Consider the following 56,702-nt stretch of genomic DNA (forward strand, 5'->3'; position numbering starts at 1 on the left):
CCATGGGAACCATCGCAGTTCACGAGTTCATCGCCCTCGACGGCGTGTACGAGGATCCGTCCTGGACCTTCGAGTACGGATTCGACCCGAAGATGGGGGAGACCCTCGGGGCGATCACCTCGGCCTCGAAGGCGATCCTGCTGGGCCGCAACACTTTCGAGATGTTCGCACCGGCCTGGTCCACCCGCACCGTCGAGGACGACCCGGGCGCGCCGTTCTTCAACGACACGACCAAGTACGTCGTCGGTGCGAGCGAGCCGAAGGTGGACTGGGCCAACAGCACCCGTCTCGGCGCCTACGACCCGGACGTCATCCGCAAACTGAAGGACGAGGTCGACGGCGCCATCTACATCAGCGGCAGCGGCACACTGGTGCGGGCGCTGCTCGCGGACGGCTTGGTAGACGATCTGCACCTGTTCGTCTACCCGATCGCGCTCGGCAAGGGTAAGCGCCTGTGGAGCGACGGCGTCGACGCGACCAAGCTCGCGCTCAAAGAGCACGAGGTCTACGCCAATGGCGTCGTCCATCTCGCCTACGGCCCGGCCGAGGGCTGACGACAGCCGGAAGGGCGGCCCGTCCGGGCCGCCCAGGGTTCCGGTTCGCCGTCGGTACGGCGAGTGGAGCCGGTGGTCAACGACCTCCGGTGCAGTAACCCTCGGGGGTGTACTGGCACGGGCGTTCGTTGCGTCCGTTGTATCCACCGTGGTTGCTGCTCCTGGCCCGCTCGCCCACTCCGGAACCACGCTTGTCGGCGGGGTTGTGCGAGTACCGGTCCGCGGTCGTGGTCACCGTGGGTTCGGGTGCGGCGACTGCCGCCGCCATGGCGACCGCCCCTCCGATCAGCGCCGAGGCCACCACTCGACGCACTGTCACGCGCTTTCTCGTGTTGTGCATTTGTCTCATCCCGTCGATTAACGTGCCGTCATATAACGATACATTGATTAGTGACGCACTAGCTGGAGGGCTTCCCACTGTTGGCAAACATGCCCGCTGGAGGGCTGTCGGCCCGTTGTCCTGCATGTTCGCGCGGTTCTGGGCGATGACTAACCGCCCCTGTAACGTACCGTTAGTTATGTAACTCACTACTGGTTCGGTGGTGTCTTCGACGAACACCGGACCCGCGACGCCGGGCGCCATGTCCTCGCGCCGCTGGACGGCGGGCGGTCGCCACGCCGTGGGATCACTCGCCCGGCGGCCGTGGCCTGTCCGTCTCGCGCGCTCGGCGTTTGTGCTTCCAGCGGTCCGGGTCGGCCTCCAGGGCGGCGCGGTCCCAGCGGCCGAGATCGGCGGCGGCCTCGTAGGTGGTCTCGAGGAATTCGAGCAGCATGCGTTCCGGGGCCTGTGCGGTGCGAACGGCCTCGTACGGCAGGAGGAACTGGCCGTTCTCCCGGCTGTAGAAGGCTTCTCGCGGGCCGACGGGGTGGTCGGCGAATCCGGCGGGTTCCGGGTACGCATAGGCGTAGAAGGCGCCCTCCGACCCGCCGCCCGGCCAGAAGCCGGCACTGCTCAGTTCGTGCGAGTAGCCCTCGACCATGACCCAGTCGCCACAGTTGGGCGCGCCACCCGGGTGTTGTGGAGCCGCGCGGCCGGAGAACCGGGTGCATGCCAAGTCCATCGCGCCCCAGAAGAAGTGCACCGGGCTCACTTTCCCGATGAAGCGCGCGCGGAATTCGTGCATCACCCGGTCGGCGGCGAGTAGTTGCCGCCAGAACAAGGTCGCGGCCCCGGCGTCGTAGGAACGATGCTCGTAATCGTCGGCGAACGGGATGGCGGGCTCGACCTCGTTGGGCCTGGCCTGGATTCGCACCGGAATCCCGAGTTCATCGAAGGCGGCGAGGGTTTCGCCGTAGAAAGCCGCCACCGGCTTGGGTTCCAGCGCGACCTGCCGGGTCCGGCCGTCACTGGACCGGATGTGCAGGCGATGATCGAGGAAGTCGAATTCGACGTCGAAGGATCCCGCCGGGTGCGGGATGGCGGAGGTGGTCAGTCCCCTCGGGCTGACGTAGAAGGTGACCTGCCACCAGTGGTTGACCAGCGGAGCGTGCGAGAGCCTGATCTTGCCGACGATCTGCGTCCACATGTGCAGCGTCTCCCGCGTGGGGGTCCAGTCATCGACGCGCAATGCCGGCCACGGGCCGGAGGTGGCTTCTGTGCCTGTCACTGCCGCACCTCCGTCGTCTCGGGATTCTCGGTGCCAGTGCCGCATGCGGGCGCCTGCGATAGCTCGGTGCAGCGCTCTTCCTCCGCACCGTACCCGGCCAAAAGGCGTCGGGAGGCCAGAAATGTGTCACCATTGGCAACCGTTTGGCAACATTGCGGCTATGGCGTCCGATCGGCTCGATGGCCTAGACGAGACGGCTCGCGGCCGGACGCGGCGTCAAGATCGGCGGGGCCAACTGTCGTGCGGCGACGGCGTGCTCGCCAGCGGCAGCGCGGCGCCCGGCTCGGTCGCCCGCGCTTTCCGGCGGGGATTCGGATCCCACCCCATGGCCGCGGCCGCACCGCCGAGCAGAACCACGACGATGGCAACGATCACCACCCACAGCAGTACCACCGCTATTTTCTCCAGTCATCCCCGTCCGCTCCATAAGGCTCGTTATCCCTAGGCGGACAATTACTTTCGCGATCGTGAGCATTCTTCACACGCCGCGCGGGCGGCGCGAATCGACGCGCGGATTTCGTGGTGTGCCAGCACGGGCGCTCATCTAATTTGGGATACGTCCGGTAACGCATAATGGCGCGGCCCATGGTGAGTTCCCGTCCCACCGACCGAGCCGCGGCCGCCGCCTACGCCAATGCCGTGAAGACCGGCATGCGCACCTCGACACCGCGAGTCCGGCTGGCCCCCGCAGCCCGCGCCTGAGGCGTGCTCTCGCTGGGCGCGCACACCAGACGAGTTCGCGGTTGCCGCGAGCGGTGAAACGTTCGCGGGGCGGAGCTCAACTCGCTTCGAACGCGGTGGCGACGATCGAGCGCACGTGCTCCATGGTGGCCGCACCGGATTCCCTGGCCACGGAGGTCATGTCGACGTCGGGGAGCCCGCAGGCGACGGCCCAGCGCCAGGGCTCGAGGTCGCCGTTCACATTGAGAGCGAAGCCGTGGCTGGTGATCCCTCGGCTCTGGCGCATGCCGATGGAGACGATCTTGCGGCCGGTGCGGCGGGTCCACACTCCGGTGAGCAATTCGGAGCCGGGCGGGGTGTCGCGGCGTTCGGCGGGAACGCCCAACCGGCCGAGTGCCTCGATCAGGCGGAACTCGACCTCGCGGATGTAGTCCACCACCCCTTCGCCGGAATCGAGCCGGACGATGAGATAGCCGACCAGCTGGCCGGGCCCGTGATAGGTGAGCTGACCCCCTCGGGTCGTCTGCACGACCGGGATGTCGTGGGCCGGGTCCGGCAGGTGCTCCTGCGGCGTCTTCCGCCCGATGGTGTAGACCGGTGGATGGCTCAGCAGCCACAGCGTGTCCGGCCGCGCGCCGCTGTGGCGTTCTTCGACCAGCTGCCCCATGCGGTCCATGGCCTTGTCGTAGTCGACGAGGTCGTCCTGCATCAGGGTCAACTGCCGGGCACGCATACTCCGACGATATCGCTCGACGGCCCCCGCGCGACGCCGCAGGGCGACTAGGACGTGGCGAGCCGACGCCGGCGTTCGACGGCGAGCGGCAGCACCAGCATGTACAGGCCGGAGAACAGCAGCAGGGCGAGCGGCAGCAGCGGCAGGTAGGACACCCAGACGATCGGCTCCTGCTGTGCCAAGGCGACGAAAGTGGCCAGAACGGTGGCGACGAAACCGATGCCCGACCAGCGATGCAGTTGCCTGACCCGCGGTGCCGACGTGACCTGCCGCGGCGAGGTGGTCCCGGCCGCCCTGGCGCGCCGCCTGGCGGTCCAGGACGACCCGAACACGCCGAGACCGGAGAAGAGCAGCAAGGCGAGCGGGGGCAACGGCACATAGGAGACCCAGACGGGGCCCCCGAGCGCCAATGCGACGACCGTGACGACGATGGTCGCCGTGAAGATGACGGCCAGCCACCGGTGCGTCTGCCGAACCCTTCTGTCCCAGTCCATGAGTCCTCCTCTGTGTGTGAACGGCTCGCGGCCCAACGCTAACCGCGGCCCGCTGACCAGCGCTTCTCGATTCCTGATCGTTCCACTCCGCACCCGGTGCGTCCGGGTGAGAGGTTGACGGTCACCCGCGGGCGAGGTTATGCATGATGCATGCATGATATTCGGCTGGTGAACCTGCTCGGAGCGGCGGCGCTCGCGATCAGCGATGTGATGCTCGCCGGGGTGCACGCCGCCGGTGCGGTGAGCGGCAGTGGCGCGAGCGCGTTGGTGACGCTCGTGGAATCGCCGGGCATCAGCGTGACCGAACTGGGCAGACGTGTGGGGTTGAGTCAATCCGCGGCTGTTCGCATGGTCGACTCGCTCGAGGCCGCCGGACTGGTCCGCCGCTCTCCCGGCGCTGGACGGCAGGTGAGCGTGAGTTCGACGTCGTCCGGCCGGGAAACCGCGGACCGAATCCTCGCCGCTCGCGCGCGGCCGTTGGCCGCGCTGGTATCCGCACTCGACGAGGCGGAGCGCGAGACTTTGACGGGACTGTTGGAGAAGCTGCTGCCCCGGCTGTACGGCGAGATCGGCGATTCGAATGTGCTGTGCAGGCTGTGCGACCGTGTCGGCTGCACGCGATCCGCGCTGTGTCCGGTGGGGCAGGCCGAGCGAGACCGGCGGGCTTGATCATGGGAACGCTGCTGGCGCTGATGTCCGCGTTGAGCTACGGTCTGTCGGATTTCTGGGGTGGAATCGCCTCTCGGCGAGTCGGATTCGAGCGGGCCGCGCTGCTCGGCCAGTTGGGCGGGCTCGCCGTCACCGCTCTCGCCGGCCCCTTGGTCGCCCACACCGGGCCTCATCCCGCCGATCTCGGTTGGGGAGCGCTGTCCGGAGTGGGCACCGGTATCGCGATGACCTTCCTGTTTCGCGGAATCAGCCGCGGCGCGATGTCCGTGGTCGTGCCGATCAGCGCCGTGGGCGGTGCCGCGCTGCCGGTTCTGCTGGGCACCGCCGTGCTCGGTGAGCAGCCGACGGCATCGGCATGGGCCGGTATCGCGCTGGCTGTGCCCGCGCTCTGGCTGGTCGCGGGCGGTGCGACCGGCGCGGGCCCGAATACCCGGGCCGCCGTCGGCGACGGACTGATAGCCGGTGTCGGCATCGCCGTGCAGTACCTCGCGCTGGCTCGGGCCGCCCCGGCCTCCGGTATATGGCCGGTGGCGGCGGGCCGCGCGGCGGCCGTCGTACTCGTCGCCCTGGTCGCATGGACGCTGGCATCCGGATCGAGAGATGCCGCGCCGGACCGGAGACATCGGGCCGATCTCACGGCCGTGCTCTCCGGCGTCCTCGCCGCCGCCGCGCTCGTGTCCTATCTCCTCGCCACACGGACCGAGTCTCTGACAGTGGCAGTCGTGTTGTCCTCGCTCTACCCGATCGTCCCCGTGGTACTGGGCGTGACCGCGCTGCGGGAGCGTTTGCACAGCAGCCAGATCGTCGGCTTGGTCGCCGCCTTGGTCGGCAGCACTGTCATCGCCACATCGTGACGACGAAACCGCGACGGAGCGGATACCGTCCTGGATGTGTGCCATCGCGGAGTCTGCCCCAGGGCCATCCGGCGCTGCCGACGCGAGACCGCGTCGCGCCGCGGAGTTCCGGCGGCGGGGTCACGCCGGATCGGCCCGCAGTATCGCCGATCCGTACCAGTGGCAGATGAGCAGTGCGAGTTCGACGTCGAGTCGGTCTTCGGCGATGGGCCTGCCGCGTCGCGAAACCGCCCGGCCCACGCGGTATTTCACCGAGTTGGAGTGGAGGTCGAGTTCCGCGGAGGCTGCCTTGTAGCTCGATCCGGCGCGGAGGAAGACCTGGAGCGTGTCGCGCAGCCGTGCGTCGTTGTCGGTGTCGGAGGCCAGATCGCCGAGCACGTCGCCGACCCACTCCCGGACTTCCACGATGCTGTCACCGAGTAGAGCCGCCACCGATAAACCGGGGTCATCGGCCGCGACCACGCGGTGTTCGGTGTCCGTCCGCGCCAGCGCGACCGTACGCGCGTCCTGGGCCAGGCGGTGCGAGCGGCGGAACCCGGACAGTCCGGGGGCCATCGTGCCGATCGCCACGCTCGGGCCGTCGCGTTGCGCGTTCGCGAAACCGCGCACGTCGGCGACGGCATCGGGGCGCGCCGAACGGTAGGGCAGCCACGCCCAGGCGCTGAGTTGATCGTCGGCGACGAACAGCGGGGTCCCTGAGGTTTCCGCCGTCTCGGCTGATCCACGGACGAACCGTTGCAGCTCGCTCAGTTCGTCGCCGTGGCCGCCGGTATCGGGATACCAGACGATGAGCGCCAGATGATGCCAGCGCAGCGGATAACGGATCTGCTCGGTGGCGCTGTCGACGTCGACGAACGTCTTGCCCGTCAGCAGCTCGCGCACACAGAGCGCGCGCACGCTGTTGCGGGTGTCCAACCACTGCTCGCGCTCTCCCTCGTAGACCGCGACGACTTCCTGGATCACTTGGTCGAGGTAGCTGAACAGCCGGGTGGCGATGGCCCGGCCGACGACGAATCGGTCGACCGGCGCGACATCGGCGGCCTGCAGTTCGGCGAAGACCAGTTCGGTCGCCCGCCGTTGTCCGAGGTGGTAGGCGCGCACCAGGGCGTTGAGCGGGACGCCGCGCTGGGCCAGACGCCTGGTGTACTCGGTGGCCGCCGAAGGAAGGTGGGTGCGCGCGGCGGGGATGTCGTGGCGCAGCGCGTGCAGCATGGTGGCGACATTGCCCTGCACGCTGGCCCCGAGCAGTTCGACGGTGTGCACCTCCGCGCGCAGTTCGGGTATCTCTTCCTCGAGCGCGCTGCGGATGCTCGCGCTGATATCCGTCACCCGCTCGTTCATGCGGGCGGCGATCGTCGCGACACAGCGGTCGACCTCGGCTTCATTGCGACGAGAACTCGTCACCAACCGATCGTATTACCCCGCCGTGAGCGCGGCGATGGATCCCGCCGGTCGATATTGTCTTCCGGCGACAAGGCGGGCGACGAATTTGATCGTTGCACGACGGTGGCGGCCCGGGCTGTGCTCCCTACCGTTGTCATCGAACAACTACGCCGCTGCTGAGGACATCACATGACCCTTTCCACTCTTCCGGACCGCCGCGCGGTAGCCGCCCCGCGTCAACCGGCCCTTGCCGCCGACGGCGCCGAACTGGACAACAGCGAGTTCCTGTCTTCCGTCCAGCGTGCCGCGGCCTGCCTGCGCGCCGCTGGCGTCACGACCGGTGACGTCGTCGCGACCATGCTGCCCGGCGCCGTCGACCTGGTGGTCTCGCTGTTCGCGATCTGGCGCCTGGGCGCCACGGCCGCCGTGATCGACCCCACGGCCTCTGGTGAGGAGGCGAGTCGGCAGATATCCGACGCCGATCCCAAGGCGCTCATCGGCACCGAGCGCCCGGCCGCGATCTCCCCATCGGTCCGGGTGATCCCGCCCGCCGCGGCGCTGGACGCCTGGGAACGCGACCGCGCCCCCGCCGTGCGGCCCGGCGGGGAGACACTGGCGCTGATCAGCTACGGCGGCGGCAACCGGGCGTTGCTGGACCACCGGAACCTGGAGGCCATGTGCCGATTGGTGATCACGGTCTTCGCCCTCACCGATCGCGACCACGGCCTGTCGACGTTGCCGATGCGGCAGCTGTGCGGCATCCTGCTCGGCGCCCTGTCGCCGTTGGTGGCCGGAGGTCGCGTCACCATGGCGGGCCCGCTCGACCCGGAGTCGTTCCTGGAACGGATCGAGCGAATCCGGCCCACCTACGCGTCGGCGGTCCCGAGCCTGTACGCGGCGCTGTCGGATCTGCCGGGCCGGACGCGGCCGGACACCTCGTCGGTGCGGTTCGCCCTGTGCTGCTCGGCGCCGGCGGGAACCGAACTGCGCACCGAGTTCGAACACCGCTATGGGATACCCATCGTCAATGGATACGGGCTGCGAGAGGTGATCGCGCGAGCACACGCGGTCCGTTCACCGGCATCCGAACCGAGCACGTCCGTCGCGTCCTGACCGGACTGCGGGTGCGCAGTCGATCGCATCGCAGGGCCGATGGCGTTCTGCGGGACTCTTCTCTGGGCTGCCCGCTCGACGCGGTACATGCAGTCCGTGCCGGCCTCGCCCCCTGGGCGAATCCCAGCGCCTACCAGGGCAGGGGGCCGTCGGCGTCGAAGTACGCCCCGGTGGGGCCGTCCGGGCCGACCTGCGCCATCCGCACGATGATCTCCGCGCCTCGCTCCACGCTTTGCGAGCCGGTGTTGCCGTTCAGGTCGGTCTGGGTGAAGCCGGGTTCCACCGCGTTGATCCGTATGTTCGGGAACGCCTTCGCATACTGCACGGTGAGCACGTTGACCGCGGTTTTCGACGCCGGGTAGGCGACGCCAGGGTAGGCGTACGCCCGGCTGCCGGGATCGCTGACCCGGGCCAGCGAGGCCAGGCTGCTGCTGACGTTCACCACGACCGGTGCGGTGGAACGCTGCAGCAACGGCAGGAACCCGTGCAGGACGCGCACCGTCCCGAAGACGTTCGTCTCGAAGGTCCGGCGCATCAGGTCGGCGGTCACGTCGGCGGCGCCGATCACGGTGTTGGTGGCGGTCCACTCCGGTGCGATGCCGGCGTTGTTGACCAGCACGTCCAAGCCGCCGTCGGCCTCGATGGCCGCGACCGCGGACGCCACGGACGCGTCGTCGGTGACGTCGAGCCGGACCACCCGTGCCCCCAACCGCTCGGCGGCCCGGCGCCCGCGATCGGCGTCCCGGCTTCCGATGTAGACGGTGTGGCCCGCGGCGACGAGCCGGCGGGCGGTCTCGAAACCGAGACCTTTGTTCGCTCCGGTGATCAGTGTTGTCGTCATGCCTTCGGACGCTAGATTTTAGAGTGTGCTCGAAGTCAAGCCGCAGACGGAAACCCCTACGCCTCAGGAAGGTATGAGCATCGCCGAGGCCGCCCGGCGCACCGGGGTCAGTGTGCACACCTTGCGCTACTACGAACGCGCCGGTCTGGTCGTCACCCCCGTCGACCGCGCCGCGGGCGGCTGGCGGCGTTACCGGCAGCTGGACCTGGACTGGATCACCATCTGCACCAAATTGCGCGCCACCGGCATGCCCATCAAGACCATCCGCCGCTATGCCGAACTCGTCGCGGCGGGGCGCGGCAACGAACACGAACGGCTCGCCCTGATGGAGGCGCATCGCGCCGAGGTCGTCGCCAGGATCGCCGAGTTGCACGAGAACCTCGAACTCATCGACCACAAGATCGACGTCTACCGCGGCCGGATGGCCACGGGCGACGCCGACCGTCTGTGGGCGCCCGACCGCCGAGCCGACGCGCGCTGAGCGAGCGGCTGAAAGACTCTGTGCCACAGCGCTACTGGTCGAGCTGCGACAGGGCGAAGGCGGTGAGGAACCCGGCCACCGTGATCAACCCGACCCACAGGTGGGCGTTCTCGAAAGCCTCCGGGATCATCGTGTCGGTGATCATGGCCAGGATCGCGCCCGCGGCCAGGGCGGTGATCGCCCATCACGCCGGCCACGATCTTCGTCGGGATCCGCGCCAGGAACCCCACCAGAGCGCCTATCAGCAGAGCGGATCCGGCCAGTAGTCCCCATCCGCCCGCGGCCAACAACCCTGACACCCAACCGTCTCCTTCACTGCTCGGAACGCGGCGACCGCAACGGATCATCGCCGGACACCTGTCGGAGCTACCCCCGCTCGCCGAGACGGAAACGGAGCCGGGTTCGTGCTGCGCGAGACAAGCGCGGCGCCCCGGTACCGGTCAGGGCGTGCCGGTACGCGTCGCGGTGATCGCCACCGTCGTGTAGGGCAAGGTGAAACTGCCGCCCATGGCGTCGATCGCCGCGCCGACGCCGTCGAGCACTTGTGCCAGCTTGTCCTGCGGGAGACGGGTCATGGAGCCGTGCGTCGGAAGTTGATCGAGCCACTCGTCTCGGGTGTAGGTGCGCTCCCATCGGTAATTCGATTCCAGCGGGTCGCCGAATCGACCGGTCTCCCAAATGCCTTCGGCTGTCTTGTCCAGAATCGGCCTATACCCCTCCAAGGCTGCTCGTGTGCCCGGCTGGGGGGTGAACGGCGAGTCGGGCGCCACCCGCCGGTACACCGCGCCGTACGCTTCCGTCAGTTCGGCGGGCAGCTGGAACACATGCCAGAACGCGGACAGCAGGCCCCGGGGGCGCAGGACTCCCGCCGCCTTCGCCGCGCCCGCGACCGGATCGACCCAGTGCCAAGCCGTTCCCGCGATCACCGCGTCGAAGACCCGGCCTCCGCTGTCCCAGGCTTCGAAGGTCGCCACGTCGACCTCGAGTCCCTGCCGCCGCGCGAATTCCGCCATCCGCGGGTCCGGTTCGACGCCGAGCACCGTGCAACCGGCCGCCTGGAACTGCCGGGCTTCGACACCGGTACCGCAGCCGACGTCCAGGACCGTACGCCCGGGACTCGCGGAAACAATGTGTCGGACCAGGGTTTCGGGATAGCTGGGCCTGGTCCGGTCGTAGCGTTCGGCATACACGCCGAAGGACTCCGCGATCTGCCGGTGCCGGTGCGGCGTTTCTCCGGGCGAAGGTATAGTGGGCATGCGCCCACCTTAAATGGGCAAGCGCCCACTCGGCAACGGGGTGGGCTCGATCCGAACCGAAAGGGATGCCCGTATGCCCACCGGAGTGGCGCTGCGCGACGTGCGCGAGCAACTGTTCGCCGCCGCCGACCGGATCTTGCTCCGCGACGGGCCCGGCGCGTTGACCAGCCGGGCGGTCACCGCGGAGGCCGGCTGCGCCAAAGGCGTTCTGCACCGGCACTTCACCGACTTCGACGACTTCCTCGCCGAACTGGTGACCGCCCGCATCGCCGAGATCGAGCGCCGGGGCGCCGCTCTGCGGGAGTCCGCCGGGAGCGGTGGCGTGGTCGAGCACCTCACCGCCGCGCTGATGGACCTGTTCGGCCCGGTCACCACGTCCATCGTCAGCCTGATCACGTTCCGGGACGAATTGCGCGCACGTTTGCGCCGCGGCAGGCCGACCGGTGTCCCCGTTCTGGCGGAAGCGACCGCCATGATCGCCGGGTATCTCACCGCCGAACGCGATCTCGGCCGGATCGCGTCCACTGCCGACATCGACGCACTCGCCCCCATGCTGATCGGGACCGCGCACTTGCTGTGCGCCGACCGGGATGCCGGTGCGCCCTCGCGCGAGGCGGTCGGCGGCGCGGTGAGCGTGGTCGTTGCGGGGGTCCTGTCGGACTAGTCCGAGCACCGAGGGGGCGGGAGTCCGCGGCCGGTGCTCCGCTGCGGGACTCGGGTCAGTGCGCGCCGAGCGCGTCGAGGATCATCGGCCGCGCGGTCGCGAGCGCCTGCTGCCAGTAGGGCCAGGTGTGTGTTCCGTCGACGGTGTCGACGCGGGCGGTCATGCCGAGTTCCGCGAGGCGATCACGGAACATCTGGGCGGCGATCGTCGTCATCGACTCCAAGCCCATCGCGTTGACCGTGTTCCCGACGCCGAACGGCACGTCGAGCGGGCCGGGCAGGCCGTTGCCGGTCGAGACGTAGATCGGCAGTCCGCGCAGCAGTTCCGCCTGGACGGTGGCATCGTTGCGGCTCCAGGCCGGATCCCCGGCCGGCCCCCACATGTCGTCCACGTTGAAGTTGCCCTCGTCCCACATGGCCGCGCGCATCGCTTCGTTCCAGAGCGGGAACGTCGGGTGCAGGAATCCGGAGAACGATCCGGCGAACTTGAACTGGTTGCGGTGGTATCCGGCCAGGACCAGGGCGGCGTTGCCGCCCATGGAGGCTCCGACGATGGCGTTGTTGGTGCGCGATACGCCGTACCGCTGCAAGTAGGCGGGCAGCTCCTGGGTGAGGAAGGTCTCCCACTTGTACGTCGTCTCTTGACCGTTGGTGCTACTGGGCCGATACCAGTCGGTGTAGAAGCTGGAGTGTCCACCGACCGGCAGCACCAGGGTGACGTTGTCGTCCGCGAATTGGCTCAGGGCGTCGGTATCGGTCGTCCACTGACTGTGGTCGGCGGGCGCGCGCAGGCCGTCGAGCAGGTAGAGCGCCGCGCTCCCGCCGCGAGCGGCCCACTGGACCTGGACCCTGACCGGCCCCATGCTGGATGGCACGGAGAGTTCGCTGAAACCCCTCGCCGGTGCGCGCAATATCGGCGCGTGGATCGGCGCGGCTGCGGCCGCGGCCACGCCTGCGGAGGATATGAGCACAGCCGTTGCCACGACAGCGCCGGTCTTCCTCATCCGACCGCGAATACTCCGCTGCTTTCCAGATCGCGCTACCGCGCCCACCCGCATCCCTCCTAGCCGCTTCCTGCTCGGTGACAAGGATCCGGATTCCCTTGTCGATCAGCGCAAAACGTCATCTCGGCTCGCCGCCCGATGCCCACGATCGAGAATTCATCCTACGTTGCGCCGGGTTGGCTCTCGGGCTCCGCTCCGGTCACGCATGGGAAGTCCGGCCGTGGATCGGTGGGGGCACTCACCGACTCCGGTAGGCCGCTGGTGCCGCTCGGGTGATGCGGATCGCCGGTCGTGGGAGTGCTGGTTGGCACCGTGATCAGATGGTAGCTCAAAAGTTGCTACAAAGCGGACCGTCGACGTTCAAGAATGCGGCGTGTTGCGATCGGTCGTCCATTCGATCGCGGTTCGGCGGGGGCTCATGATGGCGGCCCCGCCTTCATCGCGTGCACAACTCCAGCGGCAACCGGTGGCCGATCCGCCGGGGCGGGGGTCGATGCCGGGCCTACTCGAACCGGTAACTTGATTTTCCCTGGAAATACCGACAAGTCGATATTCGAATCTTCAACCCACGCTGCGTGGGACCCGGTGTGTTTTACGCTCGAATACTGTTGTCACTCAGAGGAATATCTGCTTCACGCGAGGACGTGGACGCTGCGGGCCGATATCATCGCTCTGTGGGGAACCGGCTTGCGCTGATCATCGGATCGGAATGCGATGCGATGCCTCGCCTGGGATTCACCGGCGATCTGGCGCGCGAATTGTCCTCGGCACTCGTGACCTCCGGGGAGTGGCGCCCGTTCGACGGCAAGGTCATGTCGCTGATCGATCCGACGTTGCGGGATCTACAGTCGGCGCTGGTCACGGCGTTCGAAGAAGCGAACCGGCAACGGGCGATATTGCTCCTCGGTTTCATCGGACACGGAATCAGCATGACCGGTCCGCCTCGGTACTTTTTCCTCACGAAGGATTCGCCCTCGCCGATGGCCGGTGGCGACAGGCCGTTCGTTCCCTTCGGGGTGTTCAATCTGTCCGAGGCGATCGGCGGCCTTGCACAGCGGTATTCCGACATCGACGGCCTGATAGTGCTGGTCGACGCGTGTGAGGCAGGCGGCGCGACGCAGGCCGCGGCCCGGGACTGGTCGGACGCGGTGGCTCGATCCGCCGGCCGGTTGGAGCTTTTGGTCGCATCCGACGAGGGTCCGGCGTACAGGGGGTGTTTCACCCGCTCCATGCTCGATGTCTTCGGGGTGGGCCTGCCGCGCCGCGGCGAATATCTCTTGCCGGCGGATTTACGCGACCCGATCGCGAATTCCTGCACGCGACAACTGCCACAGGCTTTTTCGATGGCAATCGGTGAAGTCAAGGAACAGAGCGATCCCGGTTTGTGGTTGGTGCGCAACGTCGCTCGAACGAGAGATGTGGTCCATGGGCGAGCCGACGCCGCGACCGTGGACGAGTTGACGACGCGGCTACACGTCACCACGACGATGCGCAGGCAACTGAACGAGCTGTCGGATTATGGATTCGAGCGGCTGCGCGGTATCGTCGGCGTCAGTGGCTCCGGTAAATCGGTGCTGATGGGGGTGCTGGTGCGCCCGGGCCTGGCCGACACGTCGACCACTACCGCGACGGTCACCGCCGCCGCGAGCGTCGATGCGGCTGTGTTCCTCACCGGAACCAGTACCGCGACGAAGCTCGTGGACGAGCTTGTCGTCCAGTTGCGACGACAGCTGCCTGCGCCCGCCGCGCCCGAGGAGTCCGCGACCGAAGCGGATCGGGATCACCACGAGCGTGACGACGCGATCACGGCAGGACTCCACGGTGTACTGAGCCGTTTTCGCGACGACGAGCGCCGTGTCACCGTACTGATCGACGGTCTCGATTTGCCGAGCGAGCCCGGATGGCGTGCGGGCATCGCACGCACGATCGGCAGTCTCACCACCCGAGACGACTACGATCACCTGCGCCTGATCGTCAGTGCCGCGACGGATTCCGATGTCCTGGCAATGCCGGAATTCGCGCGTATGCGGTCGTTCACGTTGACCGGACCCTCCGCGTTCGACATCCGACTTTTCCTGCGGACGCATGTGCGCGACCAGCACGGCAATCCGTGGCCCCAGGAGAGGTTCATTGCACTGGCCCCGGCTTTGGGACTACCGGATGCCGCGTCCGGCACACGTGACCGGTCGGCTCCGCCGTGGTCGCCGACCAGTGGATGGCTCGTCCCACGGCTGGTCGTCGACATCGCCCCGCTACTCACCGACGACGATCTCAGCCGCGGTGTCGATGTCGGTGTGCTGGTGCGGCGGAGACTGGAGGCGGTGCGCGCGTCGCTCGCTCGGACGGGCAGCACCGGCGCGATCTATCGCCTCGGTCTCTTGGTCGCTGTGGTGCTGACCGGTAGCCCGGGGCCGGTGCTTCCGATCGAGGTGGTCTGCGAATCGATCAAGGACCTCGGACCGGCGGATATGCCCGAACCCGAGGTGCGCAACCTGACGGTGGCACTCGGCGCGTTGCTCACCCGCCGCCGCCCGAGCACTCCGGACGAGCACATCGGCGTCGCGCATGTCATCGTGCACGCGTCGCTGACTTCGGCCAACGCGTCGGCGGGAGTGTCCCCACGGCGGGCTCACCGAGCGGTGCTGAGCGCATTGGAGCGGTGCGGCTCGGCGCAAGCCGCCGCATACCGCGAAGTCGCCGCGGTCCGGCATTATCTGGCAGCGGGGGATCCCGACGGCGCGCTCGCCTTCCTCCAGGGGATTTCCACGGGCGCCGCGAACGAGCGGATCGCGCTCTGGGAATCCTGGCTGCCGAGCTTCACCAGTGGACTCGGCCCGTATCATCCGATCACCCGCGAAGTCGCCGAGACCATCGACAAGTGGGCCGCGCAGCGCAGACGCGCAGAAATAGCCGAGCGGACAACTCGTCTGGCGTTGCTAGCCGCCGCCGTTGTCGCGGTCGTCGCCGGGGTATGGATCGCTCTCGCGGCGCCGACCGGTGATGTCGCGCTCGGTCTGTTCGAAGCGACGACCACCGACCGAGCGCCGGAAGCGGAGCCGGCCGTCACGCCGACCACCGAGCAGGTGATCGGCGCGACGTCGGACCAGGAGACGACTCCACCGACCGTGACCACGACCTCCCGGCGGATCGTGCGCTCGGCAGACCAGCAGGCCTCGACGACCACGACCACGACGAAAACCCCGACCACGATGAAAACCACGACCGCGACGAAAACCACGACCACGACCACCACCGCCGACCCGCCGGAGTGTCCCGACGTCGTGGAAACCCTTCAATTCGGAGCGGTCCCCGTCGGCGGCACGGCGAAGCAAGACGTCTCCTTCGTCTGGCGGGCTTGTTACGACGCTTCGAAATCGTACTTTTCGGGAACCGGCTACAGTATCGACGAATCCAATTGTCCCCTCGCGCAACCCGACACGTCCTGCATGATTCGCTTCGCCTTCACCCCCGCAGCGAAAGAAAAGTACGACTACAAGTTCGCCATACTGGACAAGAAGGGCAACATTGCCGTCCGAATCTTGCTGCGCGGCACCGGTAAATAGGCTTTTGTGGTCTCATAGCCGAATCCGGCTTCGTGCAATCCGGCTACGGAGTCGGGTCGGTGAGCTGCCGTCCCGATCGATCGCCCGCAACGCCGAGCCGAGTCACGCGTCGAGCACGCGCGGTTGTCGTCGCGCCACCGGTGGCTCGGTGGACCACGGGAAATTGATCCACCGGTCGGTGCGCCGCCACACGTATTCGCTGTCGACCTCCGACCACGGCTTCTGATAGATCACCGCGCAGCGCACCTCGGCGACCTTGCCGGAGCAGAAGTCGCGCACCAACTTCAGGGTGGCGCCGGTGTCGGCGACATCATCGGCGACCAGCACGGTGGCGCCGGCCAGATCCACCGCCTGCGGCACCGGCGGCAGCATCACCGGCAACTCCAGGCGCTGATCGACGCCTGTGTAGAACTCCACGTTCATCACGTGCAGGTTCTTCACGTCCAAGGCGTAGCCGAGCGCGCCCGCCACGAACAGCCCGCCGCGCGCGATCGACAGGATCAGATCGGGCTCGAAGCCGTCCGCGGCGATGGTCGCGGCGAGTTCCCGGCTCGCGGAGCCGAACACTTCCCAGGTCAACACTTCGCGATCCGTCACAGGCTCTCCCTCTCGCTGGGGCGCGACGCAGTGAGCATACGAGTGGCCGCGCGGGTTGTGGCGAGATGGCCGGAAATCTCGATATGACGTCCGTATCTCTCGTCCGTCCTGCGTGTTCGCCGCCATACGCTCGAGCGCATGGACAGCCACTATGACGTGCTCGTCATCGGTTCCGGATTCGGCGGCAGCGTCGCCGCACTCCGGGCGACCGAGAAGGGATACCGGGTCGGCGTGCTCGAGGCGGGTAGGCGGTTCGCCGACGAGGAATACGCGAAGAACTCCTGGCATCTGCGCGAGTACCTGTGGGCGCCGAAATTCGGCTGCTACGGCATCCAGCGGATGACCCTGCTCAACGACACCTTCATCATGAGCGGGACGGGAGTCGGCGGCGGGTCGCTGGTCTACGCCAACACGCTGTACGAGCCGCCGGAGAAGTTCTATCGGGACAAGCAGTGGGCGCACATCACCGATTGGCGTTCCGAGCTGGCGCCGTACTACGACCAGGCGAAACGAATGCTCGGTGTGACCGAGAATCCGGCGACCACTCCCGCCGACCGGATCCTGCGCGAAGTCGCGCAGGACATGGGCATCGGCGACACCTATCGTCGCACGCCGGTGGGAGTTCTGTTCGCGGACGACGCGTCCCGGCCGGGTCAGCAGGTCGCCGACCCGTTCTTCGGCGGCGCGGGACCGGCGCGCTCCACCTGCACGCACTGCGGCGAGTGCATGACCGGCTGTCGGCACGGCGCGAAGAACACACTGGTGAAGAACTACCTCTATCTCGCCGAAAAGGCCGGGGCCACCGTGCATCCGCTGACGACGGTGACGGACGTGCGACCGCGGCCGGAAGGCGGCTACGAAGTGCGGACCGAACGCACCGGGCGCTGGGTGCGCAAAGGCGGGCAGACGTTCACCGCGGACCAGGTGATTTTCGCGGCCGCCGCGCTCGGCACCCAGAAACTGCTGCACCGCTTGCGCGACAACGGCAGTCTGCCGCGGGTCTCGCCGCGGTTGGGCCATCTGGCCCGCACCAACTCCGAAGCCGTGCTCGCCGCGCGCTCGCTGCGCAAGGACACCGACTTCACCAAGGGCGTCGCGATCACCTCGTCCATCCACCCCGACGAATACACCCACATCGAGCCGGTCCGCTACGGCAAAGGCAGCAATGCGATGAGTTTGCTGGCCACCGTTCTCGTGGACGGACAGGAAGGCAGGGCCCGCTGGTGGCTGGGCGTGCGGGAGCTCGTGGCGCAGCGCCGCCATCTGCTTCGGTTGCACAACCCGCGGCGGTGGTCCGAGCGCATCATCGGCGTGCTCGTCATGCAGAACGTCGACAACTCGATCGTCACCTACACCAAGCGCGGCTTGTTCGGCAGGCGGATGACCACCAAGCCCGGCGACGGCGCCGCGCCGCCGACGTGGATTCCGGAGGGTCACGAGGTGACCAGGCGGATCGCCGCGAAGATCGACGGCCTGCCGCAGGGTGGCTGGACCGAACTGGCGAACATTCCGATCACCGGCCATTTCATCGGCGGCTGCGCCATCGGCGACTCGGCCGGGACCGGCGTCGTCGACGCGTACCACCGGGTGTTCGGATACCCCGGCCTGCACATCACCGACGGCTCGACCATTTCGGCCAACCTGGGCGTGAATCCATCCCTGACCATCACCGCTCAAGCCGAACGCGCCATGGCGTTGTGGCCGAACAAAGGCGAGGACGACCCGCGCCCTCCGCTCGGCACGGCCTACCGCAGGCTCGCGCCGATCGAACCGAAGAACCCGGTGGTGCCGGTCGCCGCGCCGGGTGCGCTGCGACTGCCGATCACGCCGGTCTGAGCGGGCGGAAAATCGGTCGCGCGCGGCAGTGCCCGGTGCGAGGATCGGCGCTGTGCCCGGCCATGTCGTCCTCGAATCGCTCGACGAAGCGTTGCTCACCGATCTGCTGCGCACCGCGGTGGCCGACGCGGATCCCGGCGAGGTGATGCCGGTCGACGATCCGGGCACGAGCTGGAATGCCGACCGCGAAGCGGAGTTCCGAGCGTTCCATCGAGGCCGGGCGCTGGCGAGCCCGCCGGTCGAGGCGACCTACGGCATACGGGTGGACGGCGAGGTGGTCGGAGCCGCACGGCTGTGCCCGCTGCCCGACTCGGACAGCGCCGTCGAGGCGGGAGTGTGGATCGGCCGCTCCCGGCGCGGGACGCATATCGGCACTGCCGTGTTCGCCGCTTTGCTCGAGCGGGCGACCGCCGAGGGTTACACGAAGCTGTTCGTGAGCACGACGCCGGACAACACGCCCGTACTCCGCCTATTGTCCGCCCGCGGAATCGAATACGTGCTGGACGGCGACCAGGCCACCGCTTGGGTGAGCTGCGACTGAATCGTCTGGGCTCCCTCTCCGCAAGGGGCCGCGAACACGCCCTGATGGACGCACGGCAAAATCGACACCGTGCGCATCTTCCTGGCCGGTGCGACCGGCGTGATCGGAGTCCGCTTGCTTCCGCTCTTGATCGAGGCGGGGCACGAGGTCGCGGGGATGACCCGGTCGGCGGGGAAGGCCGATCCGCTGCGGGCGCTGGGGGCAGAGCCTGTGGTGTGCGATGTGTACGACGCCGACGCGCTGACCGCCGCCGTGGTCGGGTTCGGGCCCGACCTGGTGATGCACCAGCTCACCGACCTGCCGGACGATGCGGCGTTGCTGCCGGAGCGGGCCGAGGCGAACGCACGCATCCGGACCGAGGGCACCCGTAACTTGATCGCCGCCGCGCGGGCGGCCGGTGCGAAACGCTTCCTCGCCCAGAGCATCGCGTGGGAACCGCCCGCGGGCCGGGGTGCGGTGATCCAGCAGCACGAAGCGGCCGTGCTGGACTTCGACGGCGTGGTGGTGAAGTACGGCCAGTTCTACGGTCCGGGCACCTACTACGAGGCCGAGCTGCCCGCGCACCCGCGCGTGCACGTCGACGACGCCGCGGAGCGGACCATTCCGCTGCTGGACGCCTCGAGCGGGGTGGTGATCGTCGCCGACGCGTCCTGACGCCGGTCAGGAGGCGCACGGGCCGGTGTCGACCGGGCGGTCGGAGCGCCACCCGTGGTCGAGCCGGTCGAGAACTTCCGGCAGGCTGGTGGCGAAGCCGACGTTGCTGTTGTTCTCGTCGACACCGAACACGATGGCCAGCACGCGGCCGTCGCGGTCGACCAGCGGCCCGCCCGAATTGCCGTGCTGGATCGAGCCGTCCAGGGTGTAGATCTCACGTTCCCCGACACCGGTGCGGTAGATGTCGCGCACCTGGCGTTCGGCCCGGCCGCGCACCCGCGTGGCGGACGCGGCGTAGGACCCGCCCCTGGGGTAGCCGAGCGCGATCGCGTCGGCGCCGGGATCGGCGGGTTCGGGCGCGACGGTGAGGGCGGGCGCGGTGAGACCGGGGACGGCGAGCACCGCGATGTCCATGGTCGGATCGAATTGCACGACGGTCGCGGCGAGCGGTCCGGCCGCGGTGTCGACGGACACTTTGCTGGAGCCCGCGACGACGTGCGCGTTGGTCAGCACGCGCTGCGGCGCGATGACGAATCCGGAGCCGGACTGGCGCACGCCGCAGGTCGGCGCGAGGTCCTGGACGCGAAGCACGCTCTGGCGCAGTTCGGCGGGCATCGGTCCCTCGGCGATGCCCGGATCGGGCGGCGGGAGCGGGCGGCCCAGCCCGGCGTCCACGATCGGTCCGGTGAGCACTTCGGACAGTCCGGACAGCCAGAACGGCGCGACCTCGTCGACAGTCTGCACGGTCGTCGAATCACGCACTACTGCGGCGGATTCCAGCGGTGCGGCGAACAGCCACACCACCAGTGGAACCGCGAACACATGGGCGAGGCATCCGCACAGGGCGTCGACGCGGCGCGCGACGGGATCGGAAACCGTCGCACGCGCGGCTCGTCCGGCCCGGTGCCCGGCGACCGCGCCGAACGCGACCAGCCCCACGACCACCGTCAGCACGAGCAGCAGCCGCACGGCGCCCGGCGCCAGCTGACCCAGCGCCGTGGCCGAGAGCCCGGCGCCGAGGATGGCCCCCGCCAGAGCGCCCGCGAAACCGGGCAGCCCCACGATCGCGCCGCGACGCCAGCCGAGCACCGCGGCCACCACAACGGTGCCGAGGACGGCGAGATCCAGCCAGTTCGGCAAGGTCAACGCCACACTCCCGTCGCTGCTGATGGACAACGGCGACGGATTCGTCGTCGGCCGCCCCGTCGCCAACCGGCTGTGTCACGGCCGACGAGTCGGCAACGGTCGAGCCGCTAATCTAATCAGCGATTCGAGCTGCGGCAACCAGGTGGCGCTAGGCCGTGGGCTGGGTGGCCAGCGCTCGCCGGGCATACGCGCGCACGTCGGCATCGGTGTCGTCGATCGCGGCGCGCAGCGCGTCGTGCGCGGCGGGCAGATCCGGCCACGCCGACAACGACAGCACCGCCGCCTTGCGGACGTCGAGATGCGGATCGTGCAGTGCCGCAGCCAGGATCGGCACCGCGAGGTCCGGGTCGGCGCCCGCGAGCCCGCGCGCCGCCCCCACCCGGATCTGCCAGGCCGAGTGGCGCAGGGCGGCCTCCAGCGCGGTGATGTCCGCGGGCTCGGCGCCCAGCTGCGCGAACGCGGTCAGCGCCGCGGCGCGGACGAGCGGGTCCTGGTCGTCGGCGAGGCGGCGGATCACCTCGGCCCCGCCGTCGCCGATGGCGGCCAGGCCCTGGGCGACCGCGATCCGCACTTCCCGGTTGCCGTCGGCGGCCACGGTGGCGACGCCGTCCCGATCGTTCAGCGAGACCAGCGCACGGACCGCCTCGATGCGGACGCGATGGTCCTCGTCCGCCAGCGCCGCGCGGTAGTGCGCGGGCTCGCCCGCCCGCAGGGCACGCAACAGATCGATGACCGTGGACCGCACGACGGGATCGGGCGAACCGAGTCGGTCGGAAAGCCCTGCGGCCGAAGGCAAGACCTCGACGAGCTCGCGCAGGCTGGCCGCGGCGGCGCGGCGGACCGAAGCCGCCGCGTCGTCCAGCGCGTCGCTCAAGGCGGTCGCGAAGCCCTCCGGGGTGTGCTCGGTCAGCACCGAGATCGCCGCGGCCCGCACGCCCGCGTCCGGATCCGTCAGGTAGGCGGACAGTTGCGCCACGGTGGGTTCGTCGAGAGCGAGCAGCGCAACGATCCGAGGTGACGGGGGAGTGGTGGGCTGCGACGGCGAACCGGGCACGGTGCGATCGGGCTCAGCGGCGTCGGCGGTGTGCGGCGCACGGCCGACGACCTGGTGCGGCTGGTGCACCGGCACGGCCTCGACATCGGCCGAGGGCAGGTCGTCGAGCCCGGGCACCGCAACCAGGTACGGCGCCACCGGCCGTTTCAGGAACGCCATGGTTCCGTCGGGGTTCTTGCGCAGGTTCAGGTGGTATCGCCATTCGACATCGTCGCGTTCGGGTAGGTCGGCGCGCTCGTGGTAGAGGCCCCAACGGGATTCGGTTCTGGTCAGGGAGCTGCGGGCGGCCATCTCGGCGCAGTCGCGGATGAACGACACCTCCACCGCGCGCATCAGCTCGTGCGGCGTGCGCGCGCCGATGCCGTCGACCTCCGCTTTCATCCGATCGAAGGTCTCCACCGCGATGGCCAGCTTGGTCGCCGTCTTGGGCGGCGCGACATAGTCGTTCACGAAGCGCCGCAGCTTGTATTCGACCTGCGGTTGCGGCGGTCCGTCCGGCTGGCGCAGCGGCCGGTAGATCAGCTCATGGGCGGCGGCGAGCTGGTCCTCGGGCAACTCGGCGGGCGCGGCGACCTCGTCCAGGGTGGACGCGGCGTGCGCACCGGCCAGATCGCCGAAGACGAACGCGCCGATCATGTAGTTGTGCGGCACGCACGCCAGATCGCCCGCCGCGTACAGGCCGGGCACGGTGGTGCGGGCGTGCTCGTCGACCCACACGCCGGAGGCGGAATGCCCACTGCACAAGCCGATTTCGGAGATGTGCATCTCGATGTCGTGTGTGCGGTAGTCGTGGCCGCGGTTGGCGTGGAAGGTGCCGCGGGTGGGGCGCTCGGTGGTGTGCAGGATGCCTTCGAGCGTGCTGAGCGTCTCGTCGGGCAGATGTGACACCTTGAGGTAGATCGGACCGCGCGCCGATTCGATCTCGCGCTTCACCTCGGCCATCATCTGGCCGGACCAGTAGTCGGAGTCGACGAAGCGTTCGCCTTCGGCGTTGACCTGGTAGCCGCCGAACGGATTGGCGACGTAGGCGCAGGCCGGACCGTTGTAGTCCTTGATCAGCGGGTTGATCTGGAAGCATTCGATACCGCTGAGTTCGGCCCCGGCATGGTAGGCCATCGAGTAGCCGTCGCCCGCGTTCGTCGGGTTCTCGTAGGTGCCGTACAGGTACCCGCTGGCGGGCAGCCCGAGCCTGCCGCACGGCCCGGTGGCCAGGATCACCGCCTTCGCGCCGACGGCTACGAATTCGCCGGTGCGGGTGTGCAGGGCGGCGGCGCCGACGGCGCGTCCGTTGTCGGTGAGCACGCGCACCGGCATGAGCCGGTTCTCGATGCGGATCTTCTCGCGCATCTTGCGCTGGCGCAGCACGCGATACAGGGCCTTCTTGACGTCCTTGCCCTCGGGCATCGGCAGCACGTACGAGCCGGACCGGTGTACCCGGCGCACGGCGTACTCGCCGTACTCGTCCTTCTCGAACTTCACGCCGTAGCGTTCCAGCCGCTGCACCATGGCGAAGCCGCGCGTCGCGGTCTGGTAGACGGTGCGCTGGTCGACGATGCCGTCGTTGGCGCGGGTGATCTCGGCGACGTAGTCCTCCGGTTCGGCCTTGCCCGGGATCACGGCGTTGTTCACACCGTCCATGCCCATGGCCAGCGCACCGGAGTGCCGCACGTGCGCCTTCTCCAGCAGCAGCACGTTCGCGCCCTGCTCGGCGGCGGTGAGCGCGGCCATCGTGCCCGCCGTGCCGCCGCCGATGACGAGCACGTCGCAGTCCAGCCGAATGCGTTCCGACAGCGGCGGAATGTTCACAGTCTCTCCAGGATCTCGGCCTTCGTCGCGGCCCGGTCGAGCGCCTCGCGCGGGCTCGGCACCGGCACCAGCGCCCGCAGCGTGCCGCCGCCGAGGACGGCGATGCGGTCGCCGAGCAGCAGGGCCTCGTCGAGGTCGTGGGTGACGAAGACGATGGTGGTCGGGTGGGCGCGCCAGGTCTGGATCAGCAGGCGCTGCATGGTTTCCCTGGTCTGGGTGTCCAGTGCGCCGAACGGCTCGTCCATCAGCACGGCGCGGGGCGCGGCGGCCAGGCTGCGCGCCAGCTGGACACGCTGGCGCATGCCGCCGGACAGGTCGCGCGGCAGGTAGTCGGCGTAGCCGGTGAGCCCGACCTCCTCGACCCAGTGCAGTGCGGTGGCTCGTCGCTGTGCCCGGGGTGTGCCGCGCAGGCGCAGGGCGAGTTCGATGTTCTGCCGCACGGTGCGCCACGGCAGCAGCGCGTCGTCCTGGAACACCAGGGCGCGGTCGGCCGCGGGTCCGGTGACGTGGTCGCCGTCGGCCAGGACGGCTCCGCCCTCGGGGGTGCGCAGTCCGGCGATCGCCCGCAGCAACGTCGACTTGCCGCATCCGGATTTGCCCACCACGACGAGGATTTCGCCCGGCGCGATGGACAGGTTCAGTCCGTCGAGCACCGGTTCGCCGCCGTAGGCGATGCGTACGCCGGTGAGCTCCAGGCGCATCCCGGTCGCTGCCGGTGCGTCGATCACTGTGGTCATGCTTCGACCTCCCTGGGCAGCCAGCGGGTGATGCGGCGACCGGCCAGCTCGACCAGCCCCGATGTCGCGAAACCGAGGACACCGATGGTGATCATGCCGACGAACACCGCCGGATAGTCCACGATGGTGTAGGCCTGCCAGGTGCGGTAGCCGACACCGAGTCGGCCGGAGATCATCTCCGCGGAGATGAGGCAGATCCACGCCACGCCGACGCCGACGGACAGCCCGCCGAAGACGCCGGGCAGGATGCCGGGGAAGACCACGCGGGTGAGCACGTCCAGCCGGGACGCGCCCAGCGTGCGCAGCGCGTCCTCCCAGATCGTGGGCAGTGCGCGCACCGCGTGCCTGGTGCTGACCAGCACCGGGAACAGTGACGCGGTGAACGTGATGAACACGATGCCCGACTCGTCGCTGGGGAACAGCAGGATCGCGACCGGCACCAGCGCGATGGCCGGGATCGGGCGGACGAGTTCGGCCAGCGGGCCGAAGGTGTCGGCGAGCAGCCGCGACCGGCCCAGCCCGATGCCCGCGATCACGCCGACCACCGCGGCCAGCCCGAAGCCGGTGACGATCCGGATCAGCGACTGCGCGATGTCCAGGTAGTACCGGTCGGAGTGCAACTGCGTGCCGAACTCGGCGACGATCTCGGTGACGGTCGGCAGCGTGTCGAAACGCAGTCCCGCCGCCCGCACGTTGTTGACGGTGAGCAGCTGCCACAGTCCGACCGCGGCGGCGACCGACGCCACGCGCAGCAGACGCGAGCGCCAGGCCGACCGCGACGCCGGGTCGGCGTCCGATCGGGTGGCGGGTTCGGCCGTGGCTCGTACTGCCGGAGCGGCGAGTTCGCTGGTCATCCGCGTACTTCCGTGACAGCTTGGTCGTAGCCGACCGGCGTGGCGGACGGATGCGCCTGCCGGTAACGCTGCGCCGCGGCGGCTGTGGTGAAGGGCAGGTAGGCCGCGCCGTCGCGCAGCCAGATCGACTTGTCGGCGAACCAGCGGGTGCCGAGTTCGGCATCCGGGACGTACGCGGCGCGGATCGTCCGGCCCTGCGCTTTCGCGGCTTGGACGGCGCGCAGCAGGCAGGTCGGGTCCGCGGCCGGTTGCGGCGTCGCCGCGCCGTCCACCCACAGTTCGCCGGCCAGCGCGGGGTTCTCCGCCGCTTTGCCGCAGACGGGGTCGGCGCCGGTGACCCGGGTCGGATTGGCGGTGACGGCCAGATCGCGGTCGTAGTCGCCGCGTCCGGTCTCCGCGTACGCCTTGCGCAGCGGCCCGTCGTCGACGAACCGATCGATGTCCAGGTCCGCGAAATCGCCGATCGACTTCAGATAGGCCACATCGCCTTTGAGCGCGTTGATCAGGCTCGACTTGAGCGTGGTGTCGAAACTCGTGCCCCCTGGACCGTTGTAGAGGTACACCACCTCCTGCGGCAGCCCGGATCCGTCGGCGACGATCTTCGCGGCTTCGAACGGCTTCTGCTGAAGGAACTGGGTGGCGTCCAGCTGTGCGGCGAGGAACGCCTGGAGCACCTCCGGGTGATCGGCGGCGTACGCGCGCCGGGCCACCACGCCGTGGAAGGTCGGCACACCGAGTTCCGCGCCGTCGTAGAGCAATTTGGCCTTGTTCTGGAACACCACCAGGCCGGGCCACGCGACGAACTGCGACAGCGCGCTCACCTGGCGGGATTCCAGCGCCGTCGCGCCGATCTGCGGCTGCTGGTTGAGCACTTCCACGCCCTTGGCCGGATCGATTCCCGCCCGCGACAGCGCTTGCACCAGGGTGCCGTGCCCGGCCGAACCGACACTGGCCGAGATCTTCTGCCCGGCCAGGTCGGCGATGCCGGTGGCAGGCGAATCGTTCGGCACCACGACCATGTTCAGCGCGCCCTTGGGGTTGTACCCGGTGACCGACACCAGTTCGGTCCGCGCGCGCTCGTTGACCTGGGTGCGGGAGCCGTTGATCAGCAACGGATAGTCGCCCATGGAGCCGATGTCGATCTTCTCCGCCACCATCTGCGCGGTGATCGGCGCGCCGGTGTCGTAGTCCTGCCACTCGACCTGGTATTTCGCGCCGCCGTTGTCGGTGATCTTCTGTAGCCGCTGCTCCAGATAGCCCTGCGCGCGCAGCAAGGTGCCCGCGGTGACGGTGTTGATGGTCTTGGACTGGTAGCCGACGACCACTTTGACGGTGCCCGCGGGGGTGTCGTCGGACTGCTCCAGCGAGCACCCGGTCAGCGCGAGCGCGGCGGCGAGCAGGACGGGGGCGAGTTTCACTTTCATCGGTCTTCCAGATCAGCGGAGCAGATAGGGCATGTTGACGGTGACGGCGCCGGTGGGGCAGCGGGCCGCGCAGGGACCGCAGTACCAGCACTCGTCCACATGCATGAAGGCCTTGCCGTTCTCGGGGTTGATGGCCAGCGAGTCGAGGGGGCAGATCTCGACGCACAGCGTGCACCCCTGGATGCACAGCGACTCGTCGATGGTGACGGGGATGTCGGCGCGCTGGTTGACGAGTGCCATCTAGAGGACCTTCCATTCGGGGGTGCTGCGGGTCAGGCTGCCGCGCATGGTGATGCGGTCGCCGCGCATGCGGATGTACTCCAGGTCGACCGGGCGGCCGTCGTCGAGCCGGGTCAGTCGTTCCAGCATCAGCAGCGGCGCGCCGCCGGGGATGTCGAGGGTGGAGGCGGTGTGCGGGTCGGCGGGCACGGCCTCCAGGGCGAGGTCGGCCGAGCCGAGCGAGTGGCCGCTGATGCGTTCCAGCAGCACGAAGACGTCGGTGTGCTCGAGGTCGTGGCCGAGCACCTCGGTCCCGATGTCGGGGACGAGGTAGGTGAGGTCGAGACTCAGCGGCAGATCCGCCAGGTAGCGCAGGCGCTCCAGGTAGACCACGCGCTCGCCCGGCGCGAGACCGAGCCTGCGGGCGACGGCGGGCGGCGCGGTGACGTGCATCGCGGCGCGCACCTCGTTGCGCACGGTGCCGTGTCCCTTGAAGGTCTCCTGCAACCCGAGCAGCGCGTCGAGTCCGTGGTCGTACTTGCGGGTGGCCACCCTGGTGCCCACCTTGGGCGCCCGGTCGATCAGGCCCTCGTCCTTCAGCAGCGCCAAGGCGTCGCGGACGGTGTTGCGCGAGGCCCCGTACTCGGCGGCGAGCTCCTGTTCGCTCGGTAGCGCGCCGTCGAACACGCCGGCGTGCAACTGGTGGCGCAAGATGTCGGCCACCCGCCGCGCTTGATCGGCGCGCAACTGCCGCACCGGCGTGGGTTCCGCTGCCACCTTTTCCGCCTTTCTGTCGCTGACCTGCACGAATAGCGACGATAGTGCGGTTGTGGCCGCGTCCTTTCCCGCGTCTGCGTCAGGAGAAATCAAGGGATGTTATTGCGCCGGGTGCCGTGCGGCCCGACCTGGCGATATGCCCGGCTGTCGGGCCAATCCGCCACGTCGGGCGCAACCGGCCGAATTACGATCACAGCGATTCGAAAGCGGGTTCGCGCGGACCGCGCGGCACAAATCTACGGTCGCGGCCCGTAAGTATTGAGGAACAGCACCGGTCCGGCGCGGAACACACCAGAGCCGTCCATGGCCAGCAGCGCGGCGAGGGCTTTGGCGGTGTAGACGGTCTCCAAGCGCAGTCCGGCTTGTTCGGCGCGCTGCGCGGCCGCCAGGGCGGCGGGTGTGGGGTGGCCGTAGCCGGGGCCGAGCCACTCGGTGGTCATCGTGACGTCCTCCGGCCGCGGCGCGGTCGGCGTGATGCGTGCTCCGCGGGCGCGGAGCAGGCGTTCGGTCCGCGCGGCGAGCCGGACGATGTGCTTCGCGTCGAGGGGCAGCGTGTCGTTGACGACGACTCCGACGACGCGCGTGCGCAGCCCGGCCAGGCGCAGACCGAGTGCCAGGCCCGCGGCGGTGCCGCCGGATCCGACCGCGGTGACGACGTGGCCCGGCTCGGGCAGCTCACCCGCGGCGACCTGGGCCGCGAGTTCGCACGCCGCCTCGACGTAGCCCAAGGCGCCGACCGGCGACGACCCGCCCGCGGGCAGGAAGTACGGACGCCCGCCGCCCCGGATCCGGCGCAGATACAACCACGGCGCCGCGAGGATCGTCCGCGGTTTGCTGTGCGTGAAATGCAAAGTGGCGCCGGAATTCCGCAGCCGCCGCAGTTGCGCGCGCACATGGTCGTCCACCGGCTGGTCCACCAAGGCGAGTTCGGTGTCGATGCCCTGGGCACGGCCGTACAGGGCGGTGGCGAGCCCCCAATTGGTCCCGGTGCCGCCGACGGTGAGGATGGTGCGCGCGCCGCGCCGCCGTGCCTCCGGCAGCAGCCATTCCAGCTTGCGGACCTTGTTGCCGCCCCAGCCGCCGTCGCCGTACCCGCTCTCGTCCTTGCACCACAGCTGGGCCGTGGTGCCGAGGTCGTAGCGGCGGACGGGCGTCGGAGCGGTGCCGAGGCGGACGAACGGCAAGGTGTCGGCCACCTCCGGGAACCGCTCGTGCAGCAGTGCTCCGCTCATGGCGTGATCGCGTCGGGGATGCCCAGCAACGCGGCCTGAACCTCGTGCAGCCGGTCGACGTCGCCGCGAATGCCCGCGACGTTGTCGTTGTACAGGAACGCCTCGCCGAGCCGGACCAGTGCGTAGGCCAGCAGCGCGGGTTCCAGCGGCGGTTCGTATCCGTCCTCTTCGGCGGCGCGCACGATCAGCTCTTGGACGGTGCCGACGACCAGCGGCTGCACCGGCCCGTCGCTCGCGGTGAGGATGCGCAGGCCGGACAGCGGCTCGTTCTCGAAGTAGCGCCGGAACGGCTCGTTGTCGGTCATCCAGCGGTTGACCCGATACAGCACATCCAGGATGCGCCGCGCGCCGGTGGAGCGGCGGCGGGCGTCGGCGCGGGTGAGCAGCGCCTCGAACTCCCCGGCCAGAACGGCGCCGAGCACTCCGTCGCGGGATCCGAACCACCGGTAGACCGAGGCGCGGCTGAGCCCGAGCTGCCCGGCGATCGCCTGGATGTCCACGCGCTCGCCGGACAGGAACGCCCGGCGAGCGTGCTCGATGACCTGTTCCCTGGTCGCTGAGGCCGGGCGGCCGGGAGGGCGGGTGGTCCGCTGGCTGGAATCGATCACCGCGGAATGGTACATCCTCTAGAACATGTATCGAAACGGGCCGTGCTCAGAACCACGCGTCCCGCATCTGCAAGGTGGTGGTATCCAACCTGGCGAGCAGATCCAACGCCGGTGCGGTCTTGGGCAATTCGAAACGATAGAAGAACCGGGCCGCGTGCCGCTTGCCATCATAGAAATCGCCGGACCGGTCCGCGGCGGCGAGGAACTGCTCCAGCCAGATCCAGGCCAGCACGGTGTGCCCGAACGCTTCCAGATACACCGAGCTGTTGGCCAGGGCGGCCTCGATGTCGCCGGAGGCGAACAATCCCGCGGTCACCTCGACCAGGCGCCGCCACGCCGAATCCAGTTGAGCGGCGAGCTCGACCGCCTCGCCGCCCGCCGCCCGCGCGGCCGTGATGGTCGCGTCCACCCGGGCGCCGAGTGCGAGCAGGGCGGCGCCGCCCTGCTGGGTCACCTTGCGGCCGAGCAGGTCCAGGCCCTGGATACCGTGCGTGCCCTCGTGGATCGGGTTGAGCCGGTTGTCCCGGTAGTGCTGCTCGACGTTGTATTCGCGGGTGTAGCCGTAGCCGCCGAGCACCTGGATGGCGAGGCTGTTGGCCTCCAGGCACCACTGCGAGGGCCAGCTCTTGGCGATCGGGGTCAGGATGTCCAGCAGCAGGGTGACCGCGCGGCGGTCGTCCTCGGTCTCGGCGGTGCGCTGCTCGTCGACCAGCCGCGCGCAGTAGAGCACCAGCGCCAGCGCGCCTTCGGCATAGGACTTCTGGGCCAGCAGCATCCGCTTCACGTCGGCGTGTTCGATGATCGGTCGCTGCGGCGCGGCGGGGTCGGCGGGGAGCTTTGCCCGGCCCTGCGTGCGCGTCCGGGCGTAGTCGAGCGACTCGAGGTATCCGGTGTAGCCGAGGGCGGTGGCGACCAGGCCGACGCCGATACGCGCCTCGTTCATCATGTGGAACATGTAGGTCAAGCCGCGATGCGGCTCGCCGACCAGGTAGCCGATCGCGCCGGGCGCGCCGGCGGGCGTCCAGCGGCCCTCGCCGAAGTTCAGCACGGTGTTGACCGTGCCGCGGAAGCCCATCTTGTGGTTGAGCCCGGCCAGGGCGACGTCGTTGCGCTCACCGATGGCCCCGTCGTCGCCGACCAGGAAGCGGGGCACCACGAACAGGGAGATGCCCTTCGTGCCCGCGGGGCCGCCGGGGATCTTGGCCAGCACCAGGTGCACGATGTTCTCGCCGAGTTCGTGATCGCCACCCGAGATCCACATCTTGGTGCCGAACAGGCGATACGTGCCGTCGTCCTGCGGCTCGGCGCGGGTGACGATGTCGGCGAGCGAAGAACCGGCCTGGGGCTCCGACAGGCACATGGTGCCGAAGAAGCGGCCCGCGAGCATGGGCTTCACGAATTTCTCGACATGTTCCCGACCATGGGCGACAAGCAGATTCGCGTTGGCCACGGTGAGGAACGGATAGCCGGCGGTGCCCGGGTTGGCTGCCTGGAACCAGGCGTAGCTCGCCTGCGCGACGGTCGCGGGCAGCTGGGCGCCGCCGAGTTCGTAATCCATCGCCGCCGAGGGCAGCCCCGCTTTGGCGAAGGCGGCCAGCGCCTGGCCGACCTCCGGGATGATGGTCACGCGCTCACCGTCGAACGTGGGTTCGTTGGCGTCGTTGAGCTTGTTGTGCGGCGCGAAGTACTTGGTGGCCAGCTGCTCGCTGAGCTCGAGCACGGCGTCGAAGGTCTCCCGCGAGTGCTCGGCGTACCGCTCGCGTTTGGTCAGCGCTTCGACGTCCAGCCATTCGTAGAGCAGGAACTCGAGATCGCGCCGGGACAACAAGGTCGACCGCATCAGCCAGTCCTTTCGAGACATGTTCGACGTACTGTATCTTACGGGCCGGTGGGAGGGTGCGGGCATCGCGGTGGTCGTCACGCGGAGCCGAGCAATCCGCGTTCGCGCGCGATCGCGGCCGCCTCGGTGCGGCTGGACGCACGGAGCTTGGTGAGGATCCGCGAGACGTGCACTCCCGCGGTGTTCGCGCTGATGAACAACTCGGCCGCGATCTGCCGGTTGCTCGCGCCCGTGGCCACCAGGCGCAATACGTCGAGTTCGCGCGGGGTCAGGCCCGAGGTACTCGCCGACCGGGCCGGGGCGGGCCGGTTCCCGGCTTCGGCGAGGTCGATCCCGGCGCGGTCGGCCAGCTGTCTGGCTTGCTCGGCGAGTGGCGCCGCCGCCAATTCGTCCGCCAGCCCGAGGACCGACCGCAGTGCGCTGCGTGCTGCCGCGCGGTCACCCCCGGCCAATTCCGCGCGGCCTGATTCGATCAGGCTGCGCGCCAGCTCGTACGGCCGACCCAGGGCTCGCCAGGAGGAAGCCGCCGCGTCCCAGTCGGCGGGACGACCGCTGCGCACCGCATAGCAGGATTTCCGGTATGCGGCGTCGACCGCGCTGGTAACCGGCAGCTTCGCGATAGCGGAGTCGAGAACCATGGGCGCGCAACGTGTACGGGCGATGGCCTCGGCCAGTGCCCATGCCTCGTGCGGGTGCGCGACCAGATCGTCCGCGGTCAGCGTCGCGGCGCCGATCTCGGCGGCGCGCTGCGGATTGCCCGCCGCGTGCGCTATCTCGGTCTGCACGGTGTGCAGCTGGATCTGATATTGCCTGGCCCAGTGCCGATTCCCGAGCAAGGGTTGCGCGGTTGCCGCGCTCGCCGCCGCGGCCTGGTCCTCCCCACGCGCGAGCATGATCCGCGCGTGACACAGCAGCAGCGCGGCGGTGCTCAACGGGGGCAACTGCTCGGTGAGCGATTCGTCGATCAGCTCCAGCGCCTCGTTCCAGCGGCCCAGCGCTGTGAGCGCCTGCGCCCACTTGACCAGCAGGATCGGCGCGGCCTCGGCGAATCGGTAACTCTCGTGCGCGGCGCGCAAGCCCTGCTGGATCGCCGTGATGGCCGCCTCGTCGGCGCCTGCCGATATCAGCAGCGCCGTCTCCCACAGCACGACGGTCAGGAATGTGCCCGGATCTCCCGCGGCCTCAGCGGCGGCATGCGCCTGCTCGAAATGGGTCATGGCGACGTCGGGACGGTTCGCGGTGGCCAGCCCGAGATAGGCGTGGGCACGCGCCGCCAGCGACGCGGCGCTCCGGTCCTCGCGAGGGTCGCTCGACCGCCGCCGGTGCCTCGCTGCGTCCGCAGCGGCCGTGTCCTCCGCTTCGACGCCCCCGCCCGGGTTCGTTGCGACCGCGCCCGGCGCGCGGAGCGCCGATGCCATGACCGGCGAGGTGTCGGCGACGGGCGGGTCACCACGTAACTGTTCGGCCACTTCGACGGCGGCGCGCGCGTCGTTCTCGGCCGCCGTCGCGCCGCTGAACACCCGCACCGCGGCGAGTTCGGCGAGGATTTCACCGCGCAGCAGGGTCGGCTGGTCCGAAGGAAGATATGTCAGCGCCGCGAGCAGGTCGTCTTCGCCGCCGCCGCTGCTCTGATTGCGCAGTCCGGCGCGGTAGTAATGCAGGCGCGCGGTCCGCTCCGGGTCGGTCCCCACATCGATGGCGGCCAGCGCCTCGTCGGCCGCTGCGATCCCGCGCTCGACGACGCCACCGCGATGACATGCGGTCACGAGCGCTGCCAAGACGTCGAGCCGATCGGCGTCCACCCGTCGCGCCGCATCCGGTACGCGATCCCACAAATCGAGCACCCGGTCCAGATGGTGCACCTGATCGCGATGCGCGCTCACCCTTTCCGCCTCCGCTGCGGCGTCCCGCGCGGCTTCGAATGCCAGCGGCAGCTCTCCGGCGGCATACGCGTGGTAGGCCAGTTCTGCGGCCGGGCATCGGTCCGCATCCGGCTTCCTTTGCCGTGTAGCCAGGGCTTTGGAAAGTCTGCTGTGCAGCGCTTTTCGCTCCGACGGTAGGAGGTCTTCGTAGACGGCGTCGCGGATGAGAACGTGCCGGAACTGGTAGCCGGTGTCGGTGGAAACCAGGAGCCGCTGGTCGACCAGCTGACGCAGTGCTGTGACGAGCGCACCCTCAGGGAGATCGGAGGCGGCCGCCAGCAGGGTGTGCCGGACCGGTGACCCGGCCGCCGCTGCGAGCCGCAGCACCGACGCGGCCTGATCGGGCAGGTCGGACAGGTGATCGAGCAACAGCTCCGACAGCTCGGCGGGCGTGTCCTCGGGTGCGGGATCGAGTGCCTCGACGTACAGCGGAATTCCTTTGCTGCGCTCGAAGATCCGCCCGATGGTCCCTGGCTCCGGCTCCCTGCCGCGCAGCGCGGCCAATTGCCTGCCGACCTCGTGCCTGGTCAGCGGTGCCGGATTCAGCAAGCGGACACTCGGGTCTCGGCGCAGGCTCGCGATCAGCTTGCGCAACGGCTCGGAATCGGCAGGCCGGTGGGTGCCGACCAAGAACAGATCGCCTTCGGCGATGTTGGCCACCAGGAAGGCGAGCAATTCCAGGCTGGCGTCGTCTGCCCAGTGCAAGTCTTCCAGCACCACCACCAGCGGTTTGGTCATCGAAAACTGTTCCAGCACGGTGAGGATCTCGCCGAACAACCGGATCCTGTCGGTGTCTGCCTCCGCCGCGCCCGACCGCGCCGCCAGTTCCGGAAGCCAGCGCGCCAGCGCCGGTCGCATCGGAAGCAGCGTCGCGAGCGCCTCCACGCCCTGGTCACGCAGCAGTGCGCGCATGACCGCGACGAACGGCGTGAACGGCACCCCTTTCGCGCCGAATTCCGGGCACCTTCCGTACGCCACTACCGTACGAGCCCCGAGCCGCGTCCGGAACTCCGCGACCAACCGCGACTTGCCGATACCCGCCTCACCCCCGACCAGCACGGTATGCACCGCCGGGTCCCGATAGGCATCCTGCAACGCCGCGAGCTCAGCGGCCCGCCCCACAAACGCGCCGCACACCGGAAGGCTGACCACGGCGCGATCATGCCCGCACCGCGCCCTCGACGCCAACCGTGGCAGCCGCCCAGCACCGAATGGAGTTCGCGAGTGGCACACCATCGAGAGGTCTTCTCGGCCGATGCCGCAGTGGTGTGCCACTCGCGGAAATAGTGATTTCTCGTGATGCGGCGGCCACCTCGTTACGCGAAATATCAATCGCATGACGAACACCGAGATCCACCCCTTCCGTATCGATATCCCGCAGGCCGACCTGGACGAGCTTCGGCTGCGGCTGGTCCGTACCCGCTGGATCGATGACCTGCCCGGCGCCGGCTGGGAGCGCGGTGTGCCGACGGCGTACCTGAAGGAGCTGGCCGGGTACTGGGCCGAGAAATTCGACTGGCGTGCGGCCGAGGCGGAGCTGAACGCCTACCCGCAGTTCACCACCACCATCGACGGCCAGAACGTGCATTTCCTGCACGTGCGCTCGGCGCGGGAGGACGCCACACCGTTGCTGTTGCTGCACGGCTGGCCCAGTTCGGTGGCCGACTTCCGCGACGTGATCGGCCCGCTCACCGACCCGGACTCGGACGCGCCCGCGTTCCACCTGGTCATCCCGTCGCTGCCCGGCCACGGTTTCTCCGGCCCGCTCACCGAGCGAGGCTGGAACGACGGCCGGATCGCGGCGGCGCTCGCCGAACTCATGGCTCGCCTCGGCTATGACCGCTACGGCGTGCAGGGCGGCGACCACGGCGCGTTCATCGCCCCGGCCCTGGCGCGGATCGACACCGACCATGTGCTCGGTGTGCACGTCAACGCACTGGTCACCTTCCCGACCGGCGACCCCGCCGACATGGCCGCCCTCACCGACGCGGAAAAGGCGCGGCTCGCCGCGATGAAGAAATTCCAGGACGACGGCTCGGCCTACATGAACCTGCAAGGTTCCCGCCCCGACACCATCGCCCAGTTGCTCGCCGACTCCCCGGCCGGGCTGCTCGGCTGGATCGCGGAGAAATACCGCGAGTGGACCGACAGCGCCCACGACCTGCCCGAACAAGCCGTCGATATCGACCGCCTGCTCACCACCGTGAGCATCTACTGGTTGACCGACACCGCCCGCAGCGTCGCCAACCTGTACTACGAACGCTTCCACGACGCCACCATGTTCGCCCCGAAACCGAAGGGCACCGTGCCCACCGGCGTCGCGGTCTTCAAGGACGGCGACTACGCCATCCGCCGCTTCGCCGAACGCACCCACAACATCACCCACTGGTCGGAGTTCTACTCCGGCGGGCATTTCCCCGCACTCGAGGTACCGGAGCTGCTGATCGGCGACATCCGCGAGTTCTTCCGGTCGCTCGGCTGATTCGAATGGAGTCGTTGGGCAGGCGGTCGTCGCCGCCTGCCTGAGGTCATGCCACGACTACCGATGCTCGTCGGCGGCCCGCCGGACTGAGATAACGTCGAGCAGGTGAACCGCACTCAGTGGACTATCCACGGCGAGCGTCTCGTGGACGAGAATCGCCATATCAGATTGTCGACCGTGGATGTGGAGCTACCTGACGGAGTGAAGTTCACGCAATACGTTGCGCGCATGCCGCGATGCGCGATGACGTTGGTACTGAACGACAAGCGCGAGGCGCTACTGATGTACCGGCATCGCTTCATCATCGATCGTTGGGTATGGGAACTCCCGGGCGGTTACGTCGACGGTGCCGAGGACGTAGCGACCGCCGCGGCACGGGAGGTCGAAGAGGAGACCGGCTGGCGTCCGAACACCATGGAGCATCTGGTCACCTATCAACCGGCCATCGGCACGCTGGATCAACCGCAGGAGATCTACCTGGCCCGTGGGGCGCGCTTGACCGACACCCAGCCGGACATCAACGAGGCCGAGAAGATCCGCTGGATTGCACTCGAGGAAGCGGAACGGATGATCGGGCGGGGCGAGATCGTGGGCGCCGCAACGGTAGTCGCGGTGTACCGAGCACTCAGTCTGCCCGCCTAGCGATCGTCCTGACCTGCTGTCGGAACTCTGCGACATCGGGCAGCGCCGCGTGTGTAGAAAGGCGACTACGCAAATCACGCAGGTAAGCAATTGTGCGTTGGGATCGCAGCCCACCGACGAGTTCGAGCGCTTCAGTACCGAGTCGGACAGCTTCGTGTGGATCGCCATCGACGAGGGCGGAAGCCAGCAGGCAAAGATTGAACGTCCGCGCGTGGTCACCGAGGTCGCGAAAATTGATCAGCTGCACGCGACCACGAGTCGCTCGACGGCCGAAACGGATCAGCCGCGATCGATCCCGCACCAAGCGGCGAAACCCCGCACACTCTCATTGCTGCGTGCGTCGTCGCGTGCTAGGACGCGAATGGTCTCGTGAACCATGGGGTGGTAGCGGGTCTGCGTCGGCGCGATCTCCTTAGCTTTGCGCAAGGAGGTAAGGGCTTTCGTCCGATCGCCGTGAAGCAGGAATCCGCGGGCCAGGTCGATGTAATGGTGGCCCGCGCGCTCCCGGGGCGTCGTGGCTGGGAGACGCACGTGCTCGGCGCGTTACACCGCCTCGGTGCCATCCATCATCTCGACGGCCAGCCCGACCGACCAAATGCCGACATTCGTGACGCCGAAGCAGAGCCGGTAGTCGTCTCGGTCGCCACCGAGGCGGCGGGCAGTTTCTCGCGCTTCGGCGAGGTGTTCGTCGGCTACATCGCGCCGCCCCGCGCGAGCTGCGGCGAGACCGGATTTCAGGTGCAGATTGCCCCACATGCTGAGGACAGTCGGATCGTTGCCGCTGATCTCGGATTCGATGGTGGCGCGGCCGGATTCGAGAAAGCGCAGGGCGGTCGACCATTCGGCCGTGCAGATCAGCTCGCCCGCACGCTGATAATCGCCCGCGAGGACGGCCAGTTGATCACCGGATTGCGCGGCTGCCCATTCGTACCGCTCGACGCACAGCGAGGAAAGGTCGATGTAGCCGAGTTTGTACACGAGTTGCCCGGTCGCGGCGAACACTTCGGCGAGGAGCCCGAAGAGGCGCTCGCGCTTCGCTCCGCTCGCGCTGTGCCATGCGACGCGGAGGTCCGCGAGCAGGCCGGGTAGGAGCGTGCCGAGATCGCCGAGGTTGACGGAGTGACGCATCGCGGACGCCCTCGCGACGTCAGCGGCGAGTTCGCGCTCGGGCCGTGCGTTCATCGCGCCGTCCGGCTCGATCTTGTAAGCGGCCAGTTCACGGCGGATCTCGGGTACCCCGGCATGCACTAGCTGTTCGTCGCGAGTCTGGCGTGGGTAGGGCTGCTCTAGGAGGTCGGCGAGGTTCACCCGCAGCGCGCGGGCGCAGGCCGCGACGAAAGCCGGAGACGCGGGCGCGCGGCCGCGTTCGACCTTGCGGACCAGGCTCGCCGAGAAGTTCGCTTCCCGTGCGAGTCTCTCCTGGCTCCATCCCGCTAGTTTCCTTGCGACACGTACTTTGTCGCCGACACCGGACTCCTGGGTCATCGTCATCACGGATTCCATTCCACAGACTTCCTTATCCCCAGAGTGACAAATCTTTTGCCGATTCGCTGTCTTGTTCGTCGGTCACAGTTTGGTCCGGCCTCGGCGCCGGGTGAGCACATCCCTTGTCTCAGCACTGATCGCGTTCCCAGGATCCAAGAGATCCCCGGCGCCGGGTGCCACACCACATCGACGGATAAGGGGTGGACATGGTGGAAATCGCGCTGGGCTATATCCGGCTGGATCAGTCCGGCAAGGACCACGTCGAGGAGGAGCGCGCGATTCGGGCGCTAGCCGAACGAAAGGGCTATCCCGAGCCGGAAGTGCTGGTCGTGGATCGCGATGCGCTGATGCCGACGCTGCTGCTCGTACAGGCGATCCGCCGGGTGGGCGCTTCGGCCGTCATCGCTCCGACTCGGGAGCACATCTGGACTGCCAGGCGTGCGCTCACGGAGGAGGTGGCGCTGATTGTCGTTGCACCCGAACAGATATGGGAGCGTGGGCACCGGTGGCCGCCGTTCGGATCGTCGGGGAGCGGGGTGGGCGTTTGATGTCCGGCTGGTCCGAGTTCGGCGTAGCGCTGATGCTGGGGGCGGCTGCGGTCGCGGTACTGCTGACTGTCTTCCTCGCGGCGAGCCGATGGTGGCGGAAGCCGTTGCGTGGTCCGAGCGTCTATCACATCGCCGAACGCGTGGGCCATGAGCAACTGTGCCTGCTGGGCTGGCCGCCATTGGGTTGGCCTGCGGTAGAGCCGAGAGACGGCCCGGAATTCGCTCCCGGTGATGCGCACGCGCTCATGCAGGTGCATTTGGAATGCGATGCGAACGAATGCTCGTGGAAATGCGCGGCGGTCGAGGCTCTGCGGCTCGCCGGGCCGGATGCGCCCTTCCAAGTATCCGCGCCGACCAGACCGCCATTGACCCGCCGGTCGGCAACCGTCGCGTGCTCCGCGAACTACCGGCCCGTCGTCGCGACGGGCCGTAAATTGCCTCGGCATCGCGGAGCAACAGCGTCACCGGCCCCGTACTCGGAGGGTCAGACGCTCGCGACAGCGGTGATATCACGTGGAAGCACCGTAGTCAGGACTCGCTCGGGGACCGGAGGCCGTCGAGCGGCGGCCGGAGCGATGGTGTGATCGACGTATTTCCTTCGGAGGCGTTGAGTCCAGAGACCGTTCTTGTGAGCCCACTGATCAGTCGACGTGGTGCGTTGAAGCTGCCCGCGCTGCTGGTTTCGGGTTCGGTTGTCCGGTCCGAAAACTAGCTGCCGGAGACGATGGCGGCAAGGTTGGCGAGCTCGTTCTCCCGTCCCTGGGTGAGGCGCTGAGTCCAGACGTCGTCGTGCATGGCGTCGACGGTCATGACCACGCGGACGCCCGCGTCGGTCGGCTCGAGCTCGACGGTGGTGAGGAATTCGTACGGCTCGACGCCGGGGATGAAGTCGGCCAGGGAGGTGTAGGCGAGCCGGTCGGGGCCGTCGATCTCGGTGAACGTCTTGCGGGACTCGGTGGACAGTGGCATGCCCGCGGATCGCATGAATTCGATCTGCTCGGGGGCGGTCGCGGTCATCGTGTAGACCAGTTCGCCGCCAGGGCGCAGGTCGAGCTGGTCGACGCGGACGGTGAAACCGTCGGGTGCCCACCACTTCTCGATGCCCGCCGGGGTGGTCCACAGTTCCCAGATCGCCTGGGCGGTGGCGGGGTAGTCGCGTTCGATGCGGATCTGCTCGGGCATGTCGTGCTCCTGGTTCAGAAGTATTCCTTGAAAGGAATATATATGAGGAGGCATGCTTGGTCAATGGACCCCGCACTATTCGCCGCTCTGGCCGAACCGAACCGCATGCGGATCGTGGAGTTGCTGAACGCCGCGCCGCGTCCGGTCGGCGAGATCGCTACCGCACTCGGCCTGAGACAACCGCAGACGACCAAACATCTCCAGGCGCTCGAGCGCGCGGGCCTGGTGGTAATGGAACCGCTCGGGCAGCGCCGCATCTACGCCCTGCGCCGGGGTCCGCTGCGCGAGCTGCGACAGTGGCTGGCGGGATTCGAGGCCGACCATCCCTCGGAGTCGGTGCTCGCGGAATACCGGGTGGCAATCGCCGCCGAGCCGTTGTCGGCCCACGAATTCCATCGGACGCTGTCGGCGCCGCCGGCGACCGTGTGGGAGTGGTGGACCTCGCCCGACCTGGCGCGCCGGTGGTGGCACCCAGCGCATTTCGAGGTAGCCGACTGCGTCTTGCGGCCGGTCATCGGGGGCGCCCTGTCGATCGTGCTCCGCGAGGGCGACGGTGCGCTGTATTCCAGCACCGGGCGCTACCTCGAAGTCGTTCCGCCCGAACGGCTCCGGTTCGAGTTGTCACCGCTGGACGGCAACGGGACCCCGTTGTTCCGGGCCGACCATCTCCTCGAGTTGACCAGCGTCACCGGCGGGACCCGCGTCGACCTACAGATCGACGTGTCCGACCCGGCCCCGGGCTCGGAACCGGCCATGGCCGGCATCCGCTTCGGCTGGAATCAGCTGCTGGACAACCTCGCTCACGTCATCAACTCGGCCACAAGCTGATTCGGCTACAGGCTGATTCGGCTACCGAGTGATGCCTCGCCCGGGCTCCTTTCCGCCCGAGCGCGGCGGCCGATGCATCCGAACGGGCGAGCCCGGTGACCTCGTGACCAGCGTCCAGCAACTGGTCGACGACGGCCGAACCGATCCATCCGGTCGCTCCGGTGACAAAGATTTCCATGCTGATACTCCTTCGTGTAGGTCCGCGACTACTTCGCTGATCCGATCCGGCGGCGAGCAGAGCGGCGACCAGCGGTCTGTGATGTAGGCGGACGGCCGTAACCCGTGCAGGGGTATCCGCTGGTCGGCTGCCGGTGCTGACACGGCGACCGGTGGTTGCGCAGCGCACTGGGCAAAGCGCTGAATCGGCCCGCATATTGAGCTGATGGCGGCTATTTGGGGGAAAGCTGTCCGATGGTTGTCGGACTACCGCACCCGATATGTCGATATCGTCCGCTGATCAACCGGCGACGGGCCCCCTCCGCCGGGACAGCGCAGACTGCAGCACCACCAGCCCGCCGAGGACGAGTACGGTCACGCCGATCGCGCGGAGTCCGGCGTCCGCGCCCGAGACGAACGCCGTTATCACTTCGGTGGCGCGATCGGGGGCGGTCGAGGCGAGGGCTTCGGCCACGGTGTGCGGGGAATGGCCGGCGCGGATGTCCGGCGGCAGGGCGGCGGCGAACCGTGCGGTGAGCACCGTGCCGATGACGGCGACGCCCAAGGCGCTGCCGAATTCCCGGGTGGTGGCTTGCAGTCCCGCTCCGACTCCGGCTTGCTCCGGCGGCAGCGAACCGGCGATGGCGCCGGACAGCGTCGGAAGCGCCAGTGCCACACCGATTCCGGTGACCACGGGCCACGTCGCGTAGGCGACGTAGGACGTCTGCGTACCGCTGGTGGACAGTCCGATCAGTCCGCAGCCGAGGAACGCGAAGGCCAGTGCGATGGTCGCGTCGAGGCCGATGTGTCTCGAGACGCGTCCGGCGTGTCGTGCGCCGAGGATGATCGGGATGGTCAGCGGCACGATCCCCAGCCCGGTGCGCAGAACGCCGAATCCCTTGGCGTACTGCAAGAACGACGCGTTGACATAGAACAGCGCGAACATGCCGAAGAAGACCGCCGTCATCCCGAGGCAGGCACTGCGCAGGCCGGGTACTCGGAACAACCGGGGATCCAGCAGCGGGTGCTCGACCTTCAGTTCCACGACCGTCCACACGGCGAACAGCACAGCGGCGCAGACGAACCCGGACACGACCACCACGCTGTCCCACCCCGCCTCCGGCCCTTGCACGATGCCGAGCAGCAGCGCGACCGACGCACCGACGAGCAGCACCGTGCCGATCGGGTCGAGGCGGCGATCATGGCGCGGCGACACCGGCGCGACGCGTCCCACCAGCGCGGCGAGAACCAGGCAGATCGGCACGGCGGCAGCGAACATCCACCGCCACGATCCGCCCGACAGGATCGACCCGCCGCCGACGTTGCCGACGACTCCGCCGATGCCCGTCATCGAGGCCCAGGTGGCGATGGTCGCGCCCTTGCGTTCGGCAGGGACTGCGTGCAGCAGGACCGAAAGGGTGTTGGGCAGCACGGCGGCGGCGCCGACTCCGGTGATCGCACGGCCCGCCAGCAGCAGCGCCACGTTCGGTGCGAGCGCGGAGATCAGTGCGCCCGCCGCGAACAGCACCAGCCCGATGAGCAGCACTCCCTTGCGCCCGAGGCGATCCCCGGCGGCACCGCCTGGGATCACCAGGCACGCGAAGACGATCACGTAGGTGTCGACGATCCAGACCAGCGCCGAGGCAGACAGGTGAAGCGCGCTCGCGGCGAGCATCGGGACGGCGAGATTGATGGCGGCGACCATCCCGACGACGAGCACCACGCAGGCGCACATCACCGCGAGCAGGCCACGCCGCGTGCCAGGAGGGGACATCGGGTCCGGTGACGAAGCCCGATCCGGGATCAAGACATTGAACGGCATGTCGACGACGGTGTGGACCTCGCGTGTCTGCATGCCACGCAACTTTGGCAATTATCTTTTTGTACATCGTTCCGAGCGCGGACATCGTCCGCTGATTGAGGTAGCGGCGTTTCAGGGCTGACGCGGTACATCCGGAGATCGGCGCCCGCACCGCCGCTGATCTCCGGATATTTGGCGCCGATGCCGATCAATCCATCCGGCTCAACCGCGCGAGGATCGTCGCGGCCATCGCCGCCGGGTCGCCGTGGTCGGGTCGCAGGACGATCTCGGCTTCGGTCGGCGCTTCGTAAGGATCGTCGATGCCGGTGAAACCGCGGATCTCACCCGCGCGCGCTTTGGCGTACATCCCTTTCGGGTCGCGGGCCTCGCACACCGACAGTGGCGTGTCCACGAAAACCTCCAGGAACGGGATGCCCGCCGCTTCGTGGGCGGCGCGGACGCGGTCGCGGTCGGCGCGGTAGGGGCTGATCAGCGAAACGACGGCCACCACACCGGCTTCGGCGAACAATTTCGCCACTTCGCCGACGCGCCGCACGTTCTCCTCCCGATCGGCCGCGCTGAATCCGAGATCGGAGTTCAAGCCGTGGCGCAGGTTGTCGCCGTCGAGGAGGAACGCGGGGCGGCCCGCCGCCACCAGTCTGCGCTCCAGTTCTACGGCGACGGTGGACTTCCCCGAGCCCGACAATCCGGTGAGCCAGACCGTCAGCCCGCGGGTGGCGCGCTCGTCACGCTCGACGGCGGTGGAGTGCCACACCACCCGGGAGGACGGCAGGGTGGGGCCGGTGATCATGCCGGCGGCGACGGTGTTGTTCGTGGTGTCGTCCACCAGGATGAAGCTGCCGGTGGCCCGGTTGCGCCGGTACGGGTCGAACAGCAGGGTCTGGCGGGTGCGCAATTGCACGCGGCCGATCTCGTTGAGCGACAACGCTTGCGCGTGCTCGTCGCGGTGCAGGGTGTTGACGTCCAGCCGGTAGTCCAGGGAGCGCACCTCGGCGGTGGCCGCGCGGGTGGTGTGCCGGATGGTATAGGTCGCGCCGGGCGTGAGCTGGGTGTCCTCGGCGAACCAGCACACCATCGCGTCCAGGTCGCGCCCGGTGCTCGGGCGGTTGTTCGGGCGGCAGATCAGGTCGCCGCGGGAGATGTCCAGTTCGTCGGCGAGCTGGATGGTGACCGCTTGCGGCGGGAAGGCTTCGGCGACGGGTTCGCCACCCGGCCCCCAGATCGCCTGCACCGTGGTGGTGAAGCCCGACGGCAGCACCGCCACTTCGTCGCCCGGTTTGAACACCCCGCCCGCCACGGTGCCCGCGTAGCCGCGGAAGTCTTGGGCGTGGCTGCGGGTGACGTACTGCACCGGGAAGCGCGAGTCGATCAGGTTGCGGTCCGAGGCGATGTGCACTTCTTCGAGATGGTGCAGCAGGGGCGTGCCCTCATACCACGGCATGCTCGCGCCCCGGTGCACGATGTTGTCGCCGTGCAGCGCCGACACGGGCACGAAGGTCAGATCGGAGACGTCCAGTTTGGAGGCGAATCGCGCGAACTCCTCGCGGATCTCCTCGAACCGCTCCTGCGACCAGCCCACCAGGTCCATCTTGTTCACGCACAGCACCAGGTGGGGGATGCCGAGCAAACTGGCGAGGAACGCGTGCCTGCGGGTCTGCTCCACCACGCCCTTGCGGGCGTCCACCAGGATCAGCGCCAGGTCCGCGGTGGACGCGCCGGTCACCATGTTGCGGGTGTACTGGACGTGCCCCGGGGTGTCGGCGATGATGAATTTTCTTCTGGGCGTGGCGAAATAGCGATGGGCCACGTCGATGGTGATGCCCTGCTCGCGTTCGGCGCGCAGGCCGTCGGTGAGCAGCGCGAGGTTCGGGTAGTCGTCGCCGCGGTCGCGGCTGGTGCGCTCCACGGCGGCGAGCTGATCGGTGAACAGCGTCTTGGAGTCGAACAGCAGCCTGCCGATCAGCGTCGATTTGCCGTCGTCGACGCTGCCCGCGGTGGCCAGGCGCAACAGTGTGGTCGTCATCAGAAGTAGCCTTCGCGTTTGCGGTCTTCCATCCCCGCCTCGGAGATGCGGTCGTCGGCGCGGGTGGCCCCGCGTTCGGTGACCCGCGCGGCGGCGACCTCGGCGACCACCTCCGCGGGGGTGGCCGCGGTGGACTCGACACAGCCGGTGCAGGTCGCGTCGCCGACGGTGCGGAACCGCACGGTCGCGTCGTACGGCTCCTCGCCGTCGAGCAGCTGGAGAAAACGCGTGTGCGCCAACAGCATTCCGTCGCGCTGCACCACCGGCCTGCGGTGCGCGTAGTACAGCGAGGGCAGCTCGATGCCTTCGGCGGCGATATAGCTCCAGATGTCCAGCTCGGTCCAGTTCGACAGCGGGAAGACGCGGATGTGCTCGCCCGCGCGGTGCCTGCCGTTGTAGAGGTTCCACAGTTCGGGGCGCTGCCTGCGCGGGTCCCACTGGCCGTACTCGTCGCGGAAGCTGAACACCCGCTCCTTGGCGCGGGCCTTCTCCTCGTCGCGGCGCGCACCGCCGAAGACCGCGTCGAAGGCTCCTTCCTGGATCGAGCGCAGCAGCGTCGTCGTCTGCAACCGGTTGCGCGAGGCGCGCGGCCCGGTCTCCTCGACCACCCGACCGGCGTCGATGTCGTCCTGCACTCGTCCGACCACCAGGCGCAGGCCCAGGCGCGCCACCGTCTCGTCGCGGTAGGCGATCACCTCGTCGAAATTGTGCCCGGTGTCGATGTGCAGCACCGGGAACGGCAGCGGCGCCGGCCAGAAGGCCTTGGCCGCCAGGTGCAGCATCACCACCGAATCCTTGCCGCCGGAGAACAGCAACACCGGGCGCTCGAATGTCGCTGCCACTTCACGGAATATGTGCGCCGACTCGGCCTCGAGCGCGTCCAGATGGGGCAGCTCGTAGGTGCTCGCCGTCGACTTCGCGTACTGGCTCACACCGCAAAACTAGAACACGTTTCGGTTATTGGTCAATGGTTTGCGCCCGCTGGAGTTCGCCGTCACCGCGTCGGCGGCGGCCACCAGCGCGGCGCCGCGGCGGGTGATCTCCGCTCCGGTGATCGAGCGGCCGACGTACATCGTGAGCACCATGTTCTGCCTGCCGTCGCCGTCGTAGGTCGGCGCGGCGAGCAGGCTCACCGCGTGCTCCTTGCGCGGCCGCAGATCCGAGCCCAGATACACCCGCTCGCCGAGGCTCGTCACCAGCTCGCCGACCAGTTCGCGCAGCTCGGGCGGTAGATCGCGGTCGGCGACCCCGGCCAGCAGCGAGTACAGGCGCCGTCCGGCGGTGGTCATGCTCTCGACCAGGAATCCGCGGTCGCGGCATTCGGCGACGACCTGGCGCAGGCGCGCTTCGTCCTGCCGCAGCGGCACCGCGGGCGGCTTGGCCAGCCAGGCGTCGAACGCCGCGTCGGTGTCCCAGAGCACGTACATCAGGCCGACCGGCGGCGCGAAATGGTAGGCCGCACCCACCTTCACCAGCCCGGGACCGGTGCTCTCCAGCACCATGATCTGCTCGCCGACGACCGCGGACGCGGTGCAGGTGGTGTGGTAGCGCGCGGAGAGTTTCTCCAGCTCGACGCGGGCGAGCGCGGAGATGGCGAAGCTGTCCTGCGCCACCCGGCCGGCCGCGATCAGCGCGGGCCCGAGCCCGTAGGTGCGGGTGTCGGCGTCGCGCATCAGGTAGCCCCCCGCGGTCAGCTCGGTGAGGATGCCCAAGCAGGTCGGTTTGGCCAGGTCGAGTTCGCGGGCGAGCTCGGAGAGCCCGAAGCGTTTCCCGCGCTGTTCGACGAAGAAATCCAGGATCTGCACCACGCGTGCGGTGGGCGCGGACCGACGGCCGACCATTGACCACTCCTAGAACACGTTCTAATCTGTCTCGTATCGAAATGTACCAGAGTGGTACATATTTGGAACACCGGAGAGCCCCTTGCTGACACAGCCGTTCGCGGACGCCATCGCCGCCGCCGAGCAGATCATCACCGGAGCCGCGCACATTCGCACCGAACAGGACCTCGTCGAGGGCTACGACTATCTGGCGGGCAGCATCCGCGCGTCGTTGCAGATGGCCTGGGCCTACGAGCTGGACTTCCCGTTCTTCGTCATGTCCACCGGCCCCTACACCAAGATGGGCCTGGACAACCCGGACACCCTCTACTACCACTCCTACCTGCGCCCGGACGCCGAATACGTGGTGACCGGCACCCGCGGCAGCACCCGCGACCTGAGCTTCCAGGTGCTCAACGGCAACTATTCGCCCGTCGACGTGCCCGACAGCCTCACCGCCTTCGACGATCGGGAACTCGACATCCGTCCGGACGGGAGCTACGAGATCCGCTTCGGTCCGGGCGAGGCGCGCCCCGGCTACATCCACCTCGGCGCCGACGCGGCGATGCTCGTGGTCCGCGAGGTGCACAGCGATTGGGCCACGGAGAAGGCGGGCACCATCCGCATCCAGCGCGCCGACCGGATCGGCGACGCGCCGCCGCCGCCGACCAAGGATCTGCTCACCAAGCGGTACGGCGTGGCGGGCAAGATGTTGGTGTCGCGGTTGAAGACCTTCCTGGCCTTCCCGGAGTGGTTCTATCTGAACCTGCCGGTGAACACGCTGACCGAGCCGAGGCCCACCCCCGGCGGGCTGAGCACCCAGTTCTCCTCGGTGGGTCACTACGACCTGGACGACGACCAGGCCATGATCATCACGGTGCCGAAATCCGACGCGCCCTACCAGGGCTTCCAGCTCGGCAGCATGTGGTACCTGTCGCTGGACTACATCAACCACCAGACCAGCCTCACCGCCGACCAGGCGCACGTGGACCCGGACGGGAAGATCCGGCTGGTGGTCAGCGAGCGCGACCCCGGCCTGGCCAACTGGATCGAGCGCACCGGGCACTCCCGGGGCTACCTCCAGTTCCGCTGGCAGCGGCTGTCGCGGGAGATGAAACCCGACGACGGGCCCACCGTGGAGATCGTCTCCGTCGCGGACCTGCCGAATCGCCTGCCGTTCCACGAACAGGCGCGGGTCACGCCGCAGCAGTGGCGCGAGCGGATCGCGGCGCGTCAGGTCGCCGTCGCGGAGAGGATGCTCGGCTGATGTTGTTGCAGGACAAAGTGGTCGTCGTCTCCGGCGTCGGGCCGGGACTGGGGCGCGCGATCGCCGTGCAGAGCGCGAAGGCGGGCGCGGACGTGGTGCTCGCCTCCCGCACCGAATCGCGGCTGACCGAGGTGGCCAAGGAGATCACCGAACTGGGCAGGCGCGCGGTGGTCGTGCCGACCGACATCAACGACGAGGCGGCGGCGGCCAACCTGGTCGAGGCCGCGCACAGCGCGTTCGGCAAGGTCGACACGCTGGTCAACAACGCCTTCGCGATCCCGCCCATCGTCGACCTCGCCGATGTCGACCTGGACCAGGTGCGCGCGGGCTTCGAGACGAACGTGCTGGCCGCACTGCGCCTGACCAGGTTGTTCGTGCCCGCCCTCGCCGAGACCAAGGGCTCGGTGGTGATGATCAACTCGGCCGTGCTGCACCACTCGCGGCGCACCTTCGGCCCGTACAAGATGGCCAAGGCCAGCCTGCTCGCGCTGGCGCAGAGCCTGGCCACCGAACTCGGGCCGAAGGGCATCCGGGTGAATTCCGTTGCCCCCGGCTATATCTGGGCCGACAACCTGAAGTGGTACTTCAACTACCTGGCGCAGCAGCGGGGGATCACCCCCGATGAGGTCTACGCCGAGACCGCGAAGACCACCGACCTGCGCAAACTGCCCGAACCCGACGAGATCGCCGACGCGGTCGTGTTCTTCGCGTCCGCCATGGCGCGCGCGATCACCGGCGCGTGCCTCGACGTCAACGCAGGCGAATTCCACCACTAGGAGATGACCGTGATCGGTAGGGACGACGTCGGGACCATCGACGATCTGCATGCCTCGGCGACCAAGGTCGTGGGGCTGGACGACTTCGGCACCGACGACTACCGCGAGGGGCTCGAAGTGCTGCTCGAGTCCTATGCCAAGGATGCCGAACTCACGCCCTTCGGCAACAAGGTGAACCGCGCCTTCCTGCGCGGCGCGCTGATCGCCCGGCTGCTCAGCGAGGCCGCATGGCGACAGCATCCCGAACACGCCGACGTGGCGATCGAGCGCCCGATCTTCGTGACCGGCCTGCCGCGCTCGGGCACGACGGCGGTGCACCGCCTGCTCAACGCCGACCCGGCGCACCAGGGGCTGGAGATGTGGCTGACCGAGATGCCGCAGCCGCGCCCGCCGCGCGAGACCTGGGAGAGCAACCCGGTCTACCAGCGACTGGCCGCCGCCTACGAGAAGCACCACGTCGAGCACCCGGAGTTCATGGGGGTGCACCACATCTCCGCCGACCAGGTCGAGGAGTGCTGGCAGTTGCTGCGGCAGTCGGCCATGTCGGTGTCCTACGAGTGCCTGGCCTACCTGCCCACCTATTCCGAGTGGTTGCGCGACCGGGATTGGACGCCCGCCTACCGCAGGCACCGGCGCAACCTCCAGCTGATCGGGCTGCCCGACGCGGGCAAGCGATGGGTGCTGAAGAACCCGAGCCACCTGTTCGCACTGGACGCCGTCTTCGAGGTCTATCCGGACGCGCTGATCATCCAGATGCACCGCGATCCGCGCACCATCATCGCGTCGGTGTGCAGCTTGAACGAGCAGGCGTCGGCGGGCTGGTCGGAGAAGTTCCGCGGCCCGGTGGTCGGCGCGACGCAGCTGGATCTCTGGGCGCGCGGCGCGGAGCGATTCCTCGCCGACCGCAAACGGCACGACGCGGCGCAGTTCTGCGACGTCGACTACGACGAGTTCGTCGCCGACCCGATCGGCACGGTGACCTCGATCTACCGGCACTTCGGGTTGCCGCTGACCGACGCGGCCGAGGCGGCGATGACCGCGTTGCACGCGGAGAGCACGTCGGGCGCCGCGCGTCCGGCGCACCGCTACACACTCGCGGATTTCGGGCTGACCGCCGAGCAGGTGGACGCGCGGTTCGGCGCGTACCGGGAAGCACACTTCCCGGGGCGGTGATCGGCAGGCGCTCGCCGGAGGCACGTCCGGCCGGCGAGCGCCGAAAGCGCAGGCCCGCGGGAGCATTCGACGCGAGTCTGCATCGAGTGCGGGCGCGGCCGCGCTGGAGCCGCGTCCGGCTCATCTACCTGCGCTTCTTCACCCGAAGCGAATTATCGTGGCCCACTGGCATTTTGTGCAGTCACGCACTGTGTGCGGTCGCGACGGCGCTCGAAACGGCAGCCTGCGAGCCGATGGACCGGACGCACGACTATCCCATCGTCGGTGCGCTTGCGGGGAGTCCGCCGAATCGGAACCGTCACCCGGAAGGACGACAGCGTTCGTCAGGGCTGTCCGGGCTCGAGCACGATGAACAAGCCGTTCGCCTCCGCGCACAGCCGGTCGCCGTCGTGCAGGGTGGCCCGCACGTAGACCTTGCGCCCCTCCTGCCGTTCGGCCCACGCGCGCACCTCGAGTTCGGTGTTCAGCGGCGTGATGGAGCGGTAGTCGACGGTGAGCGACGCCGTCCTGGTCACCGCGCCGGAGCGCACCGCGGCCGCCATGCCGAGCAGGTCGTCGAAGGCGATGGCGATCTGACCGCCGTGCGCGGCGCTGTTGCCGCCGAGGTGGAAGGTGCGGAAGGTGAGGCGCGCGTCCACGCCGTCCTGCGGGTCGACATGGTCGATGAAGAACGGCGGCAGGGTGATGTTGCCGCGGGCGGGCAGGTCGAAGCGGGTCCAATTGGGCGTCGACCACTCGTCCACCCGTGCGGCGTCGAGCTTGTCGTTCAGCTCCTTGAGAATGCCGATCGCCTCCACCGCCAGCTCGTCGGAGGGCGAGGCCAGCCGGACGCGGTCCATCAGGCCGCGTACCTGCTCGATGAACTGGCCGTAGTGCGGCCCGCCGCGGGAGATGTCGTCCTTGGCGGCCTCGTGGGCGGCGATCAGCTCGGTCATCGGCCGGAACCCGCCCTCGTGGTGCTCCTTGCTCGGCAGCGAGTCGCCGGCCTGCGGTTCGTTCATAAGAACAAGTTATCGGTTGCCCGCCGAATGCTCGCCGCGCGGGTGCTGTGTCCGTCGTCACGGGCCGTCACCGCCTAGGCTGGTGCGCGACCGGATATCGCCCTTTCCCGGGTGGTATCGGCCTGGTTCCGGCGGCCACGGACGCGTCGCGGCCGCGCTGGATCTCTGACCGCTTCGGCTGGCGAAAGGCTCTGTGCGCATGGGTATCACCGCGGTCGTGTTCGACATGGACGGCGTCCTGATCGACTCCGAGCCGGTCTGGGAACTGGTGCGGCGTGGCTACGTCGCGGAGAAAGGCGGGCGGTGGCTGCCCGACACCCAACAGCGGCTGATGGGGATGAGCACCGGTGAATGGTCGACCTATCTGAGCGACGAACTCGGTGTCGGCGAGCCGCCGGAGACCGTCGCGCGGGAGGTGATCGAGCGGATGTCAGAGCGTTACGCCGAGGGCGTGCCGTTGCTGCCCGGCGCGGTCGAGGCCGTGCAGCGGATCTGCGAGCACTGGCCGCTCGGGCTGGCCAGTTCGTCGCCGCGCGCGCTCATCGACACGGTGCTGGGCCGCACGGGTCTGATCGAGTACTTCTCCGTCACCTTCTCCACCGAGGAGGTCGATCGCGGCAAACCTGCGCCGGACGTCTACCTGACGGTCGCGACCTTCCTGCGTCAGCGGCCGAGCGACTGTGTCGCCATCGAGGACTCGAGCAACGGCCTGCGCTCGGCCCACGCGGCCGGGATGCGGGTGATCGCGGCGCCGCGCCCGGAGTACCCGCCCGCTTCCGATGCGCTCGGCCTGGCCGCCAAGGTCATCTCCGGTCTCGACGAACTCACTCCGGGGCTGATCACCGGCTGATTCACGGCCGCCGGGTCAGGGGCGGTACGAGGTCAGCAGGTCGCGTGCGGCGGCGGTCAGGTCGTCCTCCAGCCAGGCGGGCAGTTCCGCGGCGTGGGCGTGGCGGCGCAGCGCGGCGTAGGGCAGATCGACGATCGCGCGGCTGACCGCATCGATCTCACGATCCCCGTCCCGGCCGAACAAAGCGAGCGCGATGCGGTGCAGGTGCTCGATCAGCGGCGCGTTCATGCCTGCCAGGGTCGCGCGGAACTCGGCGTCGGGCTCGCCGTCGAGCAGATCGCTGGGACGCAGCTCGAGCAGGAGCTTGGCGTCCTCGGGCAGCTCGCGGCCGAAGCGCAGGGCGGCACGCACCATCCCGACGCCCGCCTCCACCGGGTCCGGCCGGTCGGCGGCGGCGAGGGTGCCGTCCTGGAAGCGGCGCAGCGCGCGCAGCCATGCCGCGGTGAGCACGCCGTTGCGGTTGCCGAAGCGGTGATACAGGGTGCCGACCGGCGCTCCGCTGGCCTCGGCGATGGCCGACACGCTGGCCGCGCGGGGCCCTTCGGCGAGGACCAGCGCGCGTGCTGCGTCGAGGATCACGTCGGTGTCGTGCTTGCGGGGCGGCGCCATGTACTAGTACGTTCCTTCTATATGGAGCGATTGTCCTATATAGATGAGCATGCCAGATCGGTCGAGGCGAATCGCGACCGGGCGTGGAAAGCGATGCTGAAAGTCATGTGCGGCGACCCGCACGAGCCGTCGCCGCCGACCGGGTTCGTCATCGAATCCGTCGCTCGGCCGCACCGTCTGGCGCTGCGCGGGCAGCACTGGTTCTCGAAGTACGCGCTGATCTTCGAATTGGACGAAGAGGGCCCGGGCCGGACTCGCGTCCGCGCGCGCAGCTACGGCGACTTTCCCGGCCCGCACGGCCGGATCTATCGCGCGCTGGTCGTGGGCACGGGCGGGCACCGACTGGCGGTGCGCCACATGCTGCGCCGGATCGCGGCGGCGGCATGATCCCGGGGACGGTGTGGGGCGCCACCGAAGCCGAACGCGAGGCGCCCTTACCCTGCGACCACCGGCAACCAGGCGGCCTCCAAGCCGATCGAGCGATCAGCATCGCCGCGCCGCCCGCTCTCGTCTACGCCTGGCTGTGCCAGTTGCGCGTCGCGCCGTACAGCTACGACCTGTTGGACCACTTCGGCAGGCGCAGCCCGCGTCGGCGCGACCCGATGCTCACCGAACTGGCGGTGGGGCAGCGGTTCATGTCCCAGTTCGAGCTGGTCTCCTTCGTTCTGGGCAGGCACATCACCCTGGTCTCCGGCAAAGTCTGCGTCACCTACGCGGTGCGACCGGAAGGGGGTGGAACCCGCCTTCTGGTCCGGATACGGTGCGGCGCTTCGAAGCTCGTCGCGGCCGGGCTGGCGCTCGGTGACCTGCTCATGATGCGCAAACAACTGCTGACACTGAAAGAACTCGCCGAAGCCGAACACCGTGCGGGCTCGGCGGCCTCGTCGGGGCCGCCGGAACGTTGAGCGCCACGGCGGCAGCGCAGGTTCCGGCGGTGGATCGTCTTCATCCGCGTGTGCGCCTCCCGGCGCCGTCGTCCGGCTGGGCTCGGGAAAGGCGTTCCACCAGGTCGAACTTGCGTTGTTCGTATCCCTCCGGCACGGTGTCGCGAACCGAGACCAGCGCGTGTGCCCATGAGCCGATGAGGGTGCGGTCGCCCACCGTGCGGCCGGGGTCCGGTGTGGGTTCGGCGGTGAGCAAGGGTAGTGGGTGGATGCGGTGACGGGCCTCGTTCTCCAGTACGGTCGCCTTGTCCACGAAGATCCGCAGGTCGTGATTGAGCAGATAGCGGCCGACCGCGCCGTGTTCCGGCGGCAGCAGTGCGGCGACCGAACCCGCTGTGCGATAGAGGTTTTCGCCTTGCCGCAGTGGCGGTGCATCCCGTCCCGCCCAGGTGACCCGGGTGGGTTCGGTGAGCAGTCGTTCGATCCCTTGGACGAGGTGGTGGCCGATCCTGGCGTGTTCCATGAGCCGCGGGCCCACCTCGACGTAGCCGAGCACGCGGTGGTCGCCGGTGCGGAGTACTGCTCGATAGAGCTGCCACACGTAGCCGTATTCCCTTCGGTGGTAATCGATTTCGTTGCATACTCACACTCGTTTGCGGTGTGGCGATTACAGCGGCGTTACCACCGTGGTGCGGTCAGTCGGCCTGTGCGCAGGCGACCGCCCGGTCGAGCAGGAGGGCCCGCTCGGAACTGTTGCCCGTCAGTTCCGCCGCGCGCGTGAATTCGACGCGTGCCTGCGCGTACCGGCCCAGTTGGGCGAGCAGGTCACCGCGGACGGCGTAGCGCAGGTGGTAGCCGGCGAGGGCGCCCGCGGCGACGAGCGCGTCCACCAGCTCCAGCCCCGCGCCAGGGCCGTGCACCTTGCTCACCGCGACCGCGCGATTCAGCTCCACGACGGGGGAGGGAAAGCGTTGCGCCAGAACGGCGTACAGTCCGGCGATGCGCCGCCAATCGGTCTCTTCCGGCGTCGCCGCCATCGCGTGCACCGCGGCGATCGCGGCTTGCAGCGCGTATCGGCCCGGCGGCAGACCGCGCTCACGTGCCACGCTGTTCGCTCGCGCGAGGGCCGCCAGTCCGCGCCGGATCAGCAAGCGATCCCAGCGTGCGCGGTCCTGGTCGTCGAGCAGCACCACCTCTTTGCCGGTTCCGGTGCGCGCGGGCAGCCGGGAAGCCTGTAGCTCCAGCAGCGCGACCAGACCGTGCGCCTCCGGCTCGGCGGGCAACAACTCACCGAGCATGCGGGCCAGGCGCAACGCGTCCTGGCACAGCTCCACGCGGACCCAGTCCTCGCCCACCGTCGCGGCATAGCCTTCGTTGAAGATCAGGTAGACCACGGCCAGCACCGACGCCAACCGTTCGGCCAGCTGGGGGCCGTGCGGCACCTCGAAAGGGAGTCGCTTGTCGGCGATGGTGCGTTTCGCCCGCACGATCCGTTGCGCCACGGTCGTTTCCGGCACGACGAATGCACGGGCGATCTCCTCGGTGGTCAGCCCGCCGAGCAGCCGCAGCGTCAGCGCGACGCGCGCCGGTTCGGTGAGCACCGGATGACAGGCGGTGAACATCATCCGCAGCAGGTCGTCCTCGACCGGGTCGTCGTTCGCAGCGGGCGGCGGCTGCTCGGTCACGAGATCGCGACCGAGCAGCTCCAGCTTGCGGGCGAAGGTGCGGTTGCGCCGCACCCGATCGATCGCCCGGTGCTTGGCGGTGAGCATGAGCCAGCCGCCCGGGTTCGGCGGCACGCCGTCGCGCGGCCACTGCTCCAACGCCGCGACCAACGCGTCCTGCGCCAGTTCCTCGGCGGCGCCGATATCGCCGACCACCCGGGTGAGCCCGGCGACCAACCGGGGCCATTCCATCCGGGTCACGGCTTCGGCGGCGCGTCGCGCCGAAGCCGTGGACGGCTGCTCGCTCATCCGCCGAGCCCGCTCAGGCGGGCTCGGCGATCTGCCGGACCTCGACCTCGATGTCCCATTCGGGTCCGTGCACGGCGAGGAAACGGGAGGTCCATTCCACCGCCTCCTCCTTCGACTTGACCTGCAGAATGCAATATCCGCCGATGATCTCCTTGGATTCGGTGAACGGTCCGTCCAGCACCGTCTGCTTGCCGCCGGACTGGACGACCCTGGTGGCTTCGGCGATCGAGTGCAGGCCGTTGGTGTCCAGCAGCACACCCGCCTTGGTCATCTCCTCGATCACTTTGCCCACCTGTTCCATCAGCGCTTCGTCCGGCTCCGGGGAAGTGGCGGGGTCAAGGCGGATGAGCATCATGTATCGCATCTGGGCATCCTCGGTCGATGTGGCGTCAGGATCGGTCGATCCTCACATCACTGCATCGAACGACCACGGCGCGAATCGACATAGCCGACCGAATTCTTTTTGCGAAGTCGAGTCGCGGCGTCCTCGGTCAGCGCCTACTGCGGCCACGCGGTGGGTTTGCGGGCCGCCCGCGCGGTCCAGCGGCCGTCGTCGTGGCGGACCTCTACCGGGTGTGCGAATGCGGCGGTGACATTCTCGGTGGTGATCGTCTCCAGGGCCGGGCCCGCCGCGACGGCGTGGCCGCCCGCGATGAGCAACGCGTGCGTCGTCGTGCTGGGCAGTTCCTCCAAGTGGTGGGTGACCAGGATGGAGGCGACGTCGGGGTGGGTCCGGTCCAGCGTGTCGAGGGTGTCCAGCAACTGCTCGCGAGCGGCGACATCCAGACCGGTGGACGGCTCGTCGAACAGCAGCAGCCGGGGTTCGGCGATCAGCGCTCGGGCGATCAGGGTGCGGCCGCGCTCGCCTTGACTCAGCGTGGGCCAGACCTCCTTCGCCTTTCCGGTCAAGCCCACGGTGTCGATCATCGCGTCGGCCCGGTCGAGCTGATCGGCTGTCGGCGTCCAGCGCATGGGGGTGTCGATCGTCGCGGTCAGGCCGGTCAGCACGACCTCGCGGATGGTCAGCGGCGAGCGCAAGGGGTGGCGCGGGTTCACCTGGCCGATGCCGCGGCGCAGCTGCTGCAATTCGACGCGGCCGAGTTCCGCGCCGAGCACCCGGACCGAGCCCGAGGTCGGGAAGGTGACGGCGCCGCAGAAGCCGAGCAGCGTGCTCTTGCCCGCGCCGTTGGGACCGAGCAGCGCCCAGCGTTCGCCCGCGCGCACGGTCAGCGAGATCCCGCCGATGATCTTCTTGCCCTCGCGGCGGAAGGTCACGTCGGTCAGTTCGAGCACCGGCTCGGTCACGTGAAAACCTCCTTCAAAGTGGTCAGGTGGGCGCGGCTGTACTCCGCGGCTGCGGCGGGGTCGCGGGCGGCGATCGCGTCGGCCAGCCGCTGGTGCGCGGCGTGATCGGCGGACTCCGACCGCACCGGGCGGATCTCGAGCATGTCGATCATCGCCAGGCGCAGCCGGGGTAGGAAGCTGTCGAACAACTGGGTCAGCACGTCGTTGTGGGCGGCCACGATGACCGCCCGGTGGAACGCCATATCGGCGTCGACGTGCTCGGCCACCGGCTCGCCGTGTGCTTCGCGCGCGGCCAGCGTCCGGCGGATCGTGCGCAGGTCGGCGGGGGTGCGCCGCTGGGCGGCCAGTGCGGCGGCCTCGGCCTCGATGGCGATGCGCGCTTCGATCACCGAGGCGATGGTGGCGCGTCGCAGGACCGCGTCCCACTCCTCGGCCGCCTCGAGCGCGATCACGAAGACGCCCGCTCCCTGCCTGCTGTCCAGGATGCCTTTTCCGGCCAGCTCGCGGATCGCTTCCCGCAGCGTCGAGCGTCCGACACCCAGCTGTGCGGCCAGCGTGGTCTCACCGGGCAGACGGTGACCCAGTGGCCATTCGCCCGCCTGGATCCGGGCCAGCAGCACTTCGGCCGCCTGCGCGGCCAGCGGGTGGCGCCGTACCTGCGAGATCATCTACTACCTCTCTACTTGTCTGAGGAGTCGTGTACAGTCTAGCCATCATGCGCACCATGCTTCTG

55 protein-coding genes and 1 pseudogene are annotated in these 56,702 nt (G+C 68.8%); 21 read left to right on the plus strand and 35 right to left on the minus strand.

What is annotated here, in order from left to right:
• Nucleotides 1-2: 2 nt before the first annotated feature.
• On the plus strand, nt 3-554 hold the full coding sequence (locus tag ON21_RS11160; RefSeq protein WP_039797715.1) for a dihydrofolate reductase family protein: 552 nt from the start codon (nt 3-5) through the stop codon (nt 552-554).
• 76 nt (nt 555-630) lie between these two features.
• Here ON21_RS11160 and ON21_RS11165 read toward each other — a convergent pair whose 3' ends face one another.
• The 5 genes from ON21_RS11165 to ON21_RS39250 all read right to left on the minus strand — a co-directional run bounded on the left by ON21_RS11165 (nt 631) and on the right by ON21_RS39250 (nt 4,069).
• A complete protein-coding gene (locus ON21_RS11165) occupies nt 631-873 on the minus strand; it encodes a hypothetical protein (protein ID WP_157170793.1) in 243 nt (80 codons plus the stop codon).
• A 307-nt stretch (nt 874-1,180) separates the two neighbouring features.
• Complete coding sequence (locus ON21_RS11170) at nt 1,181-2,206, minus strand: DUF5996 family protein (protein WP_373281126.1); 1,026 nt, start codon at nt 2,204-2,206, stop codon at nt 1,181-1,183.
• 171 nt (nt 2,207-2,377) lie between these two features.
• A complete protein-coding gene (locus ON21_RS38355) occupies nt 2,378-2,554 on the minus strand; it encodes a hypothetical protein (RefSeq protein WP_157170794.1) in 177 nt (58 codons plus the stop codon).
• Between the two features lie 385 nt (nt 2,555-2,939).
• Complete coding sequence (gene lipB, locus ON21_RS11175; protein ID WP_051020687.1) at nt 2,940-3,575, minus strand: lipoyl(octanoyl) transferase LipB; 636 nt, start codon at nt 3,573-3,575, stop codon at nt 2,940-2,942.
• 47 nt (nt 3,576-3,622) lie between these two features.
• Nucleotides 3,623-4,069: a hypothetical protein gene (locus tag ON21_RS39250; protein ID WP_039797718.1), complete on the minus strand. Its 447-nt coding sequence runs from the start codon at nt 4,067-4,069 to the stop codon at nt 3,623-3,625.
• 150 nt (nt 4,070-4,219) lie between these two features.
• Here ON21_RS39250 and ON21_RS11185 point away from each other — a divergent pair, with 150 nt between their 5' ends.
• Nucleotides 4,220-4,738: a MarR family winged helix-turn-helix transcriptional regulator gene (locus ON21_RS11185; protein ID WP_039797719.1), complete on the plus strand. Its 519-nt coding sequence runs from the start codon at nt 4,220-4,222 to the stop codon at nt 4,736-4,738.
• A 2-nt stretch (nt 4,739-4,740) separates the two neighbouring features.
• On the plus strand, nt 4,741-5,592 hold the full coding sequence (locus ON21_RS11190) for an EamA family transporter (protein WP_039797721.1): 852 nt from the start codon (nt 4,741-4,743) through the stop codon (nt 5,590-5,592).
• A gap of 120 nt (nt 5,593-5,712) precedes the next feature.
• Here ON21_RS11190 and ON21_RS11195 read toward each other — a convergent pair whose 3' ends face one another.
• A complete protein-coding gene (locus ON21_RS11195) occupies nt 5,713-6,996 on the minus strand; it encodes a PucR family transcriptional regulator (RefSeq protein ID WP_245562546.1) in 1,284 nt (427 codons plus the stop codon).
• 168 nt (nt 6,997-7,164) lie between these two features.
• Here ON21_RS11195 and ON21_RS11200 point away from each other — a divergent pair, with 168 nt between their 5' ends.
• Nucleotides 7,165-8,088: a class I adenylate-forming enzyme family protein gene (locus ON21_RS11200; RefSeq protein ID WP_051020688.1), complete on the plus strand. Its 924-nt coding sequence runs from the start codon at nt 7,165-7,167 to the stop codon at nt 8,086-8,088.
• Nucleotides 8,089-8,218: 130 nt separating this feature from the next.
• Here the strand turns inward: ON21_RS11200 and ON21_RS11205 are convergent, their stop codons facing one another.
• Entirely contained in the window at nt 8,219-8,929 is a 711-nt protein-coding gene (locus ON21_RS11205; RefSeq protein ID WP_039797725.1) for an SDR family NAD(P)-dependent oxidoreductase, read from the minus strand.
• 25 nt (nt 8,930-8,954) lie between these two features.
• Between ON21_RS11205 and ON21_RS11210 the strand changes: the two genes are divergently transcribed.
• Entirely contained in the window at nt 8,955-9,410 is a 456-nt protein-coding gene (locus ON21_RS11210; RefSeq protein WP_039797727.1) for a MerR family transcriptional regulator, read from the plus strand.
• A gap of 440 nt (nt 9,411-9,850) precedes the next feature.
• On the opposite strand, the gene ON21_RS11215 is transcribed toward ON21_RS11210, so the two are convergent.
• The gene (locus ON21_RS11215) at nt 9,851-10,666 is read right to left on the minus strand and encodes a class I SAM-dependent methyltransferase (protein ID WP_083880551.1); all 816 of its coding nucleotides are present in this window, start codon (nt 10,664-10,666) and stop codon (nt 9,851-9,853) included.
• Nucleotides 10,667-10,739: 73 nt separating this feature from the next.
• Here ON21_RS11215 and ON21_RS11220 point away from each other — a divergent pair, with 73 nt between their 5' ends.
• Nucleotides 10,740-11,330 carry a TetR/AcrR family transcriptional regulator gene (locus tag ON21_RS11220; protein ID WP_039797729.1) on the plus strand — a complete coding sequence of 197 codons (591 nt, stop codon included), beginning with the start codon at nt 10,740-10,742 and terminating at the stop codon, nt 11,328-11,330.
• Nucleotides 11,331-11,385: 55 nt separating this feature from the next.
• On the opposite strand, the gene ON21_RS11225 is transcribed toward ON21_RS11220, so the two are convergent.
• Nucleotides 11,386-12,387: an alpha/beta hydrolase gene (locus ON21_RS11225; RefSeq protein ID WP_083880552.1), complete on the minus strand. Its 1,002-nt coding sequence runs from the start codon at nt 12,385-12,387 to the stop codon at nt 11,386-11,388.
• Nucleotides 12,388-13,007: 620 nt separating this feature from the next.
• On the opposite strand from ON21_RS11225, the gene ON21_RS39535 reads away from it, so the two are divergent.
• The gene (locus ON21_RS39535; RefSeq protein WP_039797731.1) at nt 13,008-15,896 is read left to right on the plus strand and encodes a caspase family protein; all 2,889 of its coding nucleotides are present in this window, start codon (nt 13,008-13,010) and stop codon (nt 15,894-15,896) included.
• Between the two features lie 102 nt (nt 15,897-15,998).
• Here the strand turns inward: ON21_RS39535 and ON21_RS11235 are convergent, their stop codons facing one another.
• Nucleotides 15,999-16,493 carry a phosphoribosyltransferase gene (locus tag ON21_RS11235; RefSeq protein ID WP_039797733.1) on the minus strand — a complete coding sequence of 165 codons (495 nt, stop codon included), beginning with the start codon at nt 16,491-16,493 and terminating at the stop codon, nt 15,999-16,001.
• Nucleotides 16,494-16,631: 138 nt separating this feature from the next.
• Here ON21_RS11235 and ON21_RS11240 point away from each other — a divergent pair, with 138 nt between their 5' ends.
• The 3 genes from ON21_RS11240 to ON21_RS11250 all read left to right on the plus strand — a co-directional run bounded on the left by ON21_RS11240 (nt 16,632) and on the right by ON21_RS11250 (nt 19,524).
• Entirely contained in the window at nt 16,632-18,329 is a 1,698-nt protein-coding gene (locus ON21_RS11240) for an FAD-dependent oxidoreductase (protein WP_039797734.1), read from the plus strand.
• Nucleotides 18,330-18,381: 52 nt separating this feature from the next.
• Nucleotides 18,382-18,870 (plus strand): GNAT family N-acetyltransferase, encoded by a 489-nt coding sequence (locus tag ON21_RS11245; RefSeq protein ID WP_051020694.1) that lies wholly within the window; start codon nt 18,382-18,384, stop codon nt 18,868-18,870.
• Between the two features lie 69 nt (nt 18,871-18,939).
• Nucleotides 18,940-19,524: an NAD-dependent epimerase/dehydratase family protein gene (locus ON21_RS11250; protein ID WP_039797735.1), complete on the plus strand. Its 585-nt coding sequence runs from the start codon at nt 18,940-18,942 to the stop codon at nt 19,522-19,524.
• Nucleotides 19,525-19,530: 6 nt separating this feature from the next.
• On the opposite strand, the gene ON21_RS11255 is transcribed toward ON21_RS11250, so the two are convergent.
• From ON21_RS11255 to ON21_RS35780, 11 genes are all read right to left on the minus strand, one after another.
• Nucleotides 19,531-20,670 carry a MarP family serine protease gene (locus ON21_RS11255; protein WP_039797788.1) on the minus strand — a complete coding sequence of 380 codons (1,140 nt, stop codon included), beginning with the start codon at nt 20,668-20,670 and terminating at the stop codon, nt 19,531-19,533.
• 148 nt (nt 20,671-20,818) lie between these two features.
• Nucleotides 20,819-23,530, minus strand: coding sequence for a fumarate reductase/succinate dehydrogenase flavoprotein subunit (locus ON21_RS11260; RefSeq protein WP_039797736.1), 2,712 nt, complete (start codon nt 23,528-23,530; stop codon nt 20,819-20,821).
• Entirely contained in the window at nt 23,527-24,267 is a 741-nt protein-coding gene (locus tag ON21_RS11265; RefSeq protein WP_039797737.1) for an ABC transporter ATP-binding protein, read from the minus strand. Before ON21_RS11265 ends, ON21_RS11260 begins: the two co-directional genes overlap by 4 nt.
• Nucleotides 24,264-25,121, minus strand: a complete 858-nt coding sequence (locus ON21_RS11270; protein ID WP_039797739.1) for an ABC transporter permease — start codon at nt 25,119-25,121, stop codon at nt 24,264-24,266. The genes ON21_RS11265 and ON21_RS11270 overlap by 4 nt, the downstream gene beginning before the upstream one ends.
• Nucleotides 25,118-26,545: an ABC transporter substrate-binding protein gene (locus ON21_RS11275; protein WP_039797741.1), complete on the minus strand. Its 1,428-nt coding sequence runs from the start codon at nt 26,543-26,545 to the stop codon at nt 25,118-25,120. Before ON21_RS11275 ends, ON21_RS11270 begins: the two co-directional genes overlap by 4 nt.
• Nucleotides 26,546-26,557: 12 nt before the next feature.
• Entirely contained in the window at nt 26,558-26,785 is a 228-nt protein-coding gene (locus ON21_RS11280) for a 4Fe-4S dicluster domain-containing protein (protein ID WP_039797742.1), read from the minus strand.
• Nucleotides 26,786-27,541: a GntR family transcriptional regulator gene (locus tag ON21_RS11285; RefSeq protein WP_039797790.1), complete on the minus strand. Its 756-nt coding sequence runs from the start codon at nt 27,539-27,541 to the stop codon at nt 26,786-26,788.
• A 236-nt stretch (nt 27,542-27,777) separates the two neighbouring features.
• Complete coding sequence (locus ON21_RS11290) at nt 27,778-28,773, minus strand: 1-aminocyclopropane-1-carboxylate deaminase/D-cysteine desulfhydrase (RefSeq protein ID WP_039797743.1); 996 nt, start codon at nt 28,771-28,773, stop codon at nt 27,778-27,780.
• Nucleotides 28,770-29,381 carry a QsdR family transcriptional regulator gene (locus ON21_RS11295; protein ID WP_245562547.1) on the minus strand — a complete coding sequence of 204 codons (612 nt, stop codon included), beginning with the start codon at nt 29,379-29,381 and terminating at the stop codon, nt 28,770-28,772. The genes ON21_RS11290 and ON21_RS11295 overlap by 4 nt, the downstream gene beginning before the upstream one ends.
• A 46-nt stretch (nt 29,382-29,427) precedes the next feature.
• Nucleotides 29,428-31,221 carry an acyl-CoA dehydrogenase gene (locus ON21_RS11300; protein ID WP_039797745.1) on the minus strand — a complete coding sequence of 598 codons (1,794 nt, stop codon included), beginning with the start codon at nt 31,219-31,221 and terminating at the stop codon, nt 29,428-29,430.
• A 77-nt stretch (nt 31,222-31,298) separates the two neighbouring features.
• Nucleotides 31,299-34,295: a helix-turn-helix transcriptional regulator gene (locus ON21_RS35780; protein WP_169332691.1), complete on the minus strand. Its 2,997-nt coding sequence runs from the start codon at nt 34,293-34,295 to the stop codon at nt 31,299-31,301.
• 184 nt (nt 34,296-34,479) lie between these two features.
• On the opposite strand from ON21_RS35780, the gene ON21_RS11310 reads away from it, so the two are divergent.
• The 3 genes from ON21_RS11310 to ON21_RS39255 all read left to right on the plus strand — a co-directional run bounded on the left by ON21_RS11310 (nt 34,480) and on the right by ON21_RS39255 (nt 36,640).
• Entirely contained in the window at nt 34,480-35,625 is a 1,146-nt protein-coding gene (locus ON21_RS11310; protein ID WP_039797746.1) for an epoxide hydrolase family protein, read from the plus strand.
• A 243-nt stretch (nt 35,626-35,868) separates the two neighbouring features.
• Nucleotides 35,869-36,267 (plus strand): NUDIX hydrolase, encoded by a 399-nt coding sequence (locus ON21_RS11315; protein WP_218004065.1) that lies wholly within the window; start codon nt 35,869-35,871, stop codon nt 36,265-36,267.
• A 97-nt stretch (nt 36,268-36,364) separates the two neighbouring features.
• The gene (locus tag ON21_RS39255; protein WP_169332690.1) at nt 36,365-36,640 is read left to right on the plus strand and encodes a hypothetical protein; all 276 of its coding nucleotides are present in this window, start codon (nt 36,365-36,367) and stop codon (nt 36,638-36,640) included.
• 170 nt (nt 36,641-36,810) lie between these two features.
• Here ON21_RS39255 and ON21_RS11320 read toward each other — a convergent pair whose 3' ends face one another.
• Nucleotides 36,811-37,770 (minus strand): helix-turn-helix domain-containing protein, encoded by a 960-nt coding sequence (locus ON21_RS11320; RefSeq protein WP_218004066.1) that lies wholly within the window; start codon nt 37,768-37,770, stop codon nt 36,811-36,813.
• 188 nt (nt 37,771-37,958) lie between these two features.
• Between ON21_RS11320 and ON21_RS11325 the strand changes: the two genes are divergently transcribed.
• Nucleotides 37,959-38,300 carry a hypothetical protein gene (locus tag ON21_RS11325; protein WP_039797748.1) on the plus strand — a complete coding sequence of 114 codons (342 nt, stop codon included), beginning with the start codon at nt 37,959-37,961 and terminating at the stop codon, nt 38,298-38,300.
• A 708-nt stretch (nt 38,301-39,008) separates the two neighbouring features.
• On the opposite strand, the gene ON21_RS11330 is transcribed toward ON21_RS11325, so the two are convergent.
• On the minus strand, nt 39,009-39,482 hold the full coding sequence (locus ON21_RS11330; protein ID WP_039797750.1) for an SRPBCC family protein: 474 nt from the start codon (nt 39,480-39,482) through the stop codon (nt 39,009-39,011).
• Nucleotides 39,483-39,545: 63 nt separating this feature from the next.
• Between ON21_RS11330 and ON21_RS11335 the strand changes: the two genes are divergently transcribed.
• Nucleotides 39,546-40,310 carry a metalloregulator ArsR/SmtB family transcription factor gene (locus tag ON21_RS11335; protein ID WP_039797752.1) on the plus strand — a complete coding sequence of 255 codons (765 nt, stop codon included), beginning with the start codon at nt 39,546-39,548 and terminating at the stop codon, nt 40,308-40,310.
• A gap of 16 nt (nt 40,311-40,326) precedes the next feature.
• Here ON21_RS11335 and ON21_RS36950 read toward each other — a convergent pair.
• The 5 genes and pseudogenes from ON21_RS36950 to ON21_RS11355 all read right to left on the minus strand — a co-directional run.
• Nucleotides 40,327-40,488 (minus strand): annotated as a pseudogene (locus tag ON21_RS36950) (NAD-dependent epimerase/dehydratase family protein); the annotation flags it as partial.
• 279 nt (nt 40,489-40,767) lie between these two features.
• Nucleotides 40,768-42,321, minus strand: coding sequence for an MFS transporter (locus tag ON21_RS11340; protein WP_245562549.1), 1,554 nt, complete (start codon nt 42,319-42,321; stop codon nt 40,768-40,770).
• A gap of 154 nt (nt 42,322-42,475) precedes the next feature.
• Entirely contained in the window at nt 42,476-44,311 is a 1,836-nt protein-coding gene (gene cysC / locus ON21_RS11345; RefSeq protein WP_039797754.1) for an adenylyl-sulfate kinase, read from the minus strand.
• Nucleotides 44,311-45,243 (minus strand): sulfate adenylyltransferase subunit CysD, encoded by a 933-nt coding sequence (cysD, locus tag ON21_RS11350; RefSeq protein WP_039797755.1) that lies wholly within the window; start codon nt 45,241-45,243, stop codon nt 44,311-44,313. Before cysD ends, cysC begins: the two co-directional genes overlap by 1 nt.
• Before the next feature lie 9 nt (nt 45,244-45,252).
• Nucleotides 45,253-46,152 (minus strand): helix-turn-helix domain-containing protein, encoded by a 900-nt coding sequence (locus tag ON21_RS11355; protein ID WP_039797756.1) that lies wholly within the window; start codon nt 46,150-46,152, stop codon nt 45,253-45,255.
• An 82-nt stretch (nt 46,153-46,234) separates the two neighbouring features.
• Between ON21_RS11355 and ON21_RS11360 the strand changes: the two genes are divergently transcribed.
• The 3 genes from ON21_RS11360 to ON21_RS11370 are packed head-to-tail and all read left to right on the plus strand — an operon-like array spanning nt 46,235 to nt 49,347.
• Entirely contained in the window at nt 46,235-47,398 is a 1,164-nt protein-coding gene (locus tag ON21_RS11360; protein ID WP_039797757.1) for a hypothetical protein, read from the plus strand.
• Nucleotides 47,398-48,174, plus strand: coding sequence for an SDR family oxidoreductase (locus ON21_RS11365; RefSeq protein ID WP_039797758.1), 777 nt, complete (start codon nt 47,398-47,400; stop codon nt 48,172-48,174). The genes ON21_RS11360 and ON21_RS11365 overlap by 1 nt, the downstream gene beginning before the upstream one ends.
• Nucleotides 48,175-48,177: 3 nt before the next feature.
• Entirely contained in the window at nt 48,178-49,347 is a 1,170-nt protein-coding gene (locus ON21_RS11370) for a sulfotransferase family protein (protein ID WP_039797759.1), read from the plus strand.
• A gap of 323 nt (nt 49,348-49,670) precedes the next feature.
• Here ON21_RS11370 and ON21_RS11375 read toward each other — a convergent pair whose 3' ends face one another.
• Entirely contained in the window at nt 49,671-50,348 is a 678-nt protein-coding gene (locus tag ON21_RS11375; RefSeq protein WP_039797761.1) for a PaaI family thioesterase, read from the minus strand.
• Between the two features lie 199 nt (nt 50,349-50,547).
• On the opposite strand from ON21_RS11375, the gene ON21_RS11380 reads away from it, so the two are divergent.
• Nucleotides 50,548-51,198 carry an HAD family hydrolase gene (locus tag ON21_RS11380; RefSeq protein WP_039797763.1) on the plus strand — a complete coding sequence of 217 codons (651 nt, stop codon included), beginning with the start codon at nt 50,548-50,550 and terminating at the stop codon, nt 51,196-51,198.
• 15 nt (nt 51,199-51,213) lie between these two features.
• Here the strand turns inward: ON21_RS11380 and ON21_RS11385 are convergent, their stop codons facing one another.
• On the minus strand, nt 51,214-51,807 hold the full coding sequence (locus ON21_RS11385; RefSeq protein WP_039797764.1) for a TetR/AcrR family transcriptional regulator: 594 nt from the start codon (nt 51,805-51,807) through the stop codon (nt 51,214-51,216).
• Nucleotides 51,808-51,900: 93 nt separating this feature from the next.
• Between ON21_RS11385 and ON21_RS11390 the strand changes: the two genes are divergently transcribed.
• On the plus strand, nt 51,901-52,194 hold the full coding sequence (locus tag ON21_RS11390) for a hypothetical protein (protein ID WP_245562550.1): 294 nt from the start codon (nt 51,901-51,903) through the stop codon (nt 52,192-52,194).
• A complete protein-coding gene (locus ON21_RS11395) occupies nt 52,191-52,712 on the plus strand; it encodes a hypothetical protein (protein WP_039797767.1) in 522 nt (173 codons plus the stop codon). Before ON21_RS11390 ends, ON21_RS11395 begins: the two co-directional genes overlap by 4 nt.
• Nucleotides 52,713-52,752: 40 nt before the next feature.
• Here ON21_RS11395 and ON21_RS11400 read toward each other — a convergent pair whose 3' ends face one another.
• The 5 genes from ON21_RS11400 to ON21_RS11420 all read right to left on the minus strand — a co-directional run bounded on the left by ON21_RS11400 (nt 52,753) and on the right by ON21_RS11420 (nt 56,637).
• Nucleotides 52,753-53,292: a hypothetical protein gene (locus ON21_RS11400; protein WP_039797768.1), complete on the minus strand. Its 540-nt coding sequence runs from the start codon at nt 53,290-53,292 to the stop codon at nt 52,753-52,755.
• 94 nt (nt 53,293-53,386) lie between these two features.
• Nucleotides 53,387-54,664, minus strand: coding sequence for an RNA polymerase sigma factor (locus tag ON21_RS11405; RefSeq protein ID WP_039797769.1), 1,278 nt, complete (start codon nt 54,662-54,664; stop codon nt 53,387-53,389).
• 13 nt (nt 54,665-54,677) lie between these two features.
• Nucleotides 54,678-55,028 carry a YciI family protein gene (locus tag ON21_RS11410; protein WP_039797771.1) on the minus strand — a complete coding sequence of 117 codons (351 nt, stop codon included), beginning with the start codon at nt 55,026-55,028 and terminating at the stop codon, nt 54,678-54,680.
• Between the two features lie 134 nt (nt 55,029-55,162).
• Nucleotides 55,163-55,969: an ABC transporter ATP-binding protein gene (locus tag ON21_RS11415; RefSeq protein WP_039797773.1), complete on the minus strand. Its 807-nt coding sequence runs from the start codon at nt 55,967-55,969 to the stop codon at nt 55,163-55,165.
• Entirely contained in the window at nt 55,966-56,637 is a 672-nt protein-coding gene (locus tag ON21_RS11420) for a FadR/GntR family transcriptional regulator (protein WP_039797774.1), read from the minus strand. Before ON21_RS11420 ends, ON21_RS11415 begins: the two co-directional genes overlap by 4 nt.
• Between the last annotated feature and the right edge of the window lie 65 nt (nt 56,638-56,702).

The organism is Nocardia araoensis NBRC 100135 (assembly GCF_000308435.1).
GTDB classification, from domain to species: Bacteria; Actinomycetota; Actinomycetes; order Mycobacteriales; family Mycobacteriaceae; genus Nocardia; species Nocardia araoensis.

Bases quoted from the DNA above. Each gene is read 5' to 3' on its own strand.
- ON21_RS11160 (WP_039797715.1), top strand. From the start codon at position 3: ATGGGAACCATCGCAGTTCACGAGTTCATCGCCCTCGACGGCGTGTAC.
- ON21_RS11265 (WP_039797737.1), bottom strand. From the start codon at position 24,267: ATGACCACAGTGATCGACGCACCGGCAGCGACCGGGATGCGCCTGGAG.
- cysC (WP_039797754.1), bottom strand. From the start codon at position 44,311: ATGACGACCACACTGTTGCGCCTGGCCACCGCGGGCAGCGTCGACGAC.
- ON21_RS11340 (WP_245562549.1), bottom strand. From the start codon at position 42,321: ATGCAGACACGCGAGGTCCACACCGTCGTCGACATGCCGTTCAATGTC.
- ON21_RS11335 (WP_039797752.1), top strand. From the start codon at position 39,546: ATGGACCCCGCACTATTCGCCGCTCTGGCCGAACCGAACCGCATGCGG.
- ON21_RS11220 (WP_039797729.1), top strand. From the start codon at position 10,740: ATGCCCACCGGAGTGGCGCTGCGCGACGTGCGCGAGCAACTGTTCGCC.
- ON21_RS11420 (WP_039797774.1), bottom strand. From the start codon at position 56,637: ATGATCTCGCAGGTACGGCGCCACCCGCTGGCCGCGCAGGCGGCCGAA.
- ON21_RS11205 (WP_039797725.1), bottom strand. From the start codon at position 8,929: ATGACGACAACACTGATCACCGGAGCGAACAAAGGTCTCGGTTTCGAG.
- ON21_RS11405 (WP_039797769.1), bottom strand. From the start codon at position 54,664: ATGAGCGAGCAGCCGTCCACGGCTTCGGCGCGACGCGCCGCCGAAGCC.
- lipB (WP_051020687.1), bottom strand. From the start codon at position 3,575: ATGCGTGCCCGGCAGTTGACCCTGATGCAGGACGACCTCGTCGACTAC.
- ON21_RS11300 (WP_039797745.1), bottom strand. From the start codon at position 31,221: ATGCGGTCGACCTTGTTGTCCCGGCGCGATCTCGAGTTCCTGCTCTAC.
- ON21_RS11170 (WP_373281126.1), bottom strand. From the start codon at position 2,206: ATGCGGCACTGGCACCGAGAATCCCGAGACGACGGAGGTGCGGCAGTG.
- ON21_RS11390 (WP_245562550.1), top strand. From the start codon at position 51,901: ATGCTGAAAGTCATGTGCGGCGACCCGCACGAGCCGTCGCCGCCGACC.
- ON21_RS11310 (WP_039797746.1), top strand. From the start codon at position 34,480: ATGACGAACACCGAGATCCACCCCTTCCGTATCGATATCCCGCAGGCC.
- ON21_RS11410 (WP_039797771.1), bottom strand. From the start codon at position 55,028: ATGCGATACATGATGCTCATCCGCCTTGACCCCGCCACTTCCCCGGAG.
- ON21_RS11355 (WP_039797756.1), bottom strand. From the start codon at position 46,152: ATGGTCGGCCGTCGGTCCGCGCCCACCGCACGCGTGGTGCAGATCCTG.
- ON21_RS11270 (WP_039797739.1), bottom strand. From the start codon at position 25,121: ATGACCAGCGAACTCGCCGCTCCGGCAGTACGAGCCACGGCCGAACCC.
- ON21_RS11185 (WP_039797719.1), top strand. From the start codon at position 4,220: ATGCATGATATTCGGCTGGTGAACCTGCTCGGAGCGGCGGCGCTCGCG.
- ON21_RS11240 (WP_039797734.1), top strand. From the start codon at position 16,632: ATGGACAGCCACTATGACGTGCTCGTCATCGGTTCCGGATTCGGCGGC.
- ON21_RS11325 (WP_039797748.1), top strand. From the start codon at position 37,959: ATGGTGGAAATCGCGCTGGGCTATATCCGGCTGGATCAGTCCGGCAAG.
- ON21_RS11320 (WP_218004066.1), bottom strand. From the start codon at position 37,770: ATGGAATCCGTGATGACGATGACCCAGGAGTCCGGTGTCGGCGACAAA.
- ON21_RS11370 (WP_039797759.1), top strand. From the start codon at position 48,178: ATGACCGTGATCGGTAGGGACGACGTCGGGACCATCGACGATCTGCAT.
- ON21_RS11315 (WP_218004065.1), top strand. From the start codon at position 35,869: ATGACGTTGGTACTGAACGACAAGCGCGAGGCGCTACTGATGTACCGG.
- ON21_RS11200 (WP_051020688.1), top strand. From the start codon at position 7,165: ATGACCCTTTCCACTCTTCCGGACCGCCGCGCGGTAGCCGCCCCGCGT.
- ON21_RS39250 (WP_039797718.1), bottom strand. From the start codon at position 4,069: ATGGACTGGGACAGAAGGGTTCGGCAGACGCACCGGTGGCTGGCCGTC.
- ON21_RS11190 (WP_039797721.1), top strand. From the start codon at position 4,741: ATGGGAACGCTGCTGGCGCTGATGTCCGCGTTGAGCTACGGTCTGTCG.
- ON21_RS11385 (WP_039797764.1), bottom strand. From the start codon at position 51,807: ATGGCGCCGCCCCGCAAGCACGACACCGACGTGATCCTCGACGCAGCA.
- ON21_RS11375 (WP_039797761.1), bottom strand. From the start codon at position 50,348: ATGAACGAACCGCAGGCCGGCGACTCGCTGCCGAGCAAGGAGCACCAC.
- ON21_RS11215 (WP_083880551.1), bottom strand. From the start codon at position 10,666: ATGCCCACTATACCTTCGCCCGGAGAAACGCCGCACCGGCACCGGCAG.
- ON21_RS11275 (WP_039797741.1), bottom strand. From the start codon at position 26,545: ATGAAAGTGAAACTCGCCCCCGTCCTGCTCGCCGCCGCGCTCGCGCTG.
- ON21_RS11365 (WP_039797758.1), top strand. From the start codon at position 47,398: ATGTTGTTGCAGGACAAAGTGGTCGTCGTCTCCGGCGTCGGGCCGGGA.
- ON21_RS11280 (WP_039797742.1), bottom strand. From the start codon at position 26,785: ATGGCACTCGTCAACCAGCGCGCCGACATCCCCGTCACCATCGACGAG.
- ON21_RS11395 (WP_039797767.1), top strand. From the start codon at position 52,191: ATGATCCCGGGGACGGTGTGGGGCGCCACCGAAGCCGAACGCGAGGCG.
- ON21_RS11330 (WP_039797750.1), bottom strand. From the start codon at position 39,482: ATGCCCGAGCAGATCCGCATCGAACGCGACTACCCCGCCACCGCCCAG.
- ON21_RS11225 (WP_083880552.1), bottom strand. From the start codon at position 12,387: ATGCGGGTGGGCGCGGTAGCGCGATCTGGAAAGCAGCGGAGTATTCGC.
- ON21_RS11290 (WP_039797743.1), bottom strand. From the start codon at position 28,773: ATGAGCGGAGCACTGCTGCACGAGCGGTTCCCGGAGGTGGCCGACACC.
- ON21_RS11380 (WP_039797763.1), top strand. From the start codon at position 50,548: ATGGGTATCACCGCGGTCGTGTTCGACATGGACGGCGTCCTGATCGAC.